Below are 54,465 nucleotides of genomic sequence, written 5' to 3' on the forward strand. Positions count from 1 at the left end.
GATTTCAGGACTCATTTCGCCATTGAACAAGCGATGGCGAAACCGGTATAAATTGAGTGAAAAAAAACCACGGTACAGCGTCTCGCGTGCAATAATTTCTACATCTTTTTTATCGAAGGTGACGGGTGACGGCTGCGAACGGTTCATGCGCGAATTCTCCTGCGTGAGTATGCCGATAAAATAAACGGTTTTGATGACAGAAACAGCGGGTCTCACCGCCGCCGCTTTATGTTAGGCTGTTTTTCGCCGCCGGACGCGGCGCGTTTGTGCGCTCGCGGGTAATAGCGGGAAACAATCCTGATTGTCAGCCATAATATCAGCTGCAGTCGGCCCGGGCAGTACGCCAAGGTAAATGGGCGGTCTGAAAGGTAAAAGTTACGTGAGATGGCACATTCAGCCACCTGATGCGTACCGCAGACTCTGCTAGAATCGGCAACTATTTCGTCTATCGTCAGCGCTAACATAGCAATATTGCTGCACAACAAGGAATGCAAATGAAGAAACTGCTCCCCCTTCTTATCGGACTGAGCCTGGGCGGCTTCAGTGCAATGAGCCAGGCAGAGAACCTGCTGCAGGTCTACAAACAGGCCAGGGAAAGTAACCCGGATCTGCGCAAAAGTGCTGCTGACCGCGACGCCGCATTCGAAAAGATCAATGAAGCGCGCAGCCCGCTGCTGCCGCAGCTCGGTTTAACCGCAGGTTACGATTACACCAACGGTTATCGTGACAGCAATGGCGTTAACAGCAACGTCACCAGCGGTTCGCTGGCGTTGACGCAGACCCTCTTCGACATGTCGAAATGGCGCCAGCTGACGCTGCAGGAAAAGAGCGCCGGCATCTCCGACGTCACCTTCCAGACCGCAGAGCAGTCGCTGATTCTCAACACCGCCACCGCCTACTTCAACGTGCTGAAGGCGATCGACACGCTGTCGTACACCCAGGCGCAGAAAGACGCGGTGTACCGCACGCTGGATCAAACCACTCAGCGCTTCAACGTGGGCCTGGTGGCGATCACCGACGTGCAGAACGCCCGCTCGAACTATGACACCGTGCTGGCGGCGGAAGTCTCCGCCCGCAACGATCTGGACAACGCGCTGGAAACGCTGCGTCAGGTCACCGGCAGCTTCTACCCTGAGCTGGCCTCGCTGAACACCGATCGCTTCAGCACCCAGCGCCCGGAAGCGGTGAACAACCTGCTGAAAGAAGCGGAAGCGCGCAACCTGAGCCTGCTGTCCGCCCGCCTGAGCCAGGATCTGGCGCGCGAACAGATCCGCGCAGCCCAAACCGGCTATATGCCGACGATTGACGTCAGCGCGTCAACCGGCATCAGCAATACCAAATACAACGGCTCAAACACCGGCGGCGCAAATGCCGCACGCTACAGCGACTCCGATGCGGGCCAAAATAAAGTGGGCATCAGCTTCAACCTGCCGCTGTACAGCGGCGGCGCGACCAACTCGCAGGTTAAACAAGCGCAGTACGGCTTCGTCGGCGCCAGCGAGCAGCTGGAAAGCGCTCACCGCAGCGTGGTGCAGACCGTGCGTTCATCGTTCAACAACGTTAACGCTTCGATCAGCAGCATCAACGCCTACAAACAGGCGGTGATCTCCGCGCAGAGCTCCCTGGACGCGATGGAAGCCGGTTATCAGGTCGGTACCCGCACCATCGTCGATGTGCTGGACGCCACCACCACGCTGTATAACGCCAAACGTCAGCTGTCCGACGCGCGTTATACCTATTTGATCAACCAGCTGAACATCAAGTCGGCGCTCGGCACGCTGAACCAGAACGATCTGCTGCTGCTGAACGGCGCGTTGGGCAAGCCGGTATCGACCGCGCCTGACGCCGTCGCACCGCAAAACCGCGCGCAGGACGCCTATGCGGACGGTTATCAGGACAATGCGCCGATGCAACAGACTGCGGCGCCGGCACCGGCGGCCACTCGCGCATCCGCGCCGGCCGTTACCACCAGCCAACCGGCTCGCCACAGCGGCAATCCATTCCGCAACTGATGTCCGCACGCTGACAAACACGGGGTCCGGCCTGCGCCGCGCCCCGTTTTTTTTGTCCCGATTTTCCCCGCTTCTGCCCGCCGCCTCACAGCCGCCGCTGCGCCAGGTGATATCATCGTCACTCTCGTTTTCGCAGTTGGATGAGGTTCGATGGACAACGATTCACGTTGGCAGCAACTGATTAACGACGGCGAACTGCCGCCGCCGCTGCGCCCGACGCCGGCGGTGTACGCCTCCTGGCTGCGTTGCCGCAGCCTGATGCAGCCCGATGTCTGGCAAGCGCCGCACCGTGCGCAGGGCGCCACCTTCGAATCGATTTGCCGCCGCAAGAACGATCTGCTGACGCTCGGCCAGGCGGCGCTGGAAGACGCCTGTGAATACATGGAGCCGCGGCGTTGCCTGCAGATGATCCTCGACGAGAGCGGCTGCATGCTGTGGCGCTGCGGCGACGCCCAAACCTGGGAACATCTGCAGCAACTGGGATTCGCCCCCGGCGCTTACTGGGCCGAAGGGCAGATAGGCACCAATGCCCCGGCGCTGGCGGCGGCGGAAGGCCACCCGGTGCGGGTGAGCGGTGAAGAACACGTGCGCCGAGCGCTGCACGGCTGGTCGTTCTGCGCCACGCCGGTCTACGACAACAGCGGCCGCCAGCGCGGCTCGATCGCGCTGGGCTGTCTGCTGGCCGACTGCGCCGCCGGCGATCTGTCGCTGACGCTGGCCATCGCCCGCGAAATCGGCAACTCGCTGAACGCCGACGGCCTGCTGGCGGAATCCAACCGCCATCTGAATCAGCTTTACGGCCTGCTGGACGGCGTGGACGACGGCGTCATGGCCTGGGATCACCGCGGCTACCTGCAATACATCAACCAGCGCGCCGCCGGCCTGCTGAAGCTGGACGAACAGCAGAGCCAGGGCAAACCGTTGGCGCAGCTGTTGACGCTGCCCGCGCTGCTCAAACGCGCCATCGCCGATCGCCAACCGCTGCAACACGTCGAAGTCACCTTCGAAAGCCAGCGGCAGTTTATCGCCGCCTTGCTGACGCTCAAGCCGATTTTCGACGGCGATCGCTGCAGTTTCATCGCCCTGCTGCACCCGCTCGAACGGCTGCGCCAGTATGTCAGCAGCCAGCTGGGGCGCGTCAGCCACAGCTTCGAACAGATGCCTTCCGCCTCGCTGGAAATGCGGCGACTGATCCGTTACGGGCAGCAGGCGGCCAAAGGCCAGCATCCGATCCTGTTGCGCGGAGAAGAAGGCGTTGGCAAAGAGCTGCTCAGCCAGGCTATCCACAACGCCGGCGAACGCGCCGCCGGGCCGTATATCGCCCTCAACTGCCAACTGCTGCCGCAGGCGCAGGGGCTGCGTGAGCTGCTGGGCAGCGACGCCAGCGAAGAAGAGGCGGGCCAGCTCAGTAAATTCGAATTGGCTAACGGCGGCACGCTGTACCTGGAACAGATCGAATACCTGCCGGCGGAGATGCAGTCGGCGCTGCTGCAGGTGCTGAAAACCGGCGTGGTGATCCGCCTCAATTCCAGCCGGGTGATCCCGGTCGATGTGCGGGTGATCGCCGGCAGCGCCGCCGACCTGCCGCTGCTGGTGCAGCAAAACCGCTTCCGCCGCCAGCTGTTTTACAGCCTGCAGGCGTTCGAGATCCAAATCCCGCCGCTGCGTCAGCGGCTGAGCGATATTCCGCTGCTGGTCAAACACCATCTGCGCACGCTGGAGCAACATTTTCAGTGTCGCTTCCGGGTGGATGACGAGGTGATGGCTCAGCTGGCGCTCTATCTGTGGCCGGGCAACGATTTGGAACTGAAAGGGGTGGTGGAGCGCGCGGCGATGATTTGCCACGGCCACCACATCCAGCTGGCGGACCTGCCGGCGCACCTGCTCGGCCACCCGTCGCTGCTGGAAAGCGATCCGCAGCCCGGCGCGCCGCTGTTGACGCTGACGGACATGGAGCGCCAGGCGATCCTGCGGGCGGCGACCGTCAGCCGCGGCCAACTGACGGAAATGGCGCAGTTGCTGGGCATCGGCCGCACCACGCTGTGGCGGAAGATCAAACAGCACGGGATCGACATCCGCCAGTTCAAGCTGCGCGCCTAGTGGCTGAGCTGCAACACCCCGCGCGCGGCGTCCAGCATCGCCTTCTGGCCGCTGCGGGTTTTGCTCAGGCAATCCTGCATGCCGACCACCATCGGAATGCCCATCGCCTTCGCCAGAATGGCGCTGTGCGAGAGGGCATTGCCGCCGCTCAGGCAGATGCCGAGCACCAGTCGGCGATCCAGCATCACTACCTCTGAGGGCATCAGCTCATCCATCACCAGTATTGACGGCTCTGCGAGCGCAATGGTCGGCAGCGGCTGCCCCTGCAGGTGGCACAGCGTGCGGCGCAGCATGTCGCGCACGTCCAGTTCGCGCGCCCGCATGTAGTCGTCATCCAACTCGCGGTACTCTTCGGCGATCGCCTCCAGCACCTGCCGCCAGGCCTGCTCGGCGCTGCACAACTGCTGCGCAATGCGGGTGTAAGCCGCCTGCTGCAGATCCGGATCGTCCAGCAGCATGCTGTGGGCGCCGAAGATAGCCGCCTGCGGCTTGCCGATCAGCGTGCCGGTGCGCTCCGCCAGCCGGTTGAGATCGCTCAACGTGTGCTGCAGCGCCTCCCGCAGGCGTTGCTGTTCGCCCAACACCTCGTCCGCGCCGATCCGGCGCTCGGCGGCTGACGGCCAGACACTGCGGGCCTGGAACACCGGCCCGCTGGTGACGCTTTCCGCCACCGGAATGCCGTGCAGCGAAGGCTGCTGCCGCTCGGAGACCGTCTCGCCAAAATGCTGCTCCGCCAGCGTTTTGAACGCCGCCAGCGCCTCGTCCGCCTGCGCGCCGTCGGCGATTAAACGGATGGTGTCGCCGTGGCGCACCTGCAGCAGCGCCAGCTGATTGAGGCTGCGCGGATCGACGCACTGCCCCTGTTTTTCCAGCACCAGCTCGGCCTTGAACGGCGCCAGCGCTTCGACCAGCCGCGCCGCCGGGCGCGCGTGCAGTCCGTGCGGGTTCTGCACCGTCCAGGTTGCGCTTTTGCCCTGCACCAGCGGCAAGGCCGCGCGCTTCGCCGTAGGTGAAGCCTCGCCCAGCTGCGCCTGCTTGGCCTGCAGCGCCCCCTGCGCCTCCGCCACCACCTGCTCCAGCGAAGCGCCGGAGTTGGCGGCCACCACCGCTGCCAGCGTGCCTTCGATCAGCGGCGCGGCGCACAGCCGCACCTTGGCGGCCAACTCCGGATCCAGCAGATCGAGCGCGGTTTCGGCACTGAGCAGCGCGCTGCCCAGATCCATCAGCACCAGAATGCCATCGCCGTCTGCGACCGCTTCGATCGCCTCCATGACGTTGACCGCGTCGGTACCGATCGGGTGCTCCTCGTCATCCACGCCCGCCGCCAGCGCCAACTTGCAGCCGTCGCCGCGCATCATCTGCCGCGCCAGTTGCTCAACGCCGCGCGCCAGCAACGCGCTGTGCGACACCACCACGATATTAATCATCTCGCCTCCTGCTAACTGCCGGCGACCTCGGCCAGCGTTTTCATCATCAGCATCACCGAAGTGGCGCCGGGATCCTGGTGGCCGATGCTGCGCTCGCCCAGGTAACTGGCCCGCCCCTTGCGCGCCTGCATGGTGATGGTGCTCTCCACCGCCCGCTCGGCGCTGTCGGCGGCGCGCTGCAGCGCATCCGTCACGCTCAGGTTCTGCTGCGCGGACTGGCCGAGGCTTTCCACCACCGGCCACCAGGCATCGCACATGGTCTTGTCGCCCGGCTCCGCCTTGCCGCGCATCACCACGCCTTCCACCCCTTCCTGCATCATCTGATGCAGCTCCGCCAGATCCAGGCTTTGCTTGGCGTTCGCCGCCTGCGCCGCGCGGATGAAGAAGGTGCCGAACAGCGGACCGCTGGCGCCGCCTACGCTCGACAGCAGCGTCATGCCGGTGTTTTTCAGGATAAAGCCGATATCCTTGTCCGCCACCGACGGCAGCTTTTCCACCACCTTATTGAAACCGCGATTCATGTTCAGGCCGTGGTCGGCATCGCCGATCTCGGTGTCCAGTTGGGTAAGAAAATCGCGCTCCCGGCTGAACACTTCGCCGCAACGCATCAGCCAATCGACGACCTGTTGTTTGGTCAACGCCATAATTCCTCCTCAGCAACCCCAACGCAGCGCAGGCGTTTTCACCGGCGCATCCCACAAGGACAACAGCTCGTCGTCCACGTTCAACAACGTGATGGACACGCCCTGCATATCGAGCGAAGTGCAATACGCGCCCACCAGGTTGCGTTCGATGATGATGCCCGCTTCGGCGCAGCGCTCCGCCAGCCGATGGTACACGCCGTACAGCTCGGACAGCGGCGTGGCGCCCAGGTTGTTGACCAACGCGATCACCCGATCGCCGCGCGTCAGCGGCTGCTTGGTCTGCATCTCGTCGCGCCACTCACCCTGTTGGCGATCCCAGACGCGGATCGTGCGCTGATAGTGGCCGTGGTCGATCAGCGTATGGAACATGTCATCCACCGCCGCGTTGAGCGTGGTGAACGGACGGCGCGCAATGCCCGGCTCGCCGTGAATGCCGACGCCGAACTCCATCTCGTTCTCCGCCAGGGTGAACGACGGTTTGCCGGCGGCGGGGACGGTACAGGCGCCCAGCGCGATACCGATCGAATGCCCGTGGTTGTTGATGCGATGCCCCAGCGTCACCACGCTGTCCAGATCGTGGCCGCGCGCCGCGGCGGCGCCCAGCAATTTCTCCATCAGCACGGTGTTGGCCACCCCGCGCCGCCCGGCGGTAAACAGGCTGTCCTTGACCGCCACGTCGTCATCCACCAGCACCGTCGCCACCGCGACGCCGCTGTCGTGCAGCAGCTCGGTGGAGGTTTCGAAGTTGAGCACGTCGCCGGTGTAGTTCTTGATCAGCAGCAGCACCCCGGCGCCGCCGTCGATCGCCTGACCGCACTCGTACATTTTATCCGGCGTCGGCGAGGTGAAAATCTCGCCCGGACAGGCGCCGTCGAGCATCCCTTCACCGACGAAACCGCAGTGCATCGGCTCGTGGCCGCTGCCGCCGCCGGACAGGATCGCCACTTTGCCCGCTACCGGCGCGTCGGCGCGGGTGACGAACGCCGGATCCGCATGCACCAGCAACTCGGGATGAGCCTCCGCCAGCCCCTGCAACTGCTCTTCCAACACCGACTCGACCTGATTAATCAGTTTTTTCACGATGCTTTCCTCTGTAAGCCAGGGGCGCGGCGCACCGCGCCCCAACGGTATCAATGACGCAGCAGCCAGGCGGCGCCGAGCCGATCCGCCGTCAGGATCGCCGCCTGCACGCCGGCAGGGGTGACCTTGAACGGCATGTTGTGAATGGTTTCGCCGGCGGCGCAGCTGGCCTCAGCCACCGCCATCGTCTTCGTCGCCGCGTCGCCGGTAACGCCCATCTGCGCCAGCGTGATCGGCAAGCCGATGCCATGACAAAACGCCAGCACGGTTTCAATCTGCGCCATCGGGCTGTTCTGCAGCACCAGCTGCGCCAGGGTGCCGAACGCCACTTTTTCGCCGTGATACAGGTGGTGACACTCCTCCAGCACGGTGAAACCGTTGTGAATGGCGTGCGCCGCCGCCAGCCCGCTGCTCTCGAAGCCGATGCCGCTCAGATACGTATTGGCCTCAATGATGCGTTCCACCGCTTCCGTCACCACGCCGGCCTCGACCGCCAGCTTGGCCTTCACCCCTTCGGCCAGCAGCGTGTCGTAGCACAGCCGCGCCAGACTGAGCGCCGCCAGCGTCGATTTGCCGCCGGCCATGCTGGTGGCCTGAGCGTCGAAGCAGGCCTGGGCTTCGAAATAGGTGGAGAGCGCGTCGCCCATGCCGGCTACCAGCAGGCGCACCGGCGCTTTGGCGATGATGGCGCTGTCCATCACTACCATGTCCGGGTTGCGCGGGTAGATCAGGTATTCGGCGAATTCGCCCTGTTCGGTGTAGATAACCGACAGCGCGCTGGTCGGCGCATCGGTGGAGGCGATGGTGGGAATGAGCACCACCGGCAGCCGTTGGTAGTGGGCGACGGCCTTGGCGGTGTCGAGCGTCTTGCCGCCGCCGACGCCGATCACCCCGCGGCAACCGTGGGTCTGCAGCTCGCGGCCAAGCCGGTCTATCTCTTTACGGCAGCACTCGCCGTTGAAGCGGGCCGCATGATGTTTCACGCCGTGCTGCTGCAGGCTGCCCATCAGGGTGTCTCCCGCCAACTGCATCACGAAGTCGTCGGCGATCACGAAATAATGGTCGGCGAGGGATTTGGCGTATTCGCCGACGGCGGCCAGCGCATTGGCGCCCTGAATGTATTTGCCTGGTGACTGGATGATTCTCAACATAACCGGATCCTTGTAGGGAGTTGGCGATGGTAACGTTCAGATATCAGGTGATGACGCGCCGACTTCGCCGCCGGCTTGTTGTTGTACTTCGACTATGAGCGTCTGCCGCCCGCCTGGCGAGCCACGCGATTTTTGTTCCATTATGGAACATCATCATAGCGATAACGTTTCATGATGAAACGCCAATGCGCGTTTTTTCGCCGCGAAAGCGAACTGGCGCACACCCCAACGTATAACTGCGTAAAGAGTGGATTCTGCGGGCGTTTCAGCTTTAATTTTGACCATGTTTCCCCTATCCTTAGCGCCACTACTGGGAAAGGGCGAAAACAGCCCGCATGATGGGATTGATAACGATGAAACGGACAAAAAACATCAACCAAGAGACGTTCCGCAAATCCTGGCGCAGCTACCGTGTCGCGCCCGTGGCCTTGGCGATCAGCGCCGTCTTTATGCTGGCCGGCTGCGAGAAGAGCGATGAAACGGTCTCCCTGTATCAGAATGCCGATGACTGTTCGCGCGCCAACCCTTCGATGAGCGAGCAGTGCACCACCGCCTACAACAACGCCCTGAAAGAAGCGGCGAAAACCGCGCCGAAATACGCCACCCGCGAAGACTGCGTCGCCGAGTTCGGCGAAGCGCAGTGCACCCAGGCGCCGGCTCCGGCGCAGGCCGGCATGGCGGCGGAATCGCAAAGCAGCGGCAGCTTCTGGATGCCGCTGATGGCGGGCTACATGATGGGCCGCCTGATGGGCGGTTCCGGCTTCGCGCAGCAGCCGCTGTTCACCTCCAAGAACGCCGCCAGCCCGGCGAACGGCAAGTTTGTCGACGCCAGCGGCAAGAGCTACGGCCCGGCCACCGCCGGCGGCCGCACCATGACGGTGCCGAAAACCGCCATGGCGCCGAAGCCTGCGGTCACCAACACCGTGACCCGCGGCGGTTTCGGCGAGACCGTGGCCAAGCAGACCAGCATGCAGCGCAGCAGCGCCACCTCCAACTCCGGCTCTCGCAGCATGGGCGGTTGATGCATGAAACGTATTGCCATTACCGAGCGCCCGGACTGGCGCGAAAAAGCGACCGAGTTCGGCTTCCGTTTCCACACCATGTACGGCGAGCCGTACTGGTGTGAAGACGCCTATTATCAGTTCACGCTGGCGCAGATTGAAGAGATCGAAAACGCCACCGCCGAGCTGCATCAGATGTGCCTGCAGGTGGTGGAGAAAGTGGTCGCCAGCGACGAGCTGATGGCCAAGTTCTGCATCCCGAAACACACCTGGGAATTCGTGCGCAGCTCCTGGCGCACCAACCAGCCGTCGCTGTATTCGCGTCTCGATCTGGCCTACGACGGCGTCAATCCGCCGAAGCTGCTGGAGAACAACGCCGATACGCCCACCTCACTGTATGAAGCGGCCTTCTTCCAATGGCTGTGGCTGGAAGACCAGATCAACGCCGGCAAGCTGGATCCGGAATCGGATCAGTACAACAGCCTGCAGGAGAAACTGATCGAGCGTTTCGCCGAGCTGAAAGCGCATCACGGCTTCGGCCTGTTGCACCTGGCCTGCTGCCAGGACAGCGAAGAAGATCGCGGCACGGTGCAATACCTGCAGGACTGCGCGCAGGAAGCCGGTCTGCCGACCGAGTTCCTGTTCATGGAAGAGATCGGCCTCGGCGAGAAAGGCCAGTTCACCGATCTGCAGGATCAAGTGATCGGCAACCTGTTCAAGCTCTATCCGTGGGAATTCATGCTGCGCGAGATGTTCTCCACCAAGCTGGAAGACGCCGGCGTGCGCTGGCTGGAGCCGGCCTGGAAAAGCATCATCTCCAACAAGGCGCTGCTGCCGCTGCTGTGGGAAATGTTCCCGAATCACCCTAACCTGCTGCCGGCTTATTTCGCGCAAGACGATCATCCGCCGATGGATCATTACGTCACCAAACCGCTGTTCTCACGCGAAGGCGCCAATATCCAGATCGTCGAAAACGGTCAGGAAGTGGCGCGCGTCGATGGGCCGTACGGTGAAGAAGGCATGATCGTGCAGCAGTTCCATCCGCTGCCGAAGTTCGAAGACAGCTACACGCTGATCGGCAGCTGGCTGGTGAACGATCAACCCTGCGGCATCGGCCTGCGCGAAGATCGCGAACTGATCACGCAGGATCTGTCGCGCTTCTATCCGCACACCATCCTCGGCTGATCGCCCCGCTGAAGGCAAAAACGCCAGTCTCTGACTGGCGTTTTTCTTTAGCCCACCTGCACCGACAGCATGCTCAGCGCTCCCATTTCGATACCGTCGATCGGCACGCTGATGGCCTCTTTTCCATCCCAGCCGCCGAGCACATACAGCAATGGCAGATAGTGTTCCGGCGTCGGGTTCGACAGCGCTGCGCCCTCATGGCGCATGAAATCCACCAGCGGGTGGTTATCGCCCCGATAACGCAGGTTATCCCGGACAAAGTTATTGAAAGACTCCGCCCACGGATAGGCGCTGGTATCGCCCTGCCATTTCACCATGCGCAGGTTGTGCACCACGTTGCCGCTGGCGACGATCATCACGCCCTCATCGCGCAGCGCCGCGAGTTTGCGGCCCAGCTCATAGTGGTAAGCCGCCGGCTGAGTGCCGTCGACGCTGAGCTGCACCACCGGGATATCGGCATTGGGATACATCTTGATCAATACGCCCCAGGTGCCGTGATCCAACCCCCACTCGCCGAGATCCGCCGTTACCGGCACCGGCGCCAGAATGTGCTGCAGCTGCGCGGCCAGCGCGGGGGAACCCGGCGCAGGATAGCGGGTATCAAACAGCGCCTGCGGGAACCCGCCGAAGTCGTGAATGGTTTTGGGTTTTTCCATCGCGGTGACCGCAGTGCCGCGGGTATACCAATGCGCAGAAATCGCCACGATCGCCTTCGGACGCGGCAATGACTCACCCAACGCACGCCATGCCTGGGTGTAGCGGTTGTCTTCCAGCACGTTCATCGGGCTACCGTGGCCAAGAAACAGTGCCGGCATACGAGAGGTGTTCATAGAGCGATCCTTAGTTCAAATTGTGCTATGGCGTTACATTACGCGCTTTGCCGCAGCAACACAGCCGGATAACCGTGATGAAGATATTCAATAAATTTGAATTAAAAATCGCAAAAATGCACTGGCAAACAAAAAGTTAAAAAATGCATGATTTTCAAATGATTAATAAAAATCATGAATACCATGGCATTACTGCCACACAGATCTAAATTGTGAACAATTTATGTATTTTTTGTTAACACAATCGATACACTCCTCCTTCCGTCGACAGGGTGTTGGCAGCCCGTCGGCGCTACGGGAATCACGTCTCACCAAGGAGGAATTCATGTTCAGACTCACACTAGCAACCCGCCTGGCGCTTTCCATGTCCTTGTTAGCCACCGGGGCGGCAGCCGCCAAAGCGACGGACAACGCGCCGCTGACGCAGCGCGAAGACCCTTACTTCCTTCAGGCGCAAGCTCAGCTGCAACAGCGACTGAAACAGACCCCAAACACCAACCGCGCCAAAAACGTCATTCTGGTGGTCGGTGACGGCATGGGGTTTTCCACCGTGACCGCCGCCCGTATTTTTGAAGGACAGCAGCGCGGCGTAGACGGCGAATCCAACGTGCTGGCCTGGGAGGCCTTCCCCTATCTGGCGGCGGCCAAAACCTACTCCGCCGACGCCCAAATCACCGACTCTGCGCCCAGCGCGGTGGCGATGACCACCGGCGTCAAAACCATCAACGATCTGATGGGCCTCAACCATACGGCCGCCCTCAACAACTGCGAGGATCAGCAAACCAAGGCCGTCACCACGCTGTGGGAGATGGCCGCAACGCTCGGCATGTCCACCGGCGCCGTGACGACCGCGACCATTACCCACGCCACGCCGGGCGCCACCTATGCCCATATCGCCAACCGCGACTGGGAGTCTGACGCCAAAATGCCGGCGGATGCCCTGGCCGCAGGCTGCCGCGACATCGCGCGCCAGCTGGTGGAAATGAAATACGGCAACGGCCTGAACGTGGCGATGGGCGGCGGGCGCGCCAACTTCCTGCCCGACAGCGTGAGCGATCCTGAATATCCCGGCAAGAAAGGCGCCAGAAAGGACGGCCGTGACCTGACGCAGGCCTGGCTGCAACGCTACGGCGAGCGCGGACAATACGTCTGGAATCAGGCCCAGTTCGACAAAATCGAACCGGGCAACGTCGACCATTTGCTGGCCCTGTTCGAGCCGTCGCACATGAACTTCGAGCACGACCGGCGGCAAGACGCAGCGGGAGAGCCTTCGCTGGCGGAAATGACCGGCAAGGCCATCGATATTCTGGCCAGGAATCCCGAAGGCTATCTGCTGCTGGTGGAAGGCGGGCGCGTCGATCACGGCAGCCATAACGGCAACGCCTACCGCACGCTGAGCGACGCGGTCGCCCTGAACGAGGCGGTGAAAACCATTGTCGGCAAGGTCAACCTGGACGAAACGCTGGTGATCGTGACCGGCGATCACAGCCACACGCTGACCATCGCCGGCTATGCCAAGCGCGGCAATCCTATCCTCGGCATTTCCATCGGCGTCGACGGTAAACCTCGGCTGGGCAGCGACGGCAAGCCCTACACCACCCTCGGTTTCGCCAACGGCCCCGGCGGCGCGATCCCGCTGACCGAGCGCCCGGCATTGACCATGGAGCAAACCACCGCGCCCGACTTTATTCAGCCGGCGCTGGTGCCGCTGAAAAGCGAGACGCACGGCGGGGAAGATCTCGGCATCTACGCCATCGGCCCCTGGGCACATCTGTTCCAGGGTACGGTTGAGGAGAACTACACCTTCCACGTGATGAATTACGCCAGCCGCATCGGCGAACGCCTGTCAGAACGGTAGATACAAAAAAGCCGCATTACGCGGCTTTTTTATCGTTGAAAGCGGCCGGCTATCAGCTGGCTTTTTTCTCGTGCGCCTGGCGGTAGGCCACCAGATCTTCGATGGTCAGCACCACCATGTCGTGCTGTTTGGCGAAGGCGATCACTTCCGGCGCATGCGCCATGCTGCCATCGTCGTTGGTCAGTTCACACAGCACGCCGGCAGGTTTGAAACCGGCCATGGAGACCAGATCGATGGTCGCTTCGGTGTGACCGCGACGGCTCAGCACGCCGCCCGGCTGCGCGCGCAGCGGGAACACGTGGCCCGGACGGTTCAGGTCGCTCGGCTTGGCGCTGTCTGCCACCGCCGCACGGATGGTGGTCAGGCGATCGGAAGCGGAAACCCCGGTGGTCACGCCCTGCGCCGCTTCGATGGTCACGGTGAAGGCGGTCTGGAACTGGCTGGAGTTGTTGGTCACCATCATCGGCAGCTCAAGCTGCTGACGACGTTCTTCGGTGATGCACAGGCACACGATGCCGCTACCGTGGCGAATGGTCAGCGCCATCTGCTCAACGGTCATGGTTTCCGCGGCGAAGATCATGTCACCTTCGTTTTCACGGTTTTCATCATCGAGCACCATCACGCCGCGCCCGTTGCGCAGTGCGTCGATCGCGCGTTCAACGCGTTCTGTCGGCGTGCCGAAGTCTGAAAGTAGCGTCTGATTCATGGTAAAAAACCTCATTAAAAATTATGGATTACCAGAACCAGGGCGATCTTGAGGAGTAGCTAGCAATAGCTAAAAAAATAACGCAAGCGGGCGCATGCCCGGCAGATACCGTTACTCTCTCCCATCCGGACTATAACCGTCGGCCCCGGAATTACACCGGATCTGCTGACCTCTAACCGGCCTTTACAGGCTGGCTGAGCGCTCGCGGGCTTTCACCGTAGAAGGTGATTTACCGCCGGTGGGGACTTTCACCCCGCCCTGAGAATAAGCAAGATGACTATAACGCTAATGGATAGACAGGGCAATTGGCAAAAGCACAATTCGGCCACGCGCGGCGAATGCGCTTAATGGTGTTTATCCGGCGGGCAACTCGCATTACACTAAGCGGCAGCTATTAAACTCTGAAAGGGATACGCCATGATTGACCCGAAAAAAATCGAACAAATCGCACGCCAGGTTCATGAGTCCATGCCTAAAGGCGTTCGTGAATTCGGGGAAGACGTTGAGAAAAAAATCCGTCAGGTGCTGCAGTCGCAGTTGACCCGCCTGGATTTGGTTAACCGCGAAGAGTTCGACGTGCAGACTCAGGTGCTGTTGCGCACCCGCGAAAAGCTGGCGCTGTTGGAACAGCGCATGGCCGAGCTGGAAAGCAAGCTGAGCGCGGCGCCGGCCGCCAAACAGGAAGACGAATAATTCCCGCCAAGGGCGCGCACCGCGCGCCCTTGTTCTTTACGTCGCCCGGCGTTAGCCGCGCCCGTCTTTGATCGCTTTGATGATGTTGGTGGTCGACAGGCCGTCTTCAAAGTTCAGCACTTTGACATCGCCGCCGTTGGCCCACACTTCCGCACTGCCGGCAATCTCTTCCGGCTTGTAATCGCCGCCTTTCACCAGCAGATCCGGCAAGATGTCGGCGATCAAGCGCTGCGGCGTGTCCTCCTCGAACGGCACCACCCAATCCACCGCTTCCAGCGCGCCCAGCACAATCATGCGGTTCTCCAGCGCGTTGACCGGGCGTTTTTCCCCTTTCAGGCGTTTGGTCGACGCATCGCTGTTCACCGCCACGATCAGGCGATCGCCCAGCTTGCGAGCATTGGCCAGATAAGAGACGTGGCCGGCATGCAGAATGTCGAAGATGCCGTTGGTCATCACCACTTTTTCGCCGCGCTGACGCGCCTGCGCGACGGCCTGTTTCAGCTGCGCTTCGGTCATCACGCCAAAACCGGTCTCGGCGCGGCCGCGCACCGCGTTCTCCAGTTCGATCGGCGACACGGTGGAGGTACCTAGCTTGCCCACCACCACGCCGGCGGCGGCATTGGCCAGGAAACAGGACTCTTCCAGCGAGTTGCCGGCGGCCAGCGAGGCGGCCAGCACGCCGATCACGGTGTCGCCGGCGCCGGTCACATCGAACACTTCCTGCGCCTGGGTCGGCAAGTGCAGCGGCTCAACGCCCGGCTGCAGCAGCGTCATGCCGTGTTCGGAACGGGTAACCAGCAGCGCCGACAGCTCGAAATCCGCCACCAGCTTCATGCCGCGTTCCACCAGTTCCGCTTCATCCTTACAGTGGCCCACCACCGCTTCGAACTCGGACAGGTTCGGCGTCAGCAGCGTCGCGCCGCGATAGCGCTCGAAATCGGATCCTTTCGGATCGATCAGCACCGGCACCTTGGCGGCGCGCGCCAGTTGGATCATGCCCTGCACCTGGCTGAGCGCGCCCTTGGCGTAATCGGACAGCACCAGCGCGCCGATCTGCGGCAGCGCCTGCTGAATGCGCTCCAGCATCGGCTGCGGATCAACGTTGGAGAAGCCTTCTTCGAAGTCGAGACGGATCAATTGCTGGTTGCGCGACAGCACGCGCAGCTTGGTAATGGTCGGATGGGTCGGCACCGAGACGAAGTCGCAGCGCACGTTGACTTCATTCAGCTTGGCGCTCAGCGCCCGCGCCGCATCGTCGATGCCGGTCAGGCCCACCAGACGGGAAGTGGCGCCCAGCGAAGCGATGTTCATCGCCACGTTAGCCGCGCCGCCGGGACGCTCTTCGATGGTATCGACCTTGACCACCGGCACCGGGGCTTCCGGTGAAATGCGGCTGGTCGGCCCATACCAATAGCGATCCAACATGACGTCACCGACCACCAGCACACCGGCGCGGCGAAAATCAGGCAGCGTAACTTTCATCCGATAACTCCAAAAAAGAACAAAATTTTAGTGGCGCAGATATTACCACAGACCGCCGGAATACCCGCAAAAAGGTATTAATCCAGCCATTTGGCCCAGCTGGCGCGCACCTGCTCGCGCTCGGCGGCAAACAGCTCGCTGCCGACCTTGCCGGAATGTTCCTGCAGCGCCAGGTGGTGGATCTCGTCGCGCATGGTGACATAGGCCTGGGTCAGCGCGCGCGCCTCTTCATCCGGCATGATGTCGTAATTGGCCATCAGCTCGAAGATGCGCACGTTGTCCGACCAACGCGTCAGGCGCGGTTCACCCGGCGCATAGCGTAAGACCAGATATTGGGCGATAAATTCGATGTCGGTAATGCCGCCCTCATCGGCCTTGATATCAAACAGATCGCGCTGCTTGTTGCCGAGATGGTTGCGCATCTTTTCGCGCATCTCGCGCACTTCGCGCTTCAGGGTCTGCGCATCGCGCGTTTTGCACAGGATCTCGCGCCGGATCGCGTCGAACTGCTGATGCAGCGCCGGATCGCCGTGCACGATGCGCGCGCGCACCAGGGCCTGATGCTCCCAGGTCCAGGCCTCGTTTTGCTGGTAGTCGGCGAACGCCTCGACGGTGCTGACCAGCATCCCCGCGGCGCCGGAAGGCCGCAGGCGCGCGTCCACCTCATACAGAATGCCCGAGGACGTGCGGGTGCTGAACAGATGCATCACCCGCTGCGCCAGGCGCAGGTAGAACTGGCGGCCGTCGATGCAGCGATCGCCGTCGGTCATCACCTCCGGCGGGCAATCCAACAGGAACACCAGATCGAGATCGGAACTGTACCCCAGCTCCCAGCCGCCCAGTTTACCATAGCCGATTACCGCAAAGCCGCGCCCCTCCCGCTCCTGCAAATGGGTGGGCTGGCCGTAGCGCGCCACCATGTCGCTCCAGGCCTGTTGCACCACCGCGTCGATGATCGCCTCAGCCAGATAAGTCAGGTGATCGCTCACTTTCATCACCGGCAGCGCGCCGGCGATATCCGCAGCGGCGATGCGCAGCTGCTGCGCCTGTTTGAACTGGCGCAGCGCCTCCAGCTTTTGCTCTTCGTCGTCTTCCGGCACCCGCAGCAGATACTGCCGCAGCTCGCTGCGGTAGGCGTCCAGCGCCACCGGCTGATACAGCGTGGCCGGATCCAGCAGTTCGTCCAGCAGCAGCGGGTAACGCGACAGCTGGTTGGCAACCATCGGCGACGCGGCGCACAGGCGGATCAGATGGCTGAGCGCCGCATGGTACTCCACCAGCAGTTCGAGATAGGTAGTGCGGGTGACGATGCTCAGCAGCAGCTGCGCCAGCCGCACCAGCGCGGTCGGCGCGTCCTGCCGCGGGCACACCTCCGCCAGCAGGCGCGGCATCAGCTGATCGAGCACGTCGCGGCCGCGCGGGCCGATGGTGCGCTTGTCGACGTCGTGACGAAAATCGGCGATGGTGCGCAGCATCTGTCGACGCGCCTCTTCGTCCAGGTGCGGCGTCAGCGGCGCCAGCTCGTTCTCCTCCAGCGCGTCCTGCCACAGACTGTGATAGTGCTGGTAATCGGGATCTTCGCCGACATCCGGGCTATCGTCGCCGATCAGGTCGTCGAACACCGCCCGCACCGCCTGCATGTGCACGTCCAGCGCCGCCATCAGCGCCGGCCAATCCGCCAACCCCATGCCGTAGGCCAACCGGGCCTGATCGAGCGCCTCCTGCGGCAGCGTCTGGGTTTGCTGATCGCCGATCGCCTGCAGCAGGTTCTCCAGCCGCCGCAGGAACAGGTAGGCGGCGCTCAGCGCCCGCACCTGCTCGCTTTCCAGCAGCCCCAGCTCGCCCACCGCCTGCAGCGTCGGCAGCAGCGAACGCCCCTGTAGCGCCGGTTCACGGCCGCCGCGGATCAGCTGGAATACCTGGGTGATGAATTCGATTTCGCGAATGCCGCCGGCGCCCAGCTTGATGTTGTCCTTCAGGCCGCGCCGCCGCACTTCACGGGCGATCATGCCCTTCATGTTGCGCAGAGACTGAATGACGCTGAAATCAATGTAACGACGGAACACGAACGGCCGCAGCGTTTTACGCAGCTCCTGGCTGTAGGCGTCTTCCGTCCCGCCCATCAGGCGCGCCTTCACCATCGCATAGCGTTCCCAGTCGCGCCCCTGTTCCTGGTAGTAATCCTCCAGCGCCGCAAAGCTCATCACCAACGGGCCGCTGTCGCCGAACGGCCGCAGCCGCATGTCCACTCGATAGACGAAGCCATCGATGGTCTGTTGATCCAGCGCCTTGATCAGCCGCTGGCCGAGACGGGTGAAGAACTGGGCGTTATCCAGCTCGCGCCGCCCGCCCTGGGTTTGACCATTTTCCGGGTAAGCGAAGATCAGATCGATGTCCGACGAGAAGTTCAGTTCGCCGCCGCCCAGCTTGCCCATGCCGAGGACCAGCAGCGGCTGCGGTTCGCCGTCGGCATTGCACGGCGTGCCCCACTCGCGGCAACAGGTTTGGTACAGCCAGTCGCGCGCGCTGACGATCAGCGTCTCCGCCAGCCCGCTCAGCTGCAGCAACGTTTCTTCGGTCGAACACAGCCCCTGCGCCTGCGCCCAGGCGATGCGCACCAGCGTTTCGCGGCGAAACAGACGCAGCGTGCGCATCAGTTGCGCTTCGTCGCGCACCTCTTCCAGCTCGTCCTGCAACCAGGCGGCGTAGTGTTGCCACTCGCCGGGCGCCGGCGGCTGTTCGCGCAGCGTCGCCAGCCAGGCCGGCTGGGCGAGCAGCGCGTCGCTGACGAAGTCGCTCGACGCCAGCACCCACTGCTCTTGCTCGCTAAAGGCGCAGTCCGCGCCGTGAACTTCCTGAAAACGCTGCACAACCTGCTGTGCCTGAGCCTGTAACGCGGCTGAAAGTGGCGACATAGTGTATGACCCGTTCTGCGGCCCACGGCTGGCGGGCCGGCTGGATTAACGAAGCGCGCCGTTTAACCAGAATGGCGCATGCGATAAGGCCTGTTTGCGGCTGGCTTCATACCAGCCCTGGCGGCGCTCGCTCAGCGCCGCCTGCAGCTCGCGCCAGGCGTCGATATAAGGCCCGGTCTGCTCGTCGGGGTAAGCACCCGACAGCAGGACCAGCGCCGAAATCTGACGCGTCAGGCGCGGCAATTGTTCCTGATATTCATCTTCGTTCAGCGTACGGCTGAAGGCTTCTTTCAGCTCCGCGCCGCTGCGCCCCAGCATGATGTCGCTGAAGCGTTTGAAAGAACCGTCCAGTTTGGCCTGCCCTTTGGCGTCGATAAACGGCCGCCAGGCGCCGCGCACCAGCCATGATGTGAGCGCCAACTTACATTGCAGATAGGCCGCGCTGTAGCACAGGCTCTCCGGTTGCGCGGCTTTGTCCGCCAACAGCGGTTCGAGCTCGGTCAGGCGGGCGCGCAGATCGGCGCTGGCCTTGCGCGGCACCAGGCCGCCGAAGATCACCAGCGCCTGGCGGATGGTGCCGACCGCTTCGAGGACCGCCCCGCGCGCCTGCGCATCGCCGCGCAGCCACAGCTCCTCATGATACTGCCAATGGTTGAGCGCCAGCTCGAAGGCGGCGATCATCCCCTGCTCCACGGTCGCCTTCGCCGCCGGCTTCAGCACCCGCAGCGGGCGCACCTCGCGCGGCGGATTGCCCTGCGCCAGGTGGTAGCCGCGCGCCGCCTTGCTCAGACTGCCCTGACGCAGCCCGCCATGGGCCGCCAGCTCGCCGGCCAACGCCAGCAGATCGGCGGTGTTGCCTTTCAGCAGCTCCAGTTCGATCTCGCTCAGGGCTTCGCTGAGGTCACCGGCACGCACCTCTCCCTGATCCAAGCCAATCTCGATCTCGCTTTGGCCGTAAGTGACCACCCACTTTTCACGCGCAAAGTCGGTACGGAACAGCGGCTGCAACGCCTGCTGCAGCGCCGCGATATCACAATCCTGTGGCCAGATGTCGGCAGGAAACTGCGCCAGCGCCAGCTGCGGCTCGGCGATAGCGACGTTGTATTCCGGACGTTGGTGCAGGCCGGCCACCACTTTACCGGCGGTTTTGATGGTCATCTCATAACGATCGTCGAAACCGCGAATGCGCAGCCCCATGTCGTGATTGCGCAGGAAGTTATCGGCCGTTTCGAAGTAAATGTTGGTCAGTTTTTGCGGCGCGGAATGCTGATGCGGCCAGGCGGCAAGCCATTGCGGCAGAGCGGCCACCGCTTGCGGCGCGGCGATGAATTTCAGTTCAATTTCAACGGTCATAATTCTTTAACACCAATAAGTTATGCATTCACGTCTGTTTCAGCGCGGCGCGTTCGGCCGCCGCATACTGCCCAATGACGCACAGTTGCCGTTATCTTACCGCGATTCCTGGCGCCTTAACCCTGCTAACTGTAGAAAAAACCTGTTACGTTATAAAACGCCGCGCAACTCACAGAATCAGCCACAGTAAGATAGTTCTCATTCCGGTTTTGGCGTTGCGTCGTCAGACTGAACGCTCTACTATCGTTCCATAAATTCACCAAGAAACGATGAACTAATGCAGAAATTACGCCTGATTTGCCTTGCCGCGCTGAGCTTCAGCATCACTTGGGGCGCACATGCCGAAGATAAACGCTATATCTCCGATGAGTTAAGCACTTACGTCCATAGCGGCCCAGGTAATCAGTACCGTATTGTCGGCACTCTGAACGCCGGTGAAGAAGTCACCCTGCTGAGCGTCAACGACAGCACCAACTACGGCCAAATCCGCGATCCGAAAGGCCGCACCACCTGGATCCCACTCGATCAGCTCAGCCAGACGCCGAGCCTGCGCACCCGCGTGCCCGAGCTGGAACAGCAGGTGAAAACCCTGACCGACAAGCTGGCCAACATCGATAACACCTGGAACCAGCGCACGGCGGAAATGCAGGAAAAAGTCGCGGGCAGCGACAGCACCATCAGCAGCCTGCAGAAGGAAAACCAGGATCTGAAAAACCAGCTGGTGGTCGCGCAGAAGAAGGTTAACGCCGTTAACCTGCAGCTCGACGACAAACAGCGCACCATTATTCTGCAGTGGTTCATGTACGGCGGCGGCGTCGCCGGCGTCGGCTTGCTGCTGGGCCTGCTGTTGCCGCACCTGATCCCGCGCCGCAAGAACAACAATCGCTGGATGAACTGATCTCAGTATCGTTCAGTTTGAGTATGGGCGCCTGCGGGCGCCCTTTTCATTGGCGCCGACATCCCGCGGCCAATTCATGTAATCTGATAGACAGAGCCTTACACGATATTCAGGAGTCAACAGTGCAGATTTATCTGGTCGGCGGCGCCGTTCGCGACAGCCTGCTCGACATTCCGGTGGTCGATCATGATTGGGTGGTGGTGGGCGCCACGCCGGCCGAGCTGCTGGCATTGGGCTACCAGCAGGTCGGCAAAGACTTTCCGGTATTCCTCAATCCCGACACCCACGAGGAATACGCGCTGGCGCGCACCGAGCGCAAATCCGGCCAGGGATACACCGGTTTTACCTGCTATGCCGCGCCGGACGTCACGCTGGAGGAGGATCTGCTGCGGCGCGATCTGACCATCAACGCCATCGCCCGTTCCGCCGAGGGAGAGCTGATTGATCCTTACGGCGGCGTGGCCGATCTGCAGGCGCGCGTGCTGCGCCACGTTTCCGACGCCTTCGGCGAAGATCCGCTGCGCGTACTGCGCGTGGCGCGCTTCACCGCCCGCTTCGCCCACCTGGGTTTTCACATCGCCGACGAAACGCTCGCCCTGATGCGCCGGATGGCGCACAGCGGTGAACTGGCCGCGCTGACCGCCGAACGCGTCTGGAAAGAAACGGAAAAGGCGCTGCAAAGCCAGAGCCCGCAGGTCTATTTTCAGGTGCTGCGCGACTGCGATGCGCTGGCGGTGCTGTTCCCGGAAATCGACGCGCTGTTCGGCGTGCCGGCTCCCGCCAAGTGGCACCCGGAAATCGACACCGGCGTGCACACGCTGATGGCGTTGGCGATCGCCGCCCGCCTCACGCCGGAGGTGGACGTGCGCTTCGCCACCCTGTGCCATGACCTCGGCAAGGGATTGACGCCAAAAGAGTTCTGGCCGCATCACCACGGCCACGGCCCGGCCGGCGTGCGGCTGGTTGAGGCGCTGTGCCAGCGGCTGCGGGTGCCCAACCCGGTGCGCGATCTGAGCAAGCTGGTGGCCGAGTACCATGATCTGATCCACACCGTGAACAAGCTGCGGCCGGAGACCCTATTGAAGCTGTTCGACGCCATCGACGTCTGGCGCAAGCCGCACCGGCTGGAGCAGATGATCCTGACCAGCGAGGCGGACGCGCGCGGCCGTACCGGCTTTGAGGAGAATCCCTATCCGCAGGGCGACTATCTGCGCCAGGCGTATCAGGTGGCGAACGCGGTATCGATTAAAGAGGTGGTGGCCAGCGGGCTGCAGGGCACCGCGATCCGCGACGAGCTCAAACGCCGCCGCCAGCAGGCGCTGGCCGAGTGGAAGCTCACCCAAACCATCATCAACGATCAGGCATAAAAAAACCCCGCGGAGCGGGGTTTTTTCTTGGCGTGAAGGCTTACAGGAACACCATGTAAACCACGGCCGCCACGATAAAGCGGTAGATAGCGAACGGTACGAACGAGATGCGTTTGATCAGCGACAGGAAGGTCTTGATCGCAACCAGCGCCACCACGAAGGCGGTGACGAAACCGACGGCGAACATCGGCAGGTCGCCCCAGGTCAGGAAGTGCAGGCTCTTATACAGATCCAGGCCGCTGGCACCAATCATCATCGGCACAGCCAGAATGAAGGAGAACTCGGACGCCGCATAGCGGTTCACGCCCACCAGCATGCCGCCGGCGATAGTGGAACCCGAACGGGAGAAGCCCGGCCACAGCGCCAGACACTGGAAGCAGCCGATCATGAACGCCTGACGGTAAGTGATGTCATCCAACCCTTCCGCGCTAGGCTTCTTCGGCTTCAGCCATTCCGCCGCCAGCAGCAGCAGGCCGCCGACCACCAACGCGTACATCACGTTTTTCGGCGCAAACAGCGACTTGATGAAATCATGGAAGGCCAGCCCCAGCACCACCGCCGGGATCATCGCCAGCAGGATGTGCCCCAGCTTCAGCTGGCCGCTGGTTTTGCCTTCGTGCTCCACCGGCTTGCCGCCGAAATGGATGCCGATCAGACCGAACAACCGGCGCCAGAACATCACGACGACGGCCAGGATCGACCCCAGCTGGATAATGACTTCAAAGGTTTTGGCTTTGTCGCCGGTAAAGCCCAGCCACTCGCCGACGATGATCATATGCCCGGTGGAAGAAACCGGCAAAAATTCGGTTAATCCCTCGACAACCCCAAGAACAAACGCAATAAACAGTGAATGCATGTCTGCCATGTGCTTCGCTCACCCCATAAAATAACGGCTATCACATAAAAAAGCGGCAATGCTTAAAGACAATGCCGCTAAAACAATTCTCAGGATTAAGACCAGGTTAACGGTCTTTCGTTGCAAGCAGATGACATAAAATCATGCGGGACGGGTGCCGCGCTCAATGATCACGCCGACCCGATTGGCATGTGCTACAGCGCCCGGTTTGCTGACCTTAATACGGACCCAGGGGGAATTGAAGCGCTGGAGCAAAATTTCAGATATTTCCTCCGCTACGCGCTCCACCAGCGCGAACCGGTTCGACTCCACGTGTTGGATCACGGCATCGCTGACGTCGGCATAGCTCAGACAGTCATTTACGTCGTCGCTGGCGGCGGCCGGCCGGTTATCCCAGCCCATTTCGATATCGAACACCAGTTTCTGACGAATGCCCTGTTCCCACTCATAAACGCCAATGGTGGTAATTACGGTAAGCTCTTCAATAAATACGATATCCATCACGTCATTCTCTGTTTTTGGCCTTGCCGGATACCACTTCCAGCGGAATGTGCGTATTATCCATAGATGTTGCGAGTAAAACGACCATTATTAAACGGAACCGCGTTATGAGTGCTACCGCGCTTGGCATGATTATCTTCGCGTATCTGTGCGGCTCGATTTCGAGCGCGATCCTGGTTTGCCGGATCGCCAGGCTGCCGGACCCGCGTGAACATGGCTCAGGAAACCCCGGGGCGACCAACGTCCTGCGCATCGGCGGCCGGCTGGCGGCGGCGGCGGTGCTGGTGTTCGATATTCTGAAAGGGATGTTGCCGGTCTGGCTGGCCTACAAACTCAATGTGCCGCCGCTGTATCTGGGCCTGACGGCGATCGCCGCCTGTCTTGGGCACATCTATCCGGTGTTCTTCCACTTCCGCGGCGGTAAAGGCGTGGCGACGGCGTTTGGCGCCATCGCGCCTATCGGCTGGGATCTGACCGGCCTGATGACCGGCACCTGGCTGCTGACGGTGTTGCTCAGCGGCTACTCTTCGCTCGGCGCCATCGTCAGCGCGCTGATCGCCCCGTTCTACGTCTGGTGGTTCAAACCGCAGTTCACCTTCCCGGTGGCGATGCTCTCCTGCCTGATCCTGATGCGGCATCACGACAATATTCAGCGCCTGTGGCGCGGCCAGGAAGGCAAGATTTGGGGCAAGTTCCGCAAGAAGAAAAACGACGCGGATGAGGATAACGGCGACCAGCCGAAAGACGAATAACGTAAGGGCCGTATAATCCGGCCCTTTGTTTTATACCGCAGGCAGTTCCGCCAGCGGCCAGCGCGGCCGCACCGACACGCTCAGCTCCGGGTTGGCGCCGCTCTTCAGCCGCACCATGCCGGCATAGGCGATCATCGCGCCGTTGTCGGTGCAAAATTCCGGGCGGGCATAGAACACTTCCCCGCCGCGTTTCTGCATCATCTCCGCCAGTTTGGCGCGCAACGTGCGGTTGGCGCTCACGCCGCCGGCCATCACCAGGCGTTTGAAGCCGGTTTGCTCCAGCGCGCGTTTGCATTTGATCGCCAGCGTATCCACCACTGCATCCTCGAAGGCGCGGGCGATGTCGGCACGCGTCTGATCGTCGTTGCCGTTGGAGCGGATGGTGTTGGCGGCGAAGGTTTTCAGGCCGGAGAAGCTGAAGTCCAGCCCCGGACGATCGGTCATCGGCCGCGGGAAGGTGAAACGCCCCGCCGTGCCCTGCTGCGCCATCTTCGACAGCATCGGCCCGCCGGGATAATCCAGGCCGAGCAGCTTGGCGGTTTTGTCGAACGCTTCGCCGGCGGCATCGTCGATCGACTCGCCCAGCAGTTCATATTCACCGATGCCGGTGACGCTGATCAGCTGAGTGTGGCCGCCGGAGACCAGCAGCGCGACGAACGGGAACGCCGGCGGGTTATCTTCCAGCATCGGCGCCAGCAGGTGGCCTTCCATATGGTGCACCGGCACCGCCGGCACGTTCCAGGCGAACGCCAGCGCACGCCCGACGGTAGCGCCGACCAGCAACGCACCTACCAGGCCCGGCCCGGCGGTATAAGCCACGCCGTCGATATCGGCCGGGGTCAGGTTGGCCTCTTTCAGCGCCGCCTGAATCAGCGGCACGGTTTTGCGCACGTGATCGCGGGAGGCCAGTTCCGGCACCACGCCGCCGTAGTCGGCGTGCAGCTTCACCTGGCTGTATAATTGGTTGGCCAACAAACCGGTTTGATCGTCATACACTGCAATTCCGGTTTCATCGCAGGACGTTTCTATACCCAGTACTCGCATTACATTTCCCATCATTCACGTGCGGCCGCCAGTCTACCACATTCCGCCGCATTTACCGCCGATGCGGCGCATCTTGTCACCGGCTTGCGCCTATGTCGATGATTCATCCAGAAAATGCCCGAGCGATTAAACACGAGCATTTTTTTCTGATTAGTCTATAATCAGCGCCCGGTGCAAAATTGCGCACGTTGCGGCAGAGCGACGCGGGTTTCAATTTGCGGTGATGCTTTACAAAGCAGCATCCATTGGAGTAAAATTCCGCACCATTTTGAAAAGGCTGGCGCTTGGCCAGCAGCAAACCGAATTTTATTGAGGTGAGAGGCACATGCCGGTAATTAAAGTACGTGAAAACGAGCCATTTGACGTTGCTCTGCGTCGTTTCAAACGCTCTTGCGAAAAAGCGGGTGTTTTAGCTGAAGTTCGTCGTCGTGAGTTTTATGAAAAACCAACTACCGAACGTAAACGCGCTAAAGCTTCTGCTGTGAAACGTCACGCGAAGAAACTGGCTCGCGAAAACGCACGCCGCACTCGTCTGTATTAATTCTTCGGGGGCAACCCCACCGCGTGAATTTCTGATTTTCAAAATCGCGCAGACCGAGTAGTTGCATACGAAGGCCGTGCTTTCCGAAAGGAATGCGCGGCTTGTTCTCGTTTATAGGCTAATGAAGTAAGGGCTTATGGCTGGACGAATTCCGCGCGTATTTATCAATGACTTGCTGGCTCGCACCGACATCGTCGATTTGATCGACGCCCGCGTGAAGCTCAAGAAGCAAGGCAAGAACTACCACGCGTGCTGTCCGTTCCACCACGAAAAGACGCCTTCATTTACCGTTAATGGCGAAAAGCAGTTTTATCACTGTTTTGGGTGTGGTGCGCACGGCAACGCCGTCGACTTTTTGATGAATTACGACCGACTCGAGTTTGTCGAAACCATCGAAGAGCTGGCGACCATGCACGGGTTGGAAGTGCCTTACGAAGCGGGCACCGGGCCGACCCAGATCGAACGCCATCAGCGCCAGAGCCTATACCAACTGATGGAACAGCTCAGCGCGTTCTATCAACAGTCACTGCAGCAGTCCTCCGGGGCGCCGGCGCGCAGCTATTTGCAGCAGCGCGGATTAAGTGACGACGTTATTCGCCATTTCGCCATCGGCTTCGCGCCGGCGGGATGGGACAACGCCCTGAAGCGTTTCGGCCGCGACGCCGACTCGCGCCGCGCATTGAACGATGCCGGCATGCTGGTGACTAACGATCAGGGGCGTTCGTACGACCGTTTCCGCGAACGGGTGATGTTCCCCATCCGCGACAAGCGCGGGCGCGTCATCGCCTTCGGCGGCCGCGTGCTGGGCGACGGCATGCCCAAGTACCTGAACTCGCCGGAAACCGAAGTTTTCCATAAGGGCCGCCAACTGTATGGCCTGTATGAAGCACAGCAGAATCACCCAACCCTGCAGCGGCTGCTGGTGGTGGAAGGGTATATGGACGTGGTGGCGTTGGCGCAATTCGGCATCGATTATGCCGTCGCCTCGCTCGGAACCTCGACGACGGCTGAACACATTCAGCTGCTGTTCCGCGCCACCGACAACGTCGTCTGCTGTTACGACGGCGACCGCGCCGGCCGCGAAGCGGCCTGGCGGGCGCTGGAAACCGCGCTGCCGTACCTGAACGACGGGCGCCAGCTGCGGTTCATGTTTTTGCCCGATGGCGAAGACCCGGACACCCTGGTGCGCAAGGAAGGCAAAGAAGCCTTCGAACAGCGAATGGAGCAGGCGCAGCCGCTGTCCACTTTCCTGTTCGAAAGCCTGCTGCCGCAGGTGGATTTGAGCAGCCCGGACGGGCGCGCCAAGCTGAGCACGCTGGCGCTGCCGCTGATTACTCAGGTGCCGGGCGAAACGTTGCGCTTGTACCTGCGTCAGGAGCTCGGCAACAAGCTGGGGCTGCTGGACGACAGCCAGCTCGACAAGCTGATGCCCAAGCAGGCTGAAAATGCGAATCCTTATCAGGCGCCCCAGCTAAAACGCACAACCATGCGTATACTGATAGGGTTACTGGTGCAAAATCCGCAGTTGGCTACACTTATCCCTTCGCTGGAAGGGTTGGAGCAGACCAAACAGGCGGGATTGCCGCTGTTCGTCGAACTGGTGCAGACCTGTTTGGCGCAGCCGGGCCTGACAACCGGGCAATTGCTGGAGCTGTATCGCGACAACAAATTCAGCCAGCAGCTTGAAACCTTGGCGACCTGGAACCATATGATCGTTGAGGACATGGTCGAACAGACCTTTTTGGATACGTTGGCCAGCCTGTACGACTCGGTGCTCGAGCAACGGCTGGAAACGCTGATCGCGCAGGCCAGAACGCGCGGCCTGAGCCCGGAGGAACGTGAAGAAGTCCGTTCCCTCAACCAGGTTTTAGCGAAGAAAAACTGAATACCAAACGGCTTAAGTGCCGATAATTGCGAGGGCAGAGCCCTGCACAGTGCCGCCATAGTGGGCCGCGGCGATAACGAAAACGCCCCAAATGCTATTGTTGGCGGTTTCGCCGACCGACACCAACCTAAATACTCTGAAGTGTGGATACCGTCTTATGGAGCAAAACCCGCAGTCACAGCTGAAGCTACTTGTCACCCGTGGTAAGGAGCAAGGCTATCTGACCTATGCTGAGGTCAATGACCATCTGCCGGAAGATATCGTCGACTCCGATCAGATCGAAGACATCATCCAGATGATTAACGACATGGGCATCCAGGTGATGGAAGAAGCACCGGACGCCGATGACCTGCTGCTCGCCGAAAACTCGAACAGCACGGACGAAGATGCGGAAGAAGCCGCCGCACAGGTTCTGTCCAGCGTGGAATCCGAAATCGGCCGCACCACCGACCCGGTGCGCATGTACATGCGCGAAATGGGTACCGTCGAACTGCTGACGCGCGAAGGCGAAATCGACATCGCCAAGCGCATCGAAGACGGCATCAACCAGGTGCAGTGCTCGGTTGCCGAATACCCGGAAGCCATCACCTACCTGCTTGAGCAGTACGATCGCGTCGAAGCGGGCGAAGCGCGCCTGTCCGATCTGATCACCGGCTTCGTCGATCCTAACGCGGAAGAGGACATCGCCCCAACCGCGACCCACATCGGTTCCGAACTGTCGAGCGAAGAGCAAGACGACGACGAAGAAGATGAGGATGCCGAAGACGACGACACCGAAGACGACAACAGCATCGATCCTGAGCTGGCGCGTCAGAAGTTCGCCGAACTGCGCGATCAGTATGAAGCGACGCGTCTGGTGATCAAAAAGAACGGCCGCAGCCACGCCAGCGCCGCGGACGAGATCCTGAAGCTGTCTGAAGTGTTCAAGCAGTTCCGCCTGGTGCCGAAACAGTTCGACTTCCTGGTCAACAGCATGCGCACCATGATGGATCGCGTTCGCACCCAGGAACGCATCATCATGAAGCTGTGCGTTGAACAGTGCAAAATGCCGAAGAAAAACTTCGTCACCCTGTTCGCCGGCAACGAAACCAGCGACTCCTGGTTCGAAGCCGCACTGGCGATGGCCAAGCCATGGTCGGAAAAGCTGAAAGACGTTGCTGAAGACGTGCAGCGCAGCCTGCAGAAACTGCGTCAGATCGAAGAAGAAACCGGCCTGACCATCGAGCAGGTCAAAGACATCAACCGTCGCATGTCGATCGGTGAAGCGAAAGCTCGCCGCGCGAAGAAAGAGATGGTTGAGGCCAACCTGCGTCTGGTTATTTCCATCGCCAAGAAATACACCAACCGCGGCCTGCAGTTCCTGGATCTGATCCAGGAAGGCAACATCGGCCTGATGAAAGCGGTAGACAAGTTCGAATACCGCCGCGGCTACAAGTTCTCGACGTACGCCACCTGGTGGATCCGTCAGGCTATCACCCGCTCCATCGCCGACCAGGCGCGCACCATCCGTATTCCGGTGCATATGATTGAGACCATCAACAAGCTCAACCGTATTTCGCGCCAGATGCTGCAAGAGATGGGCCGCGAGCCGACGCCGGAAGAGCTGGCCGAACGCATGCTGATGCCGGAAGACAAGATCCGCAAGGTGCTGAAGATCGCCAAAGAGCCAATCTCGATGGAAACGCCGATCGGCGACGACGAAGATTCGCATCTGGGCGACTTCATCGAGGATACCACCCTCGAGCTGCCGCTGGATTCCGCGACTTCGGAAAGCCTGCGTTCCGCCACCCACGACGTGTTGGCCGGCCTGACCGCGCGCGAAGCGAAAGTGCTGCGCATGCGTTTCGGCATCGACATGAACACCGACCACACGCTGGAAGAGGTTGGCAAGCAGTTTGACGTTACCCGTGAGCGTATTCGTCAGATCGAAGCCAAGGCGCTGCGCAAGCTGCGTCACCCAAGCCGCTCCGAAGTGCTGCGCAGCTTCCTGGACGACTAAGTCCAGCGGTTGCACTCAAAACAAAAACCCCGGCCTGCCGGGGTTTTTTTATGCCTCAGAACATGCTGTTGCCGCTGGCGGTCTTCTCCGGCACCGGCTGCGTCACGTCCCAGTGCTCAACGATTTTTCCGGCGCTGTCGAGACGGAAGATATCGATGATCGCCGCGGTTTTACCGGCCTCGCGTCCGCTGACCTCCACATGCAGAATCACGTAGTCGCCGTCGACGAACGCCTGTTTTACCTCACTGTGCGAGTTGGGGTAACGCGTTTTCAGCAGCTCGACAAATTGACGAAAACCCGCCACGCCGTCTTTGGCGTTGGGGTTATGCTGCTTGTACTGTTCCCCCAAAAACGGCCGCGCCGCCGCAAAATCCTTGTTGTTCAGCCCCTGCCGATAAAACTCCAGCACGTTCTGCTTGTTGCGCGCTTCCTGTGGCGAATGCCCCGCCTGTGCAGCGCCGGTCACCAATAACAGCGCCATCACACAGCCTTTCATTATCGATGTCATCGCATACTCCCTTGTGTCATTGCAGCGCCAGGAACAGCTCGCGATAGCTGGCGGTAAGCTGCTCCAGCGTGGCGCGGTTCAATCCGCTGGGGTTGGGCAATACCCACACCTCGGTTTGCCCCAGCATCATCGCCTGCTTGCCCCAGGGCGCGTTTTTCACCCCGAAGGCGGTGGTGAACGCCTGCTTGCCTAAAATCGCCAGCGCGCGCGGCTGGTAGCGCAGGATCTTCTCTTGCAGCGCCTCACCGCCGCTGCGCAACTCGTCGCGCGACAGCTCGCTGGCCGCCACCGTCGGGCGCGCCACCAGCGCGGTAATGCCGCAGCCGTTATCCTTCAGCTGCTGCCACTGCTCCGGTGCCAACTGGCTCTCGGTAAAGCCGGCCTGATGGATCACCTTCCAGAAGCGGTTGCTGCCGTTGGCGAAAGGGTAGCCCTGATGGGCGGAAGAAAGGCCGGGGTTGATGCCGCAAAACACCACCCGCAGGCCAGGCGCCAGAAGTTCCATGAGTATTGTGAGTCCATTGCAGGGATTTACTGCGGTTATCGCAAAATCCGCCAGCAATTACAACAGGCTAGAACTGCGCAGAAAAGCAACATACGGGCGGGTAACAGTAGACCGCCGCTTAAGGATTCCCTATAATCTCGCGGCTTGGCCCCTTAGCTCAGTGGTTAGAGCAGGCGACTCATAATCGCTTGGTCGTTGGTTCAAACCCAACAGGGGCCACCAAATTTTAGCTTTAAAATCATATAGTTAAGCCACCTCTTGAGGTGGCTTTTTTATTATCACAAATCACAGTGGCGATGAAATGGCGATGGGTTTTTGCCGCCACTTTGCTTTAGACATAAAAAAGCCCGCACTAAGCGGGCTATTTTTCTATGGGCTGATTACATCCACATAACCTGTTGCTGTCCTGCCACACTGGCACCGACCGGATGCGGCGGCACTGCATCTACCTGCCCCGGCGTCATGATCGCGCTATCATAGGTTTCCATCGTTTTAAACGTGTGACCGCAGTTAATATTTTGGCACTGATGATAACGCTCTTTCGTGTGTTGACTCAGGTAACGACTAGTGCGGGCATGTGCCGCTGTTCTGCATAACGGGCAATGAAACATGATTAATTCCTCGTCACTAACACTGTTGCCGCCGATAATACCTCTCAGGACTCGAAACAGAATAAACTTTAAGTGAATTTACAATTCACTTTATGTGACATCATAATTCACATCCGACAGCAAAACCTCAAACTCCAGTGCCGTCGTAAAACCGCCGTTACTCAAATTGTGCGTAACTTTGCTCACTATCCAGTCTTGCGCATCGATCGCCGCTTTAAACCCGCTGACGCGTACCGGCGTTTCCGGCGTGATGTTAGCCCACCCCATGGCGAGCGACAGTGAGAACTCAGCCACACCGCGCTGAAGCTTTTCCCACTTGGCCTGTGCGGCGCGCATTGCGGCGGCCTTGGTGGCGTAAATTTTGGTGATCGCAAACACGTTATCGTCAGCCCCCACCAGATAATCGCCTTTCGCCGCCTCCGCCGGTTTCCCCGGTTTTTTGCTGCTGCCCGGCTTCGCCTTCGGGTGTTGCAGCGCGCGCAAATGCTGCTCTTTCGGCTTGCGCTGCAGCTTCACTTTCTTCGGCTTCGGCTGTTTTGTATTGAGCCAGCTCGCCGTCACGCCGGTATATGCATCCCGATCGGCAATGCTGAAACTGTGCTGATCGCCATCCTGCCGGGTGATGGTATACACCGGCAATGGCTTCCCGCCTACCGTGGCGCCGTTCCCCGGTCGCAACAACAGCAGAGCGCCATTTTTCACCGCCGCCACTGCGCCGTTGAGCGTTGCAAGTCGGGTAATAAATGCCGCATCCGTCTCCTGCGTCTGGTCAATATGGCTGATTTTGATGGTGCCCAGACCGGCGGCCAGCGAGGCTTTCAGCTTATTACGCGCAGCCACCTTCTGCACAATGTCGCCCAGGGTGGTGTCGTGGTAGGACTCATCGCGCCGGGTGTTCAGCGAGCCGCGAAAATCCGCACTACGCGCGCGAATAGTCAGCGTGTCCGGCGCGCCCCGGTGTTCGACCTCATCGACCGTAAACTGGCCTTTTGGCGTCAATGGCGAGCCTTGCCAGCCGAGCGCTAGCGACAGCACCGCATTGCGCTGAGGCATCGCCATCAGTCCGTCGCTGTCGTCCAGCTCGATGTCGAGCTGGTCGGCCTCAAAGCCCCGGTTATCCGTCAGCGATAGAGAAATCAGCCGCTTGCGGATGTTCTGCGTGATGTCGTTATCCTGCAGCAACAGCGAGAAATCCGGGGCAACTCGCGCCCCGGCTGGCAGGCTTACGCCGGTGATCATGATAACAACCCTCCCATAGCACCGGCGGCCTTCCCGGCCATCTCTCCGGCTTTATCGTACAGTTCCCCGGCCTGCTGGCGCAGATCGCCAAACATCGCAGACAGGGACTCATCGACCCGCTTCAGGTTGAGCGTGAACTCTGTGCGACGCGGGCTGCCGTCGGCGAAAAACTCGGAATGCGTTTCAGAAATCGACTCGATCACAAACATGCCGTAAATCGTGCCGGTGCCTTCAATCAGCGGCCACGCCCGGCCCTGTTCGGCCATCAGTTGCAGCGTCAGCAGTGACCAACGGCCGCCGGTGATCTCCGGCAGCAGCACCCCGGACAGCGTGATTTTTTCCTCATCCATCCCCAGAAATTGCGCCGCCGGGCGCAGGCCAACGCGGGCGTTGCTCGGCCAGCGATATTCCGCGTTGCGGCTCATGGATTGATACGGCAGCGTCTGCAGCATAAAAACAAACAGGCCCAGCGTTAACATCATGGTTTTACCCTTCGTAGTTCATGCGACTGCGCGCGGCGGCCGCTTGTTTGCGTCGTTCGGTCTCAAGCTGGCGCGAGACTTCACGCGCAATGGAGGCCGCATCTTGACCGGGGGCGCCGTACACCTGAATCGTGATCGGGGCTGGCGCCATGGCAGGTGCCGCTGCCGGGGCCGACGCCATCACCGGCGTTGACAGCGATAACATTGCCGCCGACAGCGCCGCCGTTTTCCGGCGCCCGGTGACATTGGCCGGGCCGTTGACAATCTCCGGGCCACGCTCGCCGACGATGCCGAACTGGCCGCGCGGGATAATGCCGCCCTTGTCGAATGCCCCTGCATAGCCCGGCCCCGGCATCAGCTCAGGCGCCGGGCGATTGTATGAAATCGCCGGGTTAACCTCCGCCTCATCGTCGCCAAACGTCATCCAGTCCGGCAGCATATCCGTGAGGCTGGAAAACTTGTCTTTCAGCGCCTGCCAGCGCTCGCTAATGCCGTCAATGACCCCGTTAATCATGTTCATCCCGGCTTCTTTGAACTGCCCCGGAAGCGCTTTAGCCCCGTTTACCAGCCCCTCCCATTTGCCATTAAGCCAGCTGGTCAGCCGATCCCATGCCTGAACCGTGGCGGCGCTCAGCGCCAGCCATGCCGCGTTAACACGCTCGCCAATGGTGTCCCAGACGGCGGCGGCACGCTCTGCAATGCCGCTCGCAACGCCCCAGATGCCGGTCAGCAGGCCGGGCAATCCGCCCAACAGCTGCAGCGGCAGGCTCAATCCGGCCGCGACCCATTCACCGAACATGCGCCCATAGCGCGCGGCGGTCTGGAGTTCGGCCTGTGAAGATTTCACCGGCTCGAGCAGCTTGCCGAACCACTGCCACACGTTGCGCACCATGCTAAGCAGCGGCGTAAATGCGCCTGCCAGCGGGACAAGCGCGGCGCGCATCGGCGCGAAAGCGGCGCTGAAGCCTTCGCCGATGCCCGTCAAAAAGGCGCTGATAGGCTCCCAATATTTACGGATAGTCAACGCCACACCGGCAATCACCGCCGCCGCCGCAACCACCGGCAAGGTGATCACACTGAATGCGGCCGCAATCCCGGCGCCGACGGTGGTAAAGACCGTTCCCAGCAGCCCGGCCCCGGCGATCAACATATTGACCCCGGCCATCACCGGCCATGCAATAAGGCCCAGCGCAGCGAGGCCACCGATCAGGGCCGTAACGCCCGCCGTGACTTTCACCAATGTGCCGACCAGCTCAGGATTGGCCTTCACCCATGCCCCTGCCTTGGTGAGCCATTCAGTGGCGGAAACCGTGAGTTTGCGCAGCGCTGAGTTCTGGCCGTCGAACACCTCAATGCGAACATCTTCCCACGCCGAAAACAGGTTTTTCAGGTCGCCGTCGAGGTTGTCCACTTTCACTCGGGCAATCTGGGCCGTCGCCCCTTTTGACTGGGTGACGGTGCTGTGTTTTTCGCTCAGCTTGCCGTTACCGGCGGCGTCAATCAGCTTGATAGCGCCTTTCATCGCCTCTTCGCCGAAAATGACTTTCAGGTATTCGGCCTGCTGCGCGGTGCCGAGCTTGTTGGTTTTAAACGAGCCGTTAATTTTCTTGAGGATGTTCGCGATCGGCAGCATGTTCCCTTTGCCGTCCTTTGTTTTTACGCCCAATTCTGACAGCGCATCAGCCGCCTGTCCGACGGGCGCCTGTAACCGCGTAAACATCGCGCTGGCCGCCGTACCGGCCATAGACCCCTTGATGCCGTTATCGGCCAACACGCCCAGCAAGGCGGTGGTGTCCTCGATACTGGCCCCGGCAGCCTCGGCGATCGGCGCGACGTACTTCATCGCCTCGCCAAAATCCATCAGGTTACTGTTCGAGCTGGTGAAACCTTTGGTCATCACGTCCGCGACGCGCTGGATCTCGTCTATCGGCATGTTGAACGCCGATTGCATGTTGGTGATGATGTCGGCCGCGTCGGCGATGTCCAGATCGGAGGCCAGCGCCAGATTGACCGTTGACTCGGTCGATTTCAGAATGGCATCGCCGTTAAAGCCGGACTTGGCGAGCACCGATTGCGTGCGGGCGACGTCCGTCGGCGAAAACGCGGTCGTGGCGCCAATATCCCGCGCCTGCTGGCGAATGGCGGCCAGTTGCTTGTCATTTTTCGCCAGCCCTAACGTGGCTTGCGTGTCTGACATCTGCCTGTCGAACTGCACCCCCGGCGCAATAAATGCCCCTTCAGCGACCAGCCCGGCGGTAGCGATACCCAGCCCGGCCGCGCTGGTATTACGGACAGCCGCAGTTGCCGATTGCCCGGCCCGGTAACGCGCGCCGACGCGGTTAACCTGCTCTTGTTTCTTGCTCAGGCGTTCCAGCTCGCCGCGCTGGCGGCCCAGCGCTGCCGTGGCTTCACTGGCGCTGGCCTTCAACCGGCGCTGTTCAGCGCTCAGGTTCCGGGTAGCGATGCCGTCAGCGTTGAGCGCGTCACGCTGGCGCTGCACCGACTGGCGCAGGCCGTTGTATTTCGTCTGCAGCTCGGCGGCGGCGCGCTTCGACGCCTCAAGCAAGCGCGCTTGCTGCGCCGTGGGTTTTTCCGTCGCCTTGAACTGGACGGCCAGCGCGGCCGCCTCTTCCTTGGCTTTCTTCAGTGCCTTGCCGGTAACGGCAAGCTGCCCCTGCGCCTTGCGAAAGCCCTCAATCCGGGCGCTTTGCGCGTCCAGAGCCTTGAGGGTTTGTTGCGTGGTTTTGATATTACCGGCAAGCTGTTTGCTTGCCTGTTGGATACTCTTTAGCGGGCGGGTGGCTTGGTCTACGGCCTTCAGCAGCACCTGTAGCTGCAGGCTTTTACTCATCGTGATTAACTCCGCTGCGTTGCAGTGCCAAATGGCGCCAGTTCAACAGCTCCGTGAGCGTCATTCCGGCCATTTCAGACGGCGGCCAGTGGAAGATCACCGCGATGTCCGCCATCAAGTCATCAACGCCCAGCCGGGCGTCGGGGATTACACCGCCGAGTTCGGCGACAAAAAACCGACCACTTTCCCGGCAAACGCCACCAAATCCGGCAGCTCAAGGCGCGCGCATTCTTCTTTGGTCAGGTTCGGCACGGTCACGCGCGGCAGCACAACCAGCAGCGCGTCAACATCGGCATTGGCGAGCGCCGCCAGCCCGACGCCGCGCAGCGCGCTCGCGTTCGGTTTAATCACCTGCACATCGGTGATGGTGGTTTCACCCCGCTTGATCGGGGTGTCGAGGGTAACGGTATTTTCTTTTGCGTCTTTCATGGTGCTCTCTCAAATCAGGGGGAAAAGGGCCAGCCCGGCGGGCTGGCGCAAAAATTACAGGCCGATCGCCTTGCGATGCTCGGCCAGCCGGTCAACGCCGTTGACCTTTTCGACCATGTTCACGGTATCGACCTCGATCAGCTCTTTGCCGTCCACGGTCAGCTTGAAGTAAGTACACTCGGTGGAAACCTTCGTTTCGGTATCCTCGCCCTGCTTGTACTCGCCAAAATCGATTTCCTTGTGGCGGCCACGCATCACCACTTCCACAGCGGACACCTCGCCGGTGTCGTCACGCTGGAATGAACCGGCAAAGCGCAGCGGCACGGCATCGACGGCGCCCCACTGCTTCAGCACCAGCTCATCAATGCCGCCCATCGACCACTCAACGGCCAGCGCGTCATCGTCCAGCCCCATATCGATGGAGGCCGCGCCGTTCATGCCGCCGCCCCGGTATTTCTCCAGCTTGCGGGTGAGCTTCGGCAGCGTCAGCGAGGACACCACGCCCATGTAGCTGTAGCCGTCGTTGAAGAGGTTCAGGTATTTCAGTTTTTTCGGCAGTGCCATGTTCTAACGTCTCCTTTAGCGGTTCACGGATGCCGCAAACGTCGCCAGATAGCGATCGGTGATGCGCTGGCGCAGGGTTAAATCTTCCAGCGGTGGCACCGGCGTGTAGTCGTAATCGATAAACAGCTTGCCCGCCTTCAGGGTTTCGACGGTGTTGGCGCTTTCGTCGTACCAGCAATTACCGTCGATAATCAGCCCGGCGGATTTCAGCTCACGGAATTTCGCGTTGATGCCGTCAATCATGTCGCGCACCAGCGTAGGCGTCACCGGGCGGTCAACGGCCCATAGGTGCGCCTCAGCCATCGTGTCGGCCAGCACCTGCGCGGTGCGGGTATAGTTCTCGAACATGAACAACGGATCATCAGAGCAGGTGCGGGAACCCCAGAATTTAAAGCCGTCTTTGCGGATCAGTGTGGTAACGCACGCCTCGTTTAACAGATCGGCATCGGTGCCGGGCGCCTGCAAATCCCAGAACACGCTGGCGGTGATGCCGGTCACGCCGTTAACGCCGACGTTTGAAAGCGTCTTATGCCAGCCGGTTTCCGTGTCGATTTTGGCACGCAGGCCCAGCGCGCGGGCGGTGGCGTAGGCGATGTCGCTCTGGTTGGCGGTGGTGTTCCAGCTGACAAAATCCGGCCAGATCAGCATCAGCTCGCGCTGGCTGAAATTGTCGCGGTACTTGGTAGCCTCCTGCACGGTTTTGCAGCCGTAGGCGCTGATATAGCCGAACGCGCGCAACTGCTGACAAATCCCGGCGAGCGCCGTCGCTACCTCCTGATTATCCAGCCCCGGCACGCCGAGGATGCGCGGCTTAACGCCAAGTTCTGCCTGCGCAGATAACAGCGCTTTCATGCCGGTGTAACGGCCTTCGGCATTCGCGCCGCCGATGATGTTTGAGGTGGTTTCCGCCGCGTCTTTGCCGGTGGCAACGCGAACAACCACCGTGACCGGCTTCGCCTGTTCGGCGATCGCCCGCAGCGACGCCGCCAGCGTGCCTTTTTTACCGGCCTTGCCGGAGGCGGCCAGCACATCGGTGATCAGTACCGGGGTATCGAGCGGGAAAACCGACGCGTCGGCATCCTCCGCCGTGCAGACCATGCCGACGATTGCCGTCGATACGGTGGAAATAACGCGGGTGCCGTCGTTGATTTCGACGACGCGCACGCCGTGATGATAATCGCCCATTAATTTGCTCCGGGTGGTGAGTAGGTGCAGGCATGATGACGCCCGGCACGCCGGGCCGCACGCGCTGGGTGCTGGAAGGCCGACCAGACAACAGGCCGGGCCGGATTGGGGGATTTTGAGGAAATAACGATCGTTCGCGCCGATCAATAACGCCGTATTGATCTATGCAATCAATTGGACGGATTTTAGCCGGACGGGGTAAGGTCGAAAGGTAACGACGCGGCAACATCAGGGAACGCCGCAAACAAAAAGCCCGCATCGCTGCGGGCTTTTTTCTTAGGCGCCGGGCGTCACCGGCCAGTCAATATCCGGCGCGTCCTGCGGGTTAATGCGGCTCAGCTGCACTCGGTAGATTTTCCAGAGTTTGAGCTGCGCGGCTTCTTCCTCCGTCGCCATCCCCAAATCATTCGCATCCTGCAACGGTGCCAACGCCTTTCCGGCCAACATCATCAACGACGCTTTACGGCGCTCAGCACTGGCGCGCTGTTGCTCGGCAGTCGGTGGCGGGATGTCTACCCAGCATGGCCGCCCCTTCGCTGATCCACGCTGTTTCCCCTCCGGCGGCTGGCCGGTGAACGCCTGAAAAACAGCTTCATCAACATCAATACCGTCGTCAGGCCAAGCCCCGACGGCGACGTAATCTTCCAGCATCGCTAGCGGGTAAAACGCATTCTTTTCAGCACTATAGACATACATATTTTTTATTTCCCAATCGCGAACCACGTCATGCCACTATCCCAATCGGTGCGCACGTCGTTGCTGTAACATTGTTTGTTCCAGTTAAAACCCTGCGTGTTATGGCTGCCAAGCTGCACACCATAATCGTAATACTGATCCCAAGTGCTTCTGTCCGGCCAAGCGGGCGTCATCAGGATCGGCCCCACCCATTGGGTAAACGGGATGTTGAACGACTGCCACAGGTTCGCACTTTCGTTAATCCCCTTAGTGTATGTCCTGCCATATTGGATCAAGATGCCGGTGTTCTCGTCTCGCCACCACCCCGGCCCTTCATGCGTTCGGTTTGCAAAGGAATTCCAATCAACGCGGCCGTTAATATTGTTGTTCAGCCAGTCACTTAGATAGCCGCCCCATTTTGAACCCTGAATATTTCCGTCAGGGTGCCACGTCGTCCCGCTGGAGGTGGTGATCGCAGGCCATTTACCACCGATATGAATACCCGACTCAAAAGCGGCGCCGCCGGTTCTGACATCCACAGAGAACGGACGCAGGGCGTTGAATGTGCCGTATTGGTCATTTTCGTTTGTCAGCAGCAGATAAAGCCGGTTGCCGTCATTGCGCCAGAAGGAACCGAACCCGCCGCCGACCATGCGATAATTATCAATATGGGTAGATTGGATCTCCGCGCTGGTCTTTAGCGTCCCGGTTAACTGCCCGCCGGTCTTCGCCAGATAGCGGCCATCTGCTTCGGTTTTATTCCAGGCGTTAACGTCACCGGCCAACAAATTCACATCAGCGGACAACGGCTTACCGTTCACCTTGATAGAGCGCAGCGCGTATTTCTGGGCCGCCTGCGCGTCGGTCAGCGCGCCGACATCTGCCGCCGTCGGTTTGTAGTCCGTGGTGTATACCTGCGCCCACTTCCGGGCTGTTTCCGGGGTGTCATCACGCATCGAGCGTAACCAGAAATCCGTATTGCCGGAGCCGATCGCAAACTGCACATTGCGATAACGATTTAATTTGAAGGTCAGCAGATTGCCGACCGCTCCATTCATCGGATAACCCTTCGATTGGGCCGCCAATTGCTCCAGCGTGAATCCGTTCGGCCGCGTCAGGTCATCGTCGGCATTTACCGGCGGCGCGGACTCGCTGGGGAATGCCACGCGCGGCAGGTTTAGCGTGTTGCTCATCGTGTCGCCGGTGCGCTTCACATAGCGGCCGTCAGCTTCGGTCTTATTCCATGCGTTGACATCACCGGCCAACAGGTTAACGTCCGTAGACAGCGGCTTGCCGTTCACCTTGATAGAGCGCAGCGCGTATTTCTGCGCGGCCTGTGCGTCCGTCAGTGCGCCGACATCTGCCGCCGTCGGTTTGTAGTCCGTGGTGTACACTTGCGCCCAACGCATTGAGGCAGGGCTATCTTTTCGCAGTGATCGCAAGTAAAACGCCAGATCGCCGGAGCCGACCGCAAACTGAACGTTGCGGAATTCGTTCACTTTGCCGGTAAACAACACCCCCATGCCGCCCGGCACGGGATAGCCTTTGTTGGCCGTGGCAACCAATGATTCAACGGTAAAACCGTTCTCACGGTTCACATCAGTATCGGCGTTAGCGGTATTTTCGTTCGGGAACACGACACGCGGCAGCGCTAACGGGCCGCTCATTGTGTCGCCGCTCTGTTTTACAAATCGGCCATCGGATTCTGTTTTACTCCATGCGCCAACGTCTGCCGCCGTCGGTTTAAACTTCGTCGTGTAAGCCTGAAACCACACCACCCCATTACTGGGGATGTTCGAACGGCCAAAGAATGCGTTGCCGTTGTTTTGTACCGCCATATACGCCCCCGACGGGCCGCCGTCGCAGGGCAAACTCAGCACGCCATAAACATCGCCGCCCGGCGTATTCTTTGACGAACTATTAACCCGGTAGATTTCAGCCTGATTGCAATACGCATCTTCCCGGTGACGTGAGCCGCTTCCCAATCCAAATGCGCCGACCTCCATCAGTTGCCCGCCCTCTACCCCGACGTTTTTCGTCGCGGCCGTACCTAACGCCAGATTGCCACGCGCGGCGGCCTTGTCGGGCAAGTCGGACAGATTGGCGGCCTTTTTCATGCTGGCATCGCTGACCGTTTTAAGCGCCTTCGGCGTGCTGGCTTTCGTTTCGTCGGTACTGGTTGTCGCGCTGCTCAACTGTACCAGCCCTTTGGCTATGGTGCTGGCATCCGGGTGATTGCGGGTTTTCTCATGCGCGGCGATCGCCTCAGCCACAAAATCTTTTGTCGCCAGCACGGTGTCATCACCGGCGATCACCTGAATCGCTTCGGAACTGCTGACAATCAAAATCATGCGCAGCGTCTGCGTGCGGCCGCTACCTTCTGCCAGCTTCGGCTTGTAGCTCTCCGCCATATTGCTGACGGCAATCAGCGTCCCGGCCTCGTCATAGAGGCCCATTTCACGTAGCCACCACCCGCCGACGTTCGCCGGAATAATCATTTCGGCCAGAATGTGATTTTTCACTGCCTTATCAATAGCCAGCCCATTGAGCGCCGCACGGTGTTTCTCATTGACGAGCGTTGTTTGTGCCGGGTTAGGTGTCGGCAACGTGCCGTTTCCGTCGCCGACGGCCATAGAGACGATTTTCAACTGCGTGCCGCCCGCGCTGGCGGCGGCAATCTTGGCCGCCCCGGCGGTGGTAATAATCGCTTTGTATTTACTCATGATTTTCTCTTATCCGGGGTAAACGGTAATAACATCGCCATCAATGGCGGCCGCGCCGGTGTAAATCCGGCCGGGGATATCCTGCAAAATATTGAGGCCGATCAGGTGGCGGCTCAGGGGCTTGGCGTCGGCGATCAGGCGCTCCATTTCATGATACATTTCCTCGGTAATGCCGGTTTCCAGCACGCCAATATCCAGCCGGAAGGTGCCGGGCGGATCGGCGCCGTCGGTGTGGAACCATTCGATAACGTTAATCAGGTAGCCGAGCGGCTCCACCACGCGGCGCACGGCGCCGATGGTGCCCTTGTGCCGGTGAATGTAGAACGCAGCCGAAACCACGCCCCGCTTCACGTCCTCCGGCCACGCCTCATCCCATCTATCGACAGAGAACGCCCACGCAAGATAGGGCAGCAGATGCACCGGGCAGGTTTTCGGGTTCCACAAATCACGCAGGGGAACCGGCACGCGCTCCAGCTCGGCACACGCGGCAGCGGCGGCAACTTCCAGCGGTGATGAGCCGACAGGCAATAAGCGGTTAGTCATCGGCGCGCCCCGGTGTGATTTTCACGCCGGTGCAGTAACCCGCCTGCGTTTTATCCAGCACGATGTCGGTGGTCGGTTGAGCAACCTCAACACGTTCAACACCTTCTACGGTCAGCGCTGCGATGATGCCGGAGCGCCGGATGCTGCGGCCTAAGCGGCGCATGGTCAGCACATAATTTTGCAAACGTTGTTTCGCCTCCGTGAGGATCGGCGCAACCTCCGGGCCGGGATAGAGAAACAGCGTGGCATCAATGCCATAGCGGGTTATTTTGGCCGACTGCACGATGACCCGATCGGCGACCGGGCGCACATCCTCATCATTCAGCGCATCGCGAACAACCTGCAGCAATTCGGGGCTGGCGGTGCCGTCGCCGTCCCGTGACAACACGGTAACGGTCACGTTAGCCGGTGATGGGCTGATAGCCGTCACATCAGCCACCCGGCCATCGGCCGAGCGGGCGTGAAAACGGTAGGAACCGGCCGAACCGGCCGTACTCATCCCCTCAAACGCGTCTTGCAGGCGCAGGCGGTAATCTTCATCCGCTTCCATAACTGCCGGTGTCGGCGGGATGGTGCTCTCATCCGCCGGAGTGATCACAAGTCGCGGCGTGTTGGAGTTGGCGCCGAGCTGGTCGAGGTCTTCGCCGGTGGAATACGCCAGCATCACCGCTTTTGCGGCATCGTTGACGCGCTGGCGTAAAATCACCTCGCGGTAGGCGTTCTCCTGCAGCAGCTTAACGATCGGCTCCGACTCCAGCGCCAGTGTGCGCGCGACGGCCTCCCGCTGTTCCTCCGGGTAAAGCGAAATCAGCGTCGCCTTACGCTCTGCCAAAATGTCTTCATAATCCAGCACCTCAACGACGATCGGCGCGGGCAGCTGTGAAAGGTCAATCGTTGCCATGGTTTCAGCTCACAGGAACAGACAGCGACAGCGCGCCGGGGGCATCGGTGCGGGTGCCGGTGATGTCGATCACCATCTTGCCGTCATAGGTGGTATTAAAAGCGATGCCGGTCAGCTTGACGCGCGGCTCCCACGCCAAAATCGCGCTGTAGCAGGCGGCCATAATCTGCAGGCGCAGCGCGTCGTTCTGCGGCTGGTCGAGCAGCTCAGAGAGCAACGAGCCATAAGCCCGGCGCATCGGGCGCGAACCCTGCGGCGTGATCAGGATGTCCGCCACGGACTGGCGAATATGCTCGATGTCCGTCAGCGTGCGGCCGGTGCCTCGGTTCATGCCGATATATTTGGCGCTGTTCATGACAGCAGCAGCCCGATAAACAGGAACCAGCCCCAGCCGGACACTCCATTAAGAGCCAGCATGACAGCACCCGATAAGGCAATCGCAGCACCCAATCGAGAAACAAGAGCGGCCAAAATTACTGATAGGGTTTTCATACAGGTGTCCTCATGAGGGTTCATCGGTTCTCCCGCCGCCGGTCTGGACGCCGCCGTGGGTGTGCGTATCAACAACAACTCCGTTGGATGAGAACGAGCCGCCGCTATGCTCAATGTTCCCGCGCATCGCCCCGCCTTTTTGCACGTCCAGCGTGCCGGTGGTGAGCTTGTTGGTGCAGACCACCTCCGGCGCATCGAGCGTGATTTTTTCAGCCTTAACGATCACCACTTTGGTGCTGGCGGTGATGGACTCCGACGCCTGCACGTCAGCGGTTTTAATGCCGGACACGCTCAGCGCGCCGGTTTCCGGTTCATACTCGATGACCGCGCCATCCGGAAACGCGATATGCAGCGCATCCGCCGACGCAGACGGGGCCGGGAAGTCGTCAGAGAAAATGCCGCACAGTACAAACGCGGTATCGAGTTCGCCACCCAGCGCAAAGATCAGCACCTGCTCACCGACCGAGGGCGCCGACCAGCTGCGAGTACGCCCGGCGCGACAGGTTAGCCAGTTGAGCCAGTCGGTAAGATTGCCGCCGGTTTCGACGCGGCACAGGCCGTTATCAAGGTCAACGGTGCTCACGGTGCCGATGCGGATCAGGTTGCGCAGCAGGCGCAAAATGTCGTGTTGATTGTTCATGGCTTAAAGGATGCCGCCCGGCGCGGGCGGCGACAACGCGATGAGGTTGGAAGGCAGGAGGCACAACAGGGGGTTATTCTGCGAGGTGTTCTATCACGGCCGTTTCTATCATTTTGACGTCATCCGGGCCAAATCCCAGCAACGGACGGGCCTCATATTTTACCGCCTCGCTGTGCGGCGTCGGCCGATCGCGCAGGCCGTAATGGTGAACGTTTACCATGCGTTTCACACGCCCGACAAACTCAACCACGGCCGCATCGCTGTTGCCCTGGGCTTTCAGGTAGCGGGCCGTGCGCAGCTTGGAGAACATCGTCCGATCGCGCAGGCGCTTTTTGCTGCGAAGTCGAGTTTTGCGCGGCGCGTAAGGTGTGCCGTCCGGTGCCTGCTGGCGTTTGATATGTTGCTGTTGACCGGCGCGCAGTCGCTTTGACACGGCAACGGCCAGCGACTTACGCGACTGCGGCGACAGCTTGGCAATCAGCCCGGCAAGCCGGGTGTCAAAGGGGTTAAGCTCGCTCATGCCATTCACTCACTAATTCGCCGTGAACAAAGAGCTGCATCGGCCGCGTCACGTCCTCCGGTAACGGCGGCTCCGGCAGGTGCTCAACATGCAACGCGCCATCGCCTTGCTCGAGCACCAAAACACGTTCGGTCAGCTGCAGCGACACGCTGAAGTCGTAAGAGCCGTTGTTGTTAAAGTCGCTCGCAAAGGTGATCCCGGTGCGGCGCTTTTCCTCCGTTGCCATGATGTCCGGCTGGTTTTCCCGTAGCCATGCCTGAATCGGCACCATGATTAAATCCAGATCGCCGGTGTAGTCCAAAAACAGCAGGTTAAGCGTATAGCGATACTCATGGGACAACGAGGCGGCAAGCGTGGCGACCACATTGCCGCGTTCTACCCGCACTTGCAGATTTTCAGGGTTGCGCTGTAGCCACGGCAGGCAGCGTGTCAGCTCAGCGCGGAGCTGTTGCGGTTTTATCATCGTGTTGTTCCTGACAGTGTTTTATCGTTTCGACCTGCACTGCGCAGGCCGCCAAGGCGTTTTCAAGCTGGCGAATATCAGCGCTCAGATCGCCGTTAGTCGCCGGGCGGCTCGCCGGGATTTGGCACAGACTCACTTTCGGACAGCCAACGTAGATAATCCGCGGCGCCGGTGAAGCCGGGGCGCTGGTGCAGCCGGGCAACATCAGCAGGCAAAGCAGTGTTAAACCAATCGCGTAATTGCTGATTTTCATTGAGTAACCTCTGTATTTTCTGCTCGCGCGTCAGTGCCAGCCGGTGCGCGGCGGCGAGATCGTCCCTTAACTTTTCCTCTTCCTGCGCCAGCCGACCGGCGGCCGCCTGCAGCGTGTCGATCGCCGTGCGGGTATCCGCCAGCGCCGCCGCTATCCGGCCATTTTCTTGCCGGGCGCTTTCCAGCCGTTCCCCCAACGTGACAACCTGCCATTTCATCCAACCGGCGGCGACCAGCGCCAGCACCAGAAACCACCCGATCGCGCGGCTCATGGCGCGGCCCCGATCAGGCAGTGGGCCAGCTCCGCCGCCCGGCGCCGTTCCAGCCCCGGCGATTTGACGCCGTTGACGAATACCCAGCGCGGCAACTGCTGGCAGGCGCTGCGCCAGTCCTGCCGCTTGATGAAACCGGCCAGCGTAGAGCCGCAGGCGGCGGTAACGCCGACGTTAAAGGCAAAGGACACCACCGCGTCATAAACCGGCGGCGGCATCGTGACAGGCATACAGCTCCCTATGCCGCGCTCCACGCGATATACGTCGGCAACGAGGTTAACGGCGGCTTGGCGCTCGCTGATAACCTTGCCGGGCTTTACCCCGGCCGTGTGGCCGATGCCGCTTGTCCAGACACCCGCCTGACACTGGTAAGGGGATAAACGACAGCCCTCGAAATCGGCCAGCAGTCGCAACCCAGCCTCAGAGATCTGCAGCGCGCTGAATTGCGGCAGCAGCACCGCCAGCGCCAGCACGGCGGCCACACTGCAGCGTTTAGCGATTGAGTTCATCGTAAACCCTCCGGCTGACGCCTAACTTGTTCAACAGCTGGTAGCTTTTGCGGCGGTAGTACCAGTTAACGAGGAACGTGCCGACGCCCACGGCGGCGCCAACCATAAAGGCGATGTCCTGCGGTGAATATTTGCCGATCCACGCGAGGAACATCGCCACCGCGTAGGCTAAAAATGAGGTGATGCGCTCCATGTTTTTAATCCCATAAATTGACGGTTTCACGCTGCGGCGCGGCGGTCACGTCCGGCAGCTCAACCGGGTGGCCGTGGGGCAAAATCGCCCCGGCAGCGGCCAGCCCTTCATTTAGCGAATAGACCTGCTCAACCACGCCCTGCGTGCGCCCGTAGTAGCGCCAGCAAATCGCGTCAACGGTGTCGCCCTGCAGGGCGTAGACTCTCATCAGAGCAGCCCGATGATGCAGTGGCTACGCTCGGCCACGTTACTGATCGCGTTGCGGGCGTTGCGCCACAGCTCACCGATCGAGGCTTCAATCACATCAGCCCGGCGGCCGCCGGTGGCGGTGGTGTCGAAACTGCGGTATTGCTCCGAGAGCGTCGCCATGGTCATTACGCTGACCGCGTTGCGGTATTCGCTCACCCGCACGCTTTCGCCGTCGAGCTGTTCGCCCGGCACATCCTCAAGCCGCTGATAGCCGTCGGCCATCTGGTCGCGGCGGAAAGTGAACAGCTCGGCGTTCACTTCCGCGATCGCGCTTTTAATTGCCAGCCGCAGGCGCGGGGCGGTGATTGTGCCTTCAATGCGCATCACGTCGCGCACGTCCGCCGGGTCAATGTCCGGCCAGAAAAAGACGTTTTTAACGATCGGCTCATCCTCCGGGCGCGGTGCTGGCGCGTCCGGGCGTGGCCGTTGGATCACAACGGTGCTCATATGACCTCAGAAAGTTAGGGGGCGGTGGACGACGGCGTTGACGAGGTGAAACCTGTCGCGGCCGTCGTGCCGCCCGGCGCGGGGCGCGTTCTGTCAGCGGCTGGCGGCGGTGCGTATTGCCCGCTCCAGCCGTTCAATGTCTTTTTTCACGCCGCAGCCGTTATGCAACTGCAGCGCACGCTTAAGGTGGTTCAATGCCAGTTCAGCCCTGCCCGCCGCGCGCAAGACGTACCCGGTGATTTTGTGCAACTTGGCGCGCACTTGGTCGGGCATGTCTTCTGCGTCGGTGAGTTCCATCGTCTGCGTGAGGTGGTCAATGTTGACCGGCTCCCCGGCCTCAAAGGCGCGGGTGGCAGACTCGGCGACGTCTTCTGCGATGAGGTATGGCGTGGAGCGCGCGAAATTGCCCGGCGGCGCCAACTGGTAACGCAGCGCATAGCGGGCGATGTCCAGCGCGCCGGGAATGTCCCCGGCATCCAGACGCCAGATCATGACCGTCATCAGAATGGCGTCCTGCGCGCCGCGACCTTCGGCCAGCACACCGGCAACCCAGGGGGCATAGTCCGGCAGCAGTTGGCGCTTGAGTTCGGCCTTACGCTCTTGTGAGCGCACCTGTTTGAGCTTTCGCTTATCTTCATTGAGTTTAAGCATCATCCGTTCATAGCCGTTGGCGTGGCGCAGCGGGTCATTCTCCCGCTGCGCGGCCTCGACCGCTGACTGGCGCATAAGGTGACGGCGGGCAGGGCTGGTCATGGTTATTTACCGCCTTTCGCTTTGTCGTCTGCCGGTGCTTCCTCCGGGGCTTTCACCTCGGTATCAGCGGCAGGCTCCGCTGGTGCGGCGGCTACTTTGACCGCCTTAACAATGGCCTCGGCCAGCTCGGCGATTTCATCTTTTTTTGGTTCCGTCGGTAACAGCTTAATGTTCTCCACCAGACAGCCGCAGGCGTAATCCTCCACCACATAATCCTCATTGATGGATTCATAGTTTTCGATGCGGTCACGCTTCGAGTTTTCCACCATATGGCGTCGGTGCGTGTCCTCCTGCCAGTAGATCGACAGGTTATCCATGCGCGTAATCAGCAGCGCATCCGCCGGGAAGTACGGCACACGCACAGCAGGCAGGTTGCCGATGCGTTTCTGGCTGATAATCAGATCGGCGGCCAGCGCTTCGGTGTTGGGCTGTTCCTGATTGACCAGCGGGAAATACTTGTCGGCCAGCAACTGACGACCGCAGATTACTACCAGCTCCGGATCTTCCTGATACCAAGGTGCAATCAGGGTGTTGGTGGCATCCATCACCAGCGCGTCGAGGTTGGCGTAATCGCCACCGGCACCCACGCGGATGTTTTCAGACACCACACTGCCGTCCATACCCACGATTTTATTCATCACGCGGCCCGGCGCATTCTCGCGGTACTTCTGCAACCAGCCCGGCCCGATGTCTTGCAACAGCGGGAATTTGACGCGGTTGGAGGTTTTAGCGCGGTGAGTACCGTTAAAGCCGATCATGATGCGGTCAAGCGCCTGACGTTCAACAATTGCATCGCGTAAACGGGTCTGGAAATCCTGATAACGGGCCCACAGGTCAAGGGTGTTGTAGCGGATGTGGAAATCGTAATTCACCTGCTGGCAGAAATAGCCTTCTGCATCCAGCGAGGCAAAGTCGGCCGTTTCGCGTTCATCGCCGCCGGCGGTGTCGGTGGTGCTGGCGATGGAGCCGCTCACACCTAAACCAACTTTCTCTCCCTTCATTTCCTTAACCGGCACGATATTGATGCGGGTCAGGAACGTCGAGGAATCCTGTACGCGGGTCATGATGGTTTGCGTGACGGACGGCTCAACGCTGAATTTTTTATCCAGATCGCCGGTCGCTACGCCATTCAGTTCGGCGAGGCGAGACAGAAAAGCATTAAATTTAAAACGAGTTTGCTTGCGCATTTTTCTTCCTGTTTTTGTTCGGTTTTATCGGGTGTGACTGCCTTAGCAGTCGGTCAGCACGTCTTGCGCGCTATTGCCGCCGGTGGCCTCTGGGCGGGCCTGCTGGCTGAAATCTTCCGAGGTGGAAAGCTGGGCTTGCAGCACGCTGAACGCATTGCTGCCGGTTTCTACCTGTTGTCTGAGGTCGGCTACCTGCTCGCTCAGTGCAGCGAATGTCTCGGTAAAGCGGGTGTCCGCTTCCTGCAACTGCTCGGCCACGGTCATCACCGCGCTTTCCATCTCGCCAAAGCGCACATCGTCGGTGGCCTGCTTGCGGCTAAACATCGCTTTGATGCGGGCAGAGAATGAGGTTTCCGGGTCAGCGACCGGCTCAAAATCGAAACAGACTTCCAGCGGCGCGGAGAACTCGACGTTCTCGTGGCGGCGGCTGAACTCCAGCATGTCAGTGCCAAGGCTCGCCGGATCATCGGTGACGGCCAGCCCGACCAGATACGACTTGCCGGTCTTGGCGAAATCGCGGCGGATCTCCATCGAGGTAAACACCTTTTGGCCCGCGCCGACCATCGACACCAGATCGGCGGTCGGGGCCAGACTGGCATACAGCGCCCATTTGCCGTGCAACAGCGGTTCGTCCGGCTCGTCGATTTTCTCGGCCTTCAGCTCAACCACGCCGCCGTAACGACGGAAATAGCCATCCGGCAAAATCCCCTTGATGTGCTCCATGTTGATGCGGGCGCCGTACACCTTCGGGCTGTAGGTCGCGGCCATCTGCTGAATATCCGCAGCGCCGATCTCGCGGCCGTCAACGGTGTCGCCTTCAACGCCGATGCGGAAAAACTTAGTAACTTTCTTTGCCATGTAAACGGCTCCGGTTGTGGTGATTGGGTTCGGGGCTAGTTTCGGGGGAATGGCACCGCGTCTCAACGCGTTGCGGTTGGAAGATCTGAGGCACAACAAGGGCTTAATGCGAGTCGTCCGGTGCTTTCGTAGCCTTGGCGGCATGAATACGACACCGGCAACAACCATTATCAGCGATCCGCGCCGCCAAGCTGCCTTGCTCTACTGGCAGGGCTTCTCTGTGCGCCAAATTGCGGAAACGTTGAACCTCAAGGGGCCGACCGTGCAGAGCTGGAAACTGCGCGATAAATGGGACGACATCGCGCCCATTTCCCGCGTGGAACAGAGCATGGAAGCGCGGTTGATTCAGCTCATCATGAAAGACGTCAAGGAGGGGAAAGACTTCAAAGAAATCGACCTGTTAGGCCGCCAGATTGAACGGCTGGCGCGGGTCAATCGCTATTCGGCGACCGGCAACGAGGCGGACTTAAACCCGAACGTCGCCAACCGCAACAAAGGCGAGCGCAAGCCCGCCGAGCGCAACGTGTTCAGCGAGGCCGCCGTAGAGAAGCTACAAAGCATCTTCACGGAAACCACCTTCGAATATCAAATGGGGTGGTATCGCGCCGGGCTACAACACCGTATCCGTAACATCCTGAAATCGCGCCAGATCGGCGCCACGTTCTTCTTTGCTCGCGAAGCGTTGCTCGATGCGCTGACCACCGGCCGCAATCAGATTTTCCTGTCGGCCAGTAAGGCGCAGGCGCATGTGTTCCGCAATTACATCATTGATTTTGCGCGGCTGGTCGAGGTTGACCTGAAAGGCGATCCGATGGTGCTGCCGAACGGCGCCCGCCTGATGTTCCTCGGCACCAACGTGCGCACCGCGCAGAGCTACACCGGCAACCTGTATCTGGATGAGTATTTCTGGATCCCGAAGTTTCAGGAGCTGCGCAAAGTCGCCAGCGGAATGTCGCTGCACAAGCGGTGGCGCACTACTTACTTTTCCACGCCGTCGAGTCTGGCGCACTCCGCTTATCCGTTCTGGTCAGGGGAACTGTTCAACAAAGGCCGCCGCAGCAAAGCCGATCACGTTCAGCTCGACCTCAGCCACAGTCACCTGTCAAAAGGCGTGCTGTGCGGTGATGGACAATGGCGCCAGATTGTCACGGTTGAGGATGCGCTGACCGGCGGCTGTAACCTGTTCGACCTCGATCAGCTGTCGCTCGAATACAGCCCGGCAGAGTATCAGAACCTGCTGATGTGTGAGTTTGTGGACGATACCGCGTCGGTATTCCCGTTCGCCGAGCTACAAGGCTGCATGGTCGATACGCTGGAAGAGTGGGAGGACTTCAACCCATACGCCGTGCGGCCGTTCGGTTATCGCCCGGTGTGGATCGGCTACGACCCATCGGAAGCCAACGGCGGCGACAGCGCCGGGTGCGCGGTGATCGCGCCGCCAATGGTGGCCGGGGGCAAGTTCCGCGTGCTCGAGCGCCACCAGTGGCAGGGCATGAACTTTGCCGATCAGGCCCAGAAGATAAAAGACCTGACCGAAAAATATTGCGTGGAGTATATCGGCATCGATGCGACCACCGTCGGCCAAGGCGTTTTCCAGCTGGTGCGCGAGTTCTTCCCGGCCGCGCGGGAGATCAAATACACCCCGGAAATCAAAACCGCCATGGTGCTGAAGGCAAAAGACACCATCGGGCGCGGCTGCCTGGAATACGACACCAGCCACACCGACATCACCGCCGCCTTTATGGCGATCCGCAAAACCATGACCGCCAGCGGCGCGCGTTCCACCTACACCGCCAGCCGCAGCGAAGAAGCCAGCCACGCCGATGTCGCGTGGGCAATCATGCACGCCCTCTTGAACGAACCGCTGACCGCAGGCAGCGGCCACAGCAGCCCGAACATTTTGGAGTTTTACTGATGAGCAAACGCAAAGGCCGCAAGGCATTTACCACACCGGCGCCAGCCCCAACAGCAGAGCAGAAGCAGGATTTTGAGGCGTTTACCTTTGGCGAGCCGTCCGCGGTGCTGGATAAGCGGGAAATTCTGGATTACATCGAATGCACGACCAATGGCAAGTGGTACGAGCCGCCGATCTCATTCGACGGGCTGGCGCGCAGCGTGCGCGCCGCCGTGCATCACAGCTCGCCAATGTACGTTAAGCGCAACATTTTAGCGTCAACGTTTATCCCACACCGGCTGTTAAGTCAGCAGGAGTTTAGCCGCTATGCGCTGGATTATCTGGTGTTCGGCAACGCCTATTTAGAAGAGCGCCAAAACCGGCTCGGCGCGCCGCTGCAGCTGAAATCCTCCCCGGCCAAGTACACACGGCGCGGTGTGGAGCGCGGGGCTTACTGGTTTGTGCAGGACTGGAAAGAGGCGCACCGCTTCAAGACCGACAGCGTTTTTCACCTGATTGAGCCGGACATCAATCAGGAACTGTACGGCCTGCCGGAGTACCTCAGCGCGCTTAACTCCGCCTGGCTAAACGAGGCGGCGACGCTGTTCCGTCGTAAGTATTACCAGAACGGGGCGCATGCCGGTTACATCCTGTATATGACCGACGCCGCGCAAAGTACAAGCGACGTTGACAGGATGCGCCAAGCCATGCGCGACACCAAGGGCTTGGGGAACTTCCGCAATCTGTTCATGTACGCCCCGAATGGTAAGCCGGACGGCATTAAGATTTTGCCGCTGTCCGAGGTTGCCACCAAAGACGACTTTTTCAACATCAAGAACGCCAGCCGCGACGATCTGCTGAGCGCGCACCGCGTACCGCCGCAGATGATGGGGATTATCCCGAACAATACCGGCGGCTTCGGGGATGTGAAAAAGGCCGCTCAGGTGTTTGTGCGCAACGAGCTAACGCCGCTGCAAGAGCGCATGAAGGAGGTGAACGACTGGATCGGGGAAGAAGTGATTAGATTCGCGCCGTATGCGTTGCCGACCGAATAAGCAAAAAGCCGCCAGTGATTGGCGGCTTAATTTTTTTCAGTATTTAATTTTATACTCAAGACAAGCATATTAGAAAAGTTTTCTTTTACTTGGCGAGAGAATTTTTTACACCCTATTTCTGAAAAACCCCACTTGCAATATGCCCCTCTTGCCGCCGTGGCTGACTCCATCACATCAAGCCACATATGCGTCAGTTTAAGTTTATTCGCGTATTCTTGTGCAGCATTCAAAAGCTGCTTCCCAATCCCCATTTTTTGACTACCTGGAAGTAGATAGATTCTCGAAATTTCTGCCCCGCTAGTATCATGTGTAATTGGATTTTTTGAATTGATTAGCATTGCAAGAAAACCAACAATTTCGCCCGCAATTTCGGCAACCCACAGGCTTGATTCTTCCCGCTGTAAGAGCGTTAAGAATGCTGACTTGCTGAAAGTATCAAGTTGATGAGCCAGAGCAACGCAGTCACTCCACAGATAATGGTATGTCGCTGCATAAGCAGCGGGACCAACCACACCTAATTTATCAGCATCGTGTACAGATGCTCTTCTAATCATTACTAATTTGTCCATTCCTCCGCCTCTCAGCTCAAATTATTCCTTCGAGAACTTATCATATTGCACTATTACTTTTTGTTTAATAAGTTGTACCGAATAGATTTAGATATGTAAACCACACTCAATTATCAGCATCCGTTTTATGGCACAAAGTCGCCATTATGGCGACTTTGTGCCTGCTTATTCAGGAATGCTTTTCGATAACCAGATCGACACCTTCATTCAGCAGTTCATTAATCGACTGCCCGGTGGCCTGTGCGGCAATGGCTAACGCCTGATGGCGTTCCGGCGACAGGCGGGTGGTTACTTTGCCGCTGTACGACTTGTAAGGCTCGATGCCGTCTTTTTGGCACTCATCAAGAAAGACCGCGAGTGAAATCGCGCCTTCTTTCTTCAGCTCGTCCACGCTGTAGGCGTAGAAGTCGGCGCCGCCGTTCAGCCCGACAAACTCGCCCCGGAACATTTCAATTTCAGGGTCGAAGTTGATGACGGCCGTATGGCCGTCAATTTTCAGTGTGTTATTCATCATGGTTTTATTCCTAAGCTATCCAACCAGATCCGAATGGAGTTAACCGCCCCCTTGTCAGTGGTAGGTCTGGGGTGTGGCCGGTGAAAGATTCTTTTTTCACCT

Annotated in this window: 58 protein-coding genes, 1 tRNA gene and 1 riboswitch (2 of these 60 cut by a window edge); of the genes, 15 read left to right on the forward strand and 44 right to left on the reverse strand. The window is 60.2% G+C overall.

From position 1 onward, the window contains the following. Nucleotides 1–147 carry the start of an ADP-ribose diphosphatase gene (gene nudF / locus ACMGG9_RS20155; protein WP_004937242.1) on the reverse strand. It extends 486 nt beyond the left edge of the window, so only the first 147 of its 633 coding nucleotides appear in the window; the start codon lies at nt 145–147; the stop codon falls past the left edge of the window. Nucleotides 148–494: 347 nt separating this feature from the next. Here nudF and hasF point away from each other — a divergent pair, with 347 nt between their 5' ends. Together hasF and dhaR are read left to right on the forward strand one after the other, a co-directional pair. After that, complete coding sequence (gene hasF / locus ACMGG9_RS20160; protein WP_033644608.1) at nt 495–2,012, forward strand: multidrug efflux transporter outer membrane subunit HasF; 1,518 nt, start codon at nt 495–497, stop codon at nt 2,010–2,012. Between the two features lie 150 nt (nt 2,013–2,162). Next, nucleotides 2,163–4,112 carry a dihydroxyacetone kinase operon transcriptional regulator DhaR gene (gene dhaR, locus ACMGG9_RS20165; RefSeq protein WP_414161665.1) on the forward strand — a complete coding sequence of 650 codons (1,950 nt, stop codon included), beginning with the start codon at nt 2,163–2,165 and terminating at the stop codon, nt 4,110–4,112. Here the strand turns inward: dhaR and dhaM are convergent. From dhaM to ACMGG9_RS20185, 4 genes are read right to left on the reverse strand one after another with little or no spacing between them, the layout of a single operon-like run. Next, nucleotides 4,109–5,539 (reverse strand): dihydroxyacetone kinase phosphoryl donor subunit DhaM, encoded by a 1,431-nt coding sequence (dhaM, locus tag ACMGG9_RS20170; protein ID WP_196018867.1) that lies wholly within the window; start codon nt 5,537–5,539, stop codon nt 4,109–4,111. The genes dhaR and dhaM overlap by 4 nt on opposite strands. An 11-nt stretch (nt 5,540–5,550) precedes the next feature. Continuing rightward, the gene (gene dhaL, locus ACMGG9_RS20175) at nt 5,551–6,183 is read right to left on the reverse strand and encodes a dihydroxyacetone kinase subunit DhaL (protein WP_414161666.1); all 633 of its coding nucleotides are present in this window, start codon (nt 6,181–6,183) and stop codon (nt 5,551–5,553) included. A gap of 9 nt (nt 6,184–6,192) precedes the next feature. Continuing rightward, nucleotides 6,193–7,263, reverse strand: a complete 1,071-nt coding sequence (gene dhaK, locus ACMGG9_RS20180; RefSeq protein WP_414161667.1) for a dihydroxyacetone kinase subunit DhaK — start codon at nt 7,261–7,263, stop codon at nt 6,193–6,195. 50 nt (nt 7,264–7,313) lie between these two features. After that, nucleotides 7,314–8,414 (reverse strand): glycerol dehydrogenase, encoded by a 1,101-nt coding sequence (locus tag ACMGG9_RS20185; RefSeq protein WP_046897283.1) that lies wholly within the window; start codon nt 8,412–8,414, stop codon nt 7,314–7,316. A 353-nt stretch (nt 8,415–8,767) separates the two neighbouring features. Between ACMGG9_RS20185 and ACMGG9_RS20190 the strand changes: the two genes are divergently transcribed. Both ACMGG9_RS20190 and ACMGG9_RS20195 read left to right on the forward strand, forming a co-directional pair. Beyond that, complete coding sequence (locus tag ACMGG9_RS20190) at nt 8,768–9,436, forward strand: DUF1190 family protein (protein WP_033644601.1); 669 nt, start codon at nt 8,768–8,770, stop codon at nt 9,434–9,436. 3 nt (nt 9,437–9,439) lie between these two features. Then, entirely contained in the window at nt 9,440–10,600 is a 1,161-nt protein-coding gene (locus ACMGG9_RS20195) for a glutathionylspermidine synthase family protein (protein ID WP_033644600.1), read from the forward strand. 47 nt (nt 10,601–10,647) lie between these two features. On the opposite strand, the gene ygiD is transcribed toward ACMGG9_RS20195, so the two are convergent. Continuing rightward, nucleotides 10,648–11,430: a 4,5-DOPA dioxygenase extradiol gene (ygiD, locus tag ACMGG9_RS20200; protein ID WP_108682014.1), complete on the reverse strand. Its 783-nt coding sequence runs from the start codon at nt 11,428–11,430 to the stop codon at nt 10,648–10,650. 325 nt (nt 11,431–11,755) lie between these two features. Here ygiD and ACMGG9_RS20205 point away from each other — a divergent pair, with 325 nt between their 5' ends. Beyond that, the gene (locus ACMGG9_RS20205; protein WP_089192268.1) at nt 11,756–13,288 is read left to right on the forward strand and encodes an alkaline phosphatase; all 1,533 of its coding nucleotides are present in this window, start codon (nt 11,756–11,758) and stop codon (nt 13,286–13,288) included. Between the two features lie 52 nt (nt 13,289–13,340). Here ACMGG9_RS20205 and ribB read toward each other — a convergent pair whose 3' ends face one another. Further along, nucleotides 13,341–13,994, reverse strand: a complete 654-nt coding sequence (ribB, locus tag ACMGG9_RS20210) for a 3,4-dihydroxy-2-butanone-4-phosphate synthase (protein WP_033636071.1) — start codon at nt 13,992–13,994, stop codon at nt 13,341–13,343. 109 nt (nt 13,995–14,103) lie between these two features. Further along, nucleotides 14,104–14,264, reverse strand: a riboswitch (FMN riboswitch). A 147-nt stretch (nt 14,265–14,411) separates the two neighbouring features. On the opposite strand from ribB, the gene ubiK reads away from it, so the two are divergent. After that, nucleotides 14,412–14,687 carry a ubiquinone biosynthesis accessory factor UbiK gene (ubiK, locus tag ACMGG9_RS20215; RefSeq protein ID WP_004937216.1) on the forward strand — a complete coding sequence of 92 codons (276 nt, stop codon included), beginning with the start codon at nt 14,412–14,414 and terminating at the stop codon, nt 14,685–14,687. A gap of 51 nt (nt 14,688–14,738) precedes the next feature. Here the strand turns inward: ubiK and hldE are convergent, their stop codons facing one another. The 3 genes from hldE to ACMGG9_RS20230 form a co-directional block, all read right to left on the reverse strand. Continuing rightward, the gene (gene hldE, locus ACMGG9_RS20220; RefSeq protein ID WP_033644597.1) at nt 14,739–16,169 is read right to left on the reverse strand and encodes a bifunctional D-glycero-beta-D-manno-heptose-7-phosphate kinase/D-glycero-beta-D-manno-heptose 1-phosphate adenylyltransferase HldE; all 1,431 of its coding nucleotides are present in this window, start codon (nt 16,167–16,169) and stop codon (nt 14,739–14,741) included. Between the two features lie 77 nt (nt 16,170–16,246). Beyond that, nucleotides 16,247–19,084: a bifunctional [glutamate--ammonia ligase]-adenylyl-L-tyrosine phosphorylase/[glutamate--ammonia-ligase] adenylyltransferase gene (glnE, locus tag ACMGG9_RS20225; protein ID WP_414161668.1), complete on the reverse strand. Its 2,838-nt coding sequence runs from the start codon at nt 19,082–19,084 to the stop codon at nt 16,247–16,249. A gap of 45 nt (nt 19,085–19,129) precedes the next feature. Continuing rightward, entirely contained in the window at nt 19,130–20,437 is a 1,308-nt protein-coding gene (locus ACMGG9_RS20230) for an inorganic triphosphatase (RefSeq protein WP_047573618.1), read from the reverse strand. A gap of 277 nt (nt 20,438–20,714) precedes the next feature. On the opposite strand from ACMGG9_RS20230, the gene ACMGG9_RS20235 reads away from it, so the two are divergent. Both ACMGG9_RS20235 and ACMGG9_RS20240 read left to right on the forward strand, forming a co-directional pair. After that, a complete protein-coding gene (locus ACMGG9_RS20235) occupies nt 20,715–21,335 on the forward strand; it encodes a TIGR04211 family SH3 domain-containing protein (protein ID WP_033644594.1) in 621 nt (206 codons plus the stop codon). A gap of 122 nt (nt 21,336–21,457) precedes the next feature. After that, entirely contained in the window at nt 21,458–22,702 is a 1,245-nt protein-coding gene (locus ACMGG9_RS20240; RefSeq protein WP_123061979.1) for a multifunctional CCA addition/repair protein, read from the forward strand. Nucleotides 22,703–22,742: 40 nt separating this feature from the next. On the opposite strand, the gene bacA is transcribed toward ACMGG9_RS20240, so the two are convergent. Both bacA and folB read right to left on the reverse strand, forming a co-directional pair. Beyond that, entirely contained in the window at nt 22,743–23,567 is an 825-nt protein-coding gene (gene bacA, locus ACMGG9_RS20245) for an undecaprenyl-diphosphate phosphatase (RefSeq protein WP_033644592.1), read from the reverse strand. A gap of 132 nt (nt 23,568–23,699) precedes the next feature. Further along, nucleotides 23,700–24,059 (reverse strand): bifunctional dihydroneopterin aldolase/7,8-dihydroneopterin epimerase, encoded by a 360-nt coding sequence (folB, locus tag ACMGG9_RS20250; protein ID WP_015379095.1) that lies wholly within the window; start codon nt 24,057–24,059, stop codon nt 23,700–23,702. Between the two features lie 107 nt (nt 24,060–24,166). On the opposite strand from folB, the gene plsY reads away from it, so the two are divergent. Next, nucleotides 24,167–24,811 carry a glycerol-3-phosphate 1-O-acyltransferase PlsY gene (plsY, locus tag ACMGG9_RS20255; protein WP_033644590.1) on the forward strand — a complete coding sequence of 215 codons (645 nt, stop codon included), beginning with the start codon at nt 24,167–24,169 and terminating at the stop codon, nt 24,809–24,811. A gap of 30 nt (nt 24,812–24,841) precedes the next feature. Here the strand turns inward: plsY and tsaD are convergent, their stop codons facing one another. Next, on the reverse strand, nt 24,842–25,855 hold the full coding sequence (tsaD, locus tag ACMGG9_RS20260; RefSeq protein WP_004937199.1) for a tRNA (adenosine(37)-N6)-threonylcarbamoyltransferase complex transferase subunit TsaD: 1,014 nt from the start codon (nt 25,853–25,855) through the stop codon (nt 24,842–24,844). A gap of 325 nt (nt 25,856–26,180) precedes the next feature. Between tsaD and rpsU the strand changes: the two genes are divergently transcribed. From rpsU to rpoD, 3 genes are all read left to right on the forward strand, one after another. Further along, a complete protein-coding gene (gene rpsU / locus ACMGG9_RS20265; protein WP_001144069.1) occupies nt 26,181–26,396 on the forward strand; it encodes a 30S ribosomal protein S21 in 216 nt (71 codons plus the stop codon). 136 nt (nt 26,397–26,532) lie between these two features. Further along, nucleotides 26,533–28,281, forward strand: coding sequence for a DNA primase (gene dnaG / locus ACMGG9_RS20270; protein WP_025304325.1), 1,749 nt, complete (start codon nt 26,533–26,535; stop codon nt 28,279–28,281). A gap of 157 nt (nt 28,282–28,438) precedes the next feature. Beyond that, nucleotides 28,439–30,280, forward strand: coding sequence for an RNA polymerase sigma factor RpoD (gene rpoD / locus ACMGG9_RS20275; RefSeq protein WP_025304326.1), 1,842 nt, complete (start codon nt 28,439–28,441; stop codon nt 30,278–30,280). 55 nt (nt 30,281–30,335) lie between these two features. Here the strand turns inward: rpoD and ACMGG9_RS20280 are convergent, their stop codons facing one another. Then, the gene (locus ACMGG9_RS20280; protein ID WP_033651285.1) at nt 30,336–30,788 is read right to left on the reverse strand and encodes an ester cyclase; all 453 of its coding nucleotides are present in this window, start codon (nt 30,786–30,788) and stop codon (nt 30,336–30,338) included. A gap of 16 nt (nt 30,789–30,804) precedes the next feature. Continuing rightward, nucleotides 30,805–31,293, reverse strand: coding sequence for a G/U mismatch-specific DNA glycosylase (mug, locus tag ACMGG9_RS20285; RefSeq protein ID WP_033644588.1), 489 nt, complete (start codon nt 31,291–31,293; stop codon nt 30,805–30,807). 146 nt (nt 31,294–31,439) lie between these two features. Here mug and ACMGG9_RS20290 point away from each other — a divergent pair. Further along, nucleotides 31,440–31,515, forward strand: a tRNA-Ile gene (locus tag ACMGG9_RS20290). Between the two features lie 158 nt (nt 31,516–31,673). Here the strand turns inward: ACMGG9_RS20290 and ACMGG9_RS20295 are convergent. The 26 genes from ACMGG9_RS20295 to ACMGG9_RS20420 form a co-directional block, all read right to left on the reverse strand. Further along, complete coding sequence (locus tag ACMGG9_RS20295) at nt 31,674–31,904, reverse strand: DNA-binding transcriptional regulator (RefSeq protein WP_071998163.1); 231 nt, start codon at nt 31,902–31,904, stop codon at nt 31,674–31,676. A 90-nt stretch (nt 31,905–31,994) separates the two neighbouring features. Continuing rightward, entirely contained in the window at nt 31,995–33,143 is a 1,149-nt protein-coding gene (locus tag ACMGG9_RS20300) for a phage late control D family protein (protein WP_414161669.1), read from the reverse strand. After that, entirely contained in the window at nt 33,140–33,625 is a 486-nt protein-coding gene (locus tag ACMGG9_RS20305) for a phage tail protein (protein ID WP_015379102.1), read from the reverse strand. Before ACMGG9_RS20305 ends, ACMGG9_RS20300 begins: the two co-directional genes overlap by 4 nt. Nucleotides 33,626–33,629: 4 nt before the next feature. Continuing rightward, complete coding sequence (locus tag ACMGG9_RS20310; protein ID WP_414161670.1) at nt 33,630–36,476, reverse strand: phage tail tape measure protein; 2,847 nt, start codon at nt 36,474–36,476, stop codon at nt 33,630–33,632. After that, nucleotides 36,469–36,591, reverse strand: coding sequence for a GpE family phage tail protein (locus ACMGG9_RS20315; RefSeq protein ID WP_023456045.1), 123 nt, complete (start codon nt 36,589–36,591; stop codon nt 36,469–36,471). Before ACMGG9_RS20315 ends, ACMGG9_RS20310 begins: the two co-directional genes overlap by 8 nt. 32 nt (nt 36,592–36,623) lie before the next feature. Further along, entirely contained in the window at nt 36,624–36,905 is a 282-nt protein-coding gene (locus ACMGG9_RS20320) for a phage tail assembly protein (protein WP_176326324.1), read from the reverse strand. Nucleotides 36,906–36,959: 54 nt separating this feature from the next. After that, nucleotides 36,960–37,469 carry a phage major tail tube protein gene (locus ACMGG9_RS20325; RefSeq protein ID WP_023447563.1) on the reverse strand — a complete coding sequence of 170 codons (510 nt, stop codon included), beginning with the start codon at nt 37,467–37,469 and terminating at the stop codon, nt 36,960–36,962. A 15-nt stretch (nt 37,470–37,484) separates the two neighbouring features. Continuing rightward, the gene (locus ACMGG9_RS20330) at nt 37,485–38,654 is read right to left on the reverse strand and encodes a phage tail sheath protein (RefSeq protein WP_076740387.1); all 1,170 of its coding nucleotides are present in this window, start codon (nt 38,652–38,654) and stop codon (nt 37,485–37,487) included. 276 nt (nt 38,655–38,930) lie between these two features. Next, nucleotides 38,931–39,377: a tail fiber assembly protein gene (locus ACMGG9_RS20335; protein WP_256353154.1), complete on the reverse strand. Its 447-nt coding sequence runs from the start codon at nt 39,375–39,377 to the stop codon at nt 38,931–38,933. Further along, a complete protein-coding gene (locus tag ACMGG9_RS20340; RefSeq protein WP_342133970.1) occupies nt 39,356–42,052 on the reverse strand; it encodes a phage tail protein in 2,697 nt (898 codons plus the stop codon). The genes ACMGG9_RS20335 and ACMGG9_RS20340 overlap by 22 nt, the downstream gene beginning before the upstream one ends. Before the next feature lie 9 nt (nt 42,053–42,061). Then, nucleotides 42,062–42,595, reverse strand: coding sequence for a phage tail protein I (locus tag ACMGG9_RS20345; protein WP_414161671.1), 534 nt, complete (start codon nt 42,593–42,595; stop codon nt 42,062–42,064). Further along, complete coding sequence (locus ACMGG9_RS20350; RefSeq protein ID WP_342133969.1) at nt 42,588–43,496, reverse strand: baseplate assembly protein; 909 nt, start codon at nt 43,494–43,496, stop codon at nt 42,588–42,590. The genes ACMGG9_RS20345 and ACMGG9_RS20350 overlap by 8 nt, the downstream gene beginning before the upstream one ends. A gap of 4 nt (nt 43,497–43,500) precedes the next feature. After that, nucleotides 43,501–43,851 carry a GPW/gp25 family protein gene (locus ACMGG9_RS20355; protein WP_033639346.1) on the reverse strand — a complete coding sequence of 117 codons (351 nt, stop codon included), beginning with the start codon at nt 43,849–43,851 and terminating at the stop codon, nt 43,501–43,503. Beyond that, nucleotides 43,848–43,988 carry a hypothetical protein gene (locus tag ACMGG9_RS20360; RefSeq protein WP_154231760.1) on the reverse strand — a complete coding sequence of 47 codons (141 nt, stop codon included), beginning with the start codon at nt 43,986–43,988 and terminating at the stop codon, nt 43,848–43,850. The genes ACMGG9_RS20355 and ACMGG9_RS20360 overlap by 4 nt, the downstream gene beginning before the upstream one ends. 10 nt (nt 43,989–43,998) lie before the next feature. Then, complete coding sequence (locus ACMGG9_RS20365; protein WP_414161672.1) at nt 43,999–44,628, reverse strand: phage baseplate assembly protein V; 630 nt, start codon at nt 44,626–44,628, stop codon at nt 43,999–44,001. 73 nt (nt 44,629–44,701) lie between these two features. After that, nucleotides 44,702–45,148, reverse strand: coding sequence for a phage virion morphogenesis protein (locus tag ACMGG9_RS20370; RefSeq protein ID WP_414161673.1), 447 nt, complete (start codon nt 45,146–45,148; stop codon nt 44,702–44,704). Beyond that, nucleotides 45,135–45,611, reverse strand: a complete 477-nt coding sequence (locus ACMGG9_RS20375) for a phage tail protein (protein ID WP_414161674.1) — start codon at nt 45,609–45,611, stop codon at nt 45,135–45,137. The genes ACMGG9_RS20370 and ACMGG9_RS20375 overlap by 14 nt, the downstream gene beginning before the upstream one ends. Then, nucleotides 45,583–45,816: an Rz1-like lysis system protein LysC gene (lysC, locus tag ACMGG9_RS20380; protein ID WP_414161675.1), complete on the reverse strand. Its 234-nt coding sequence runs from the start codon at nt 45,814–45,816 to the stop codon at nt 45,583–45,585. Before lysC ends, ACMGG9_RS20375 begins: the two co-directional genes overlap by 29 nt. Beyond that, complete coding sequence (gene lysB, locus ACMGG9_RS20385; RefSeq protein ID WP_414161676.1) at nt 45,707–46,135, reverse strand: Rz-like lysis system protein LysB; 429 nt, start codon at nt 46,133–46,135, stop codon at nt 45,707–45,709. Before lysB ends, lysC begins: the two co-directional genes overlap by 110 nt. Beyond that, entirely contained in the window at nt 46,132–46,644 is a 513-nt protein-coding gene (locus tag ACMGG9_RS20390; RefSeq protein WP_414161677.1) for a lysozyme, read from the reverse strand. Before ACMGG9_RS20390 ends, lysB begins: the two co-directional genes overlap by 4 nt. Beyond that, on the reverse strand, nt 46,628–46,837 hold the full coding sequence (locus ACMGG9_RS20395; RefSeq protein ID WP_031231709.1) for an HP1 family phage holin: 210 nt from the start codon (nt 46,835–46,837) through the stop codon (nt 46,628–46,630). Before ACMGG9_RS20395 ends, ACMGG9_RS20390 begins: the two co-directional genes overlap by 17 nt. Nucleotides 46,838–46,841: 4 nt before the next feature. Further along, nucleotides 46,842–47,045, reverse strand: coding sequence for a tail protein X (locus ACMGG9_RS20400; RefSeq protein ID WP_015379118.1), 204 nt, complete (start codon nt 47,043–47,045; stop codon nt 46,842–46,844). Further along, nucleotides 47,045–47,533: a head completion/stabilization protein gene (locus tag ACMGG9_RS20405; RefSeq protein ID WP_414161678.1), complete on the reverse strand. Its 489-nt coding sequence runs from the start codon at nt 47,531–47,533 to the stop codon at nt 47,045–47,047. Before ACMGG9_RS20405 ends, ACMGG9_RS20400 begins: the two co-directional genes overlap by 1 nt. A 93-nt stretch (nt 47,534–47,626) precedes the next feature. Beyond that, nucleotides 47,627–48,286, reverse strand: a complete 660-nt coding sequence (locus tag ACMGG9_RS20410) for a terminase endonuclease subunit (RefSeq protein WP_033649039.1) — start codon at nt 48,284–48,286, stop codon at nt 47,627–47,629. A 2-nt stretch (nt 48,287–48,288) separates the two neighbouring features. Further along, nucleotides 48,289–49,473 (reverse strand): phage major capsid protein, P2 family, encoded by a 1,185-nt coding sequence (locus tag ACMGG9_RS20415; protein ID WP_414161679.1) that lies wholly within the window; start codon nt 49,471–49,473, stop codon nt 48,289–48,291. A gap of 42 nt (nt 49,474–49,515) precedes the next feature. Continuing rightward, nucleotides 49,516–50,331 (reverse strand): GPO family capsid scaffolding protein, encoded by an 816-nt coding sequence (locus ACMGG9_RS20420; protein WP_414161680.1) that lies wholly within the window; start codon nt 50,329–50,331, stop codon nt 49,516–49,518. Between the two features lie 142 nt (nt 50,332–50,473). Here ACMGG9_RS20420 and ACMGG9_RS20425 point away from each other — a divergent pair, with 142 nt between their 5' ends. Both ACMGG9_RS20425 and ACMGG9_RS20430 read left to right on the forward strand, forming a co-directional pair. Further along, nucleotides 50,474–52,246: a terminase ATPase subunit family protein gene (locus tag ACMGG9_RS20425; protein WP_103101123.1), complete on the forward strand. Its 1,773-nt coding sequence runs from the start codon at nt 50,474–50,476 to the stop codon at nt 52,244–52,246. Then, on the forward strand, nt 52,246–53,280 hold the full coding sequence (locus ACMGG9_RS20430) for a phage portal protein (RefSeq protein WP_277497007.1): 1,035 nt from the start codon (nt 52,246–52,248) through the stop codon (nt 53,278–53,280). Before ACMGG9_RS20425 ends, ACMGG9_RS20430 begins: the two co-directional genes overlap by 1 nt. A gap of 26 nt (nt 53,281–53,306) precedes the next feature. Here the strand turns inward: ACMGG9_RS20430 and ACMGG9_RS20435 are convergent, their stop codons facing one another. From ACMGG9_RS20435 to ACMGG9_RS20445, 3 genes are all read right to left on the reverse strand, one after another. Then, nucleotides 53,307–53,849: an N-acetyltransferase family protein gene (locus ACMGG9_RS20435; protein ID WP_414161681.1), complete on the reverse strand. Its 543-nt coding sequence runs from the start codon at nt 53,847–53,849 to the stop codon at nt 53,307–53,309. 169 nt (nt 53,850–54,018) lie between these two features. Then, nucleotides 54,019–54,363, reverse strand: coding sequence for a type II toxin-antitoxin system HicB family antitoxin (locus ACMGG9_RS20440; protein ID WP_227414634.1), 345 nt, complete (start codon nt 54,361–54,363; stop codon nt 54,019–54,021). Continuing rightward, a protein-coding gene (locus ACMGG9_RS20445) for a type II toxin-antitoxin system HicA family toxin (protein WP_414161682.1) crosses the window boundary here: on the reverse strand, nt 54,360–54,465 show its 3' end. The gene runs 149 nt beyond the window's last position; 106 of the gene's 255 nt are visible here — the last part of the coding sequence; its start codon lies beyond the right edge, outside the window; its stop codon occupies nt 54,360–54,362. Before ACMGG9_RS20445 ends, ACMGG9_RS20440 begins: the two co-directional genes overlap by 4 nt.

The organism is Serratia sp. BNK-10 (genome assembly GCF_047456065.1).
GTDB lineage: Bacteria > Pseudomonadota > Gammaproteobacteria > Enterobacterales > Enterobacteriaceae > Serratia > Serratia ureilytica.

What these genes read in the sequence shown, in the direction of transcription:
- hldE (WP_033644597.1), bottom strand. Translation starts at nt 16,169, where the DNA reads ATGAAAGTTACGCTGCCTGATTTTCGCCGCGCCGGTGTGCTGGTGGTC.
- ACMGG9_RS20190 (WP_033644601.1), top strand. Translation starts at nt 8,768, where the DNA reads ATGAAACGGACAAAAAACATCAACCAAGAGACGTTCCGCAAATCCTGG.
- rpsU (WP_001144069.1), top strand. Translation starts at nt 26,181, where the DNA reads ATGCCGGTAATTAAAGTACGTGAAAACGAGCCATTTGACGTTGCTCTG.
- mug (WP_033644588.1), bottom strand. Translation starts at nt 31,293, where the DNA reads ATGGAACTTCTGGCGCCTGGCCTGCGGGTGGTGTTTTGCGGCATCAAC.
- ACMGG9_RS20235 (WP_033644594.1), top strand. Translation starts at nt 20,715, where the DNA reads ATGCAGAAATTACGCCTGATTTGCCTTGCCGCGCTGAGCTTCAGCATC.
- ACMGG9_RS20365 (WP_414161672.1), bottom strand. Translation starts at nt 44,628, where the DNA reads ATGAACAATCAACACGACATTTTGCGCCTGCTGCGCAACCTGATCCGC.
- ACMGG9_RS20420 (WP_414161680.1), bottom strand. Translation starts at nt 50,331, where the DNA reads ATGGCAAAGAAAGTTACTAAGTTTTTCCGCATCGGCGTTGAAGGCGAC.
- hasF (WP_033644608.1), top strand. Translation starts at nt 495, where the DNA reads ATGAAGAAACTGCTCCCCCTTCTTATCGGACTGAGCCTGGGCGGCTTC.
- ACMGG9_RS20355 (WP_033639346.1), bottom strand. Translation starts at nt 43,851, where the DNA reads ATGAACAGCGCCAAATATATCGGCATGAACCGAGGCACCGGCCGCACG.
- ACMGG9_RS20350 (WP_342133969.1), bottom strand. Translation starts at nt 43,496, where the DNA reads ATGGCAACGATTGACCTTTCACAGCTGCCCGCGCCGATCGTCGTTGAG.
- ACMGG9_RS20280 (WP_033651285.1), bottom strand. Translation starts at nt 30,788, where the DNA reads ATGACATCGATAATGAAAGGCTGTGTGATGGCGCTGTTATTGGTGACC.
- plsY (WP_033644590.1), top strand. Translation starts at nt 24,167, where the DNA reads ATGAGTGCTACCGCGCTTGGCATGATTATCTTCGCGTATCTGTGCGGC.
- ACMGG9_RS20305 (WP_015379102.1), bottom strand. Translation starts at nt 33,625, where the DNA reads ATGATGTTAACGCTGGGCCTGTTTGTTTTTATGCTGCAGACGCTGCCG.
- ACMGG9_RS20310 (WP_414161670.1), bottom strand. Translation starts at nt 36,476, where the DNA reads ATGAGTAAAAGCCTGCAGCTACAGGTGCTGCTGAAGGCCGTAGACCAA.
- glnE (WP_414161668.1), bottom strand. Translation starts at nt 19,084, where the DNA reads ATGTCGCCACTTTCAGCCGCGTTACAGGCTCAGGCACAGCAGGTTGTG.
- ACMGG9_RS20425 (WP_103101123.1), top strand. Translation starts at nt 50,474, where the DNA reads ATGAATACGACACCGGCAACAACCATTATCAGCGATCCGCGCCGCCAA.
- dnaG (WP_025304325.1), top strand. Translation starts at nt 26,533, where the DNA reads ATGGCTGGACGAATTCCGCGCGTATTTATCAATGACTTGCTGGCTCGC.
- ACMGG9_RS20440 (WP_227414634.1), bottom strand. Translation starts at nt 54,363, where the DNA reads ATGATGAATAACACACTGAAAATTGACGGCCATACGGCCGTCATCAAC.
- ACMGG9_RS20320 (WP_176326324.1), bottom strand. Translation starts at nt 36,905, where the DNA reads ATGAAAGACGCAAAAGAAAATACCGTTACCCTCGACACCCCGATCAAG.
- ACMGG9_RS20415 (WP_414161679.1), bottom strand. Translation starts at nt 49,473, where the DNA reads ATGCGCAAGCAAACTCGTTTTAAATTTAATGCTTTTCTGTCTCGCCTC.
- ACMGG9_RS20360 (WP_154231760.1), bottom strand. Translation starts at nt 43,988, where the DNA reads ATGAAAACCCTATCAGTAATTTTGGCCGCTCTTGTTTCTCGATTGGGT.
- folB (WP_015379095.1), bottom strand. Translation starts at nt 24,059, where the DNA reads ATGGATATCGTATTTATTGAAGAGCTTACCGTAATTACCACCATTGGC.
- ACMGG9_RS20195 (WP_033644600.1), top strand. Translation starts at nt 9,440, where the DNA reads ATGAAACGTATTGCCATTACCGAGCGCCCGGACTGGCGCGAAAAAGCG.
- lysC (WP_414161675.1), bottom strand. Translation starts at nt 45,816, where the DNA reads ATGTTGCCCGGCTGCACCAGCGCCCCGGCTTCACCGGCGCCGCGGATT.
- rpoD (WP_025304326.1), top strand. Translation starts at nt 28,439, where the DNA reads ATGGAGCAAAACCCGCAGTCACAGCTGAAGCTACTTGTCACCCGTGGT.
- ACMGG9_RS20400 (WP_015379118.1), bottom strand. Translation starts at nt 47,045, where the DNA reads ATGAGAGTCTACGCCCTGCAGGGCGACACCGTTGACGCGATTTGCTGG.
- dhaR (WP_414161665.1), top strand. Translation starts at nt 2,163, where the DNA reads ATGGACAACGATTCACGTTGGCAGCAACTGATTAACGACGGCGAACTG.
- ACMGG9_RS20405 (WP_414161678.1), bottom strand. Translation starts at nt 47,533, where the DNA reads ATGAGCACCGTTGTGATCCAACGGCCACGCCCGGACGCGCCAGCACCG.
- ribB (WP_033636071.1), bottom strand. Translation starts at nt 13,994, where the DNA reads ATGAATCAGACGCTACTTTCAGACTTCGGCACGCCGACAGAACGCGTT.
- ACMGG9_RS20410 (WP_033649039.1), bottom strand. Translation starts at nt 48,286, where the DNA reads ATGACCAGCCCTGCCCGCCGTCACCTTATGCGCCAGTCAGCGGTCGAG.
- dhaM (WP_196018867.1), bottom strand. Translation starts at nt 5,539, where the DNA reads ATGATTAATATCGTGGTGGTGTCGCACAGCGCGTTGCTGGCGCGCGGC.
- ACMGG9_RS20315 (WP_023456045.1), bottom strand. Translation starts at nt 36,591, where the DNA reads ATGGCGGACATCGCGGTGATCTTCCACTGGCCGCCGTCTGAAATGGCC.
- ACMGG9_RS20185 (WP_046897283.1), bottom strand. Translation starts at nt 8,414, where the DNA reads ATGTTGAGAATCATCCAGTCACCAGGCAAATACATTCAGGGCGCCAAT.
- ACMGG9_RS20435 (WP_414161681.1), bottom strand. Translation starts at nt 53,849, where the DNA reads ATGGACAAATTAGTAATGATTAGAAGAGCATCTGTACACGATGCTGAT.
- ACMGG9_RS20300 (WP_414161669.1), bottom strand. Translation starts at nt 33,143, where the DNA reads ATGATCACCGGCGTAAGCCTGCCAGCCGGGGCGCGAGTTGCCCCGGAT.
- ACMGG9_RS20430 (WP_277497007.1), top strand. Translation starts at nt 52,246, where the DNA reads ATGAGCAAACGCAAAGGCCGCAAGGCATTTACCACACCGGCGCCAGCC.
- ACMGG9_RS20330 (WP_076740387.1), bottom strand. Translation starts at nt 38,654, where the DNA reads ATGGGCGATTATCATCACGGCGTGCGCGTCGTCGAAATCAACGACGGC.
- ubiK (WP_004937216.1), top strand. Translation starts at nt 14,412, where the DNA reads ATGATTGACCCGAAAAAAATCGAACAAATCGCACGCCAGGTTCATGAG.
- ygiD (WP_108682014.1), bottom strand. Translation starts at nt 11,430, where the DNA reads ATGAACACCTCTCGTATGCCGGCACTGTTTCTTGGCCACGGTAGCCCG.
- tsaD (WP_004937199.1), bottom strand. Translation starts at nt 25,855, where the DNA reads ATGCGAGTACTGGGTATAGAAACGTCCTGCGATGAAACCGGAATTGCA.
- ACMGG9_RS20205 (WP_089192268.1), top strand. Translation starts at nt 11,756, where the DNA reads ATGTTCAGACTCACACTAGCAACCCGCCTGGCGCTTTCCATGTCCTTG.
- ACMGG9_RS20390 (WP_414161677.1), bottom strand. Translation starts at nt 46,644, where the DNA reads ATGAACTCAATCGCTAAACGCTGCAGTGTGGCCGCCGTGCTGGCGCTG.
- ACMGG9_RS20340 (WP_342133970.1), bottom strand. Translation starts at nt 42,052, where the DNA reads ATGAGTAAATACAAAGCGATTATTACCACCGCCGGGGCGGCCAAGATT.
- ACMGG9_RS20370 (WP_414161673.1), bottom strand. Translation starts at nt 45,148, where the DNA reads ATGAGCGAGCTTAACCCCTTTGACACCCGGCTTGCCGGGCTGATTGCC.
- ACMGG9_RS20395 (WP_031231709.1), bottom strand. Translation starts at nt 46,837, where the DNA reads ATGGAGCGCATCACCTCATTTTTAGCCTACGCGGTGGCGATGTTCCTC.
- lysB (WP_414161676.1), bottom strand. Translation starts at nt 46,135, where the DNA reads ATGAGCCGCGCGATCGGGTGGTTTCTGGTGCTGGCGCTGGTCGCCGCC.
- ACMGG9_RS20295 (WP_071998163.1), bottom strand. Translation starts at nt 31,904, where the DNA reads ATGTTTCATTGCCCGTTATGCAGAACAGCGGCACATGCCCGCACTAGT.
- bacA (WP_033644592.1), bottom strand. Translation starts at nt 23,567, where the DNA reads ATGGCAGACATGCATTCACTGTTTATTGCGTTTGTTCTTGGGGTTGTC.
- ACMGG9_RS20230 (WP_047573618.1), bottom strand. Translation starts at nt 20,437, where the DNA reads ATGACCGTTGAAATTGAACTGAAATTCATCGCCGCGCCGCAAGCGGTG.
- ACMGG9_RS20375 (WP_414161674.1), bottom strand. Translation starts at nt 45,611, where the DNA reads ATGATAAAACCGCAACAGCTCCGCGCTGAGCTGACACGCTGCCTGCCG.
- ACMGG9_RS20345 (WP_414161671.1), bottom strand. Translation starts at nt 42,595, where the DNA reads ATGACTAACCGCTTATTGCCTGTCGGCTCATCACCGCTGGAAGTTGCC.
- ACMGG9_RS20325 (WP_023447563.1), bottom strand. Translation starts at nt 37,469, where the DNA reads ATGGCACTGCCGAAAAAACTGAAATACCTGAACCTCTTCAACGACGGC.
- dhaL (WP_414161666.1), bottom strand. Translation starts at nt 6,183, where the DNA reads ATGGCGTTGACCAAACAACAGGTCGTCGATTGGCTGATGCGTTGCGGC.